Annotated in this window: 51 protein-coding genes, 1 tRNA gene and 6 pseudogenes (2 of these 58 cut by a window edge); 29 read left to right on the forward strand and 29 right to left on the reverse strand. The window is 64.8% G+C overall.

Going from position 1 to position 56402, the window contains the following annotated elements:
* A protein-coding gene (locus EJ077_RS29180) for a substrate-binding domain-containing protein (RefSeq protein WP_135882664.1) crosses the window boundary here: on the forward strand, positions 1–834 show its 3' portion. The gene continues 198 nt to the left of window position 1, outside the view; the window shows 834 of its 1032 coding nt (coding positions 199–1032); its start codon lies beyond the left edge, outside the window; it ends in the stop codon at positions 832–834.
* On the opposite strand, the gene EJ077_RS29185 is transcribed toward EJ077_RS29180, so the two are convergent.
* Genes EJ077_RS29185 through EJ077_RS29200 form a run of 4 tightly spaced genes read right to left on the reverse strand, consistent with a single transcriptional unit; the run spans position 835 to position 4660 of the window.
* Positions 835–2016, reverse strand: coding sequence for a mandelate racemase/muconate lactonizing enzyme family protein (locus tag EJ077_RS29185; RefSeq protein WP_208698266.1), 1182 nt, complete (start codon positions 2014–2016; stop codon positions 835–837).
* Positions 2017–2025: 9 nt separating this feature from the next.
* The gene (locus tag EJ077_RS29190) at positions 2026–3015 is read right to left on the reverse strand and encodes a transketolase family protein (protein WP_208698268.1); all 990 of its coding nucleotides are present in this window, start codon (positions 3013–3015) and stop codon (positions 2026–2028) included.
* Positions 3012–3860 (reverse strand): transketolase, encoded by an 849-nt coding sequence (locus EJ077_RS29195; protein ID WP_208698270.1) that lies wholly within the window; start codon positions 3858–3860, stop codon positions 3012–3014. Before EJ077_RS29195 ends, EJ077_RS29190 begins: the two co-directional genes overlap by 4 nt.
* 5 nt (positions 3861–3865) lie before the next feature.
* Positions 3866–4660 (reverse strand): SDR family NAD(P)-dependent oxidoreductase, encoded by a 795-nt coding sequence (locus tag EJ077_RS29200; RefSeq protein ID WP_208698272.1) that lies wholly within the window; start codon positions 4658–4660, stop codon positions 3866–3868.
* 118 nt (positions 4661–4778) lie between these two features.
* On the opposite strand from EJ077_RS29200, the gene EJ077_RS29205 reads away from it, so the two are divergent.
* The 11 genes from EJ077_RS29205 to EJ077_RS29255 all read left to right on the forward strand — a co-directional run bounded on the left by EJ077_RS29205 (position 4779) and on the right by EJ077_RS29255 (position 18118).
* On the forward strand, positions 4779–5999 hold the full coding sequence (locus EJ077_RS29205; protein ID WP_208698274.1) for a mandelate racemase/muconate lactonizing enzyme family protein: 1221 nt from the start codon (positions 4779–4781) through the stop codon (positions 5997–5999).
* A gap of 137 nt (positions 6000–6136) precedes the next feature.
* Positions 6137–8530: a thiamine pyrophosphate-dependent enzyme gene (locus EJ077_RS29210; protein WP_245458815.1), complete on the forward strand. Its 2394-nt coding sequence runs from the start codon at positions 6137–6139 to the stop codon at positions 8528–8530.
* A 31-nt stretch (positions 8531–8561) separates the two neighbouring features.
* On the forward strand, positions 8562–9572 hold the full coding sequence (locus EJ077_RS29215; RefSeq protein ID WP_208698277.1) for a C-terminal binding protein: 1011 nt from the start codon (positions 8562–8564) through the stop codon (positions 9570–9572).
* Positions 9569–10297: an E3 binding domain-containing protein gene (locus EJ077_RS29220; protein ID WP_208698278.1), complete on the forward strand. Its 729-nt coding sequence runs from the start codon at positions 9569–9571 to the stop codon at positions 10295–10297. The genes EJ077_RS29215 and EJ077_RS29220 overlap by 4 nt, the downstream gene beginning before the upstream one ends.
* 82 nt (positions 10298–10379) lie before the next feature.
* Positions 10380–11150, forward strand: coding sequence for a GntR family transcriptional regulator (locus tag EJ077_RS29225; protein WP_208698279.1), 771 nt, complete (start codon positions 10380–10382; stop codon positions 11148–11150).
* 210 nt (positions 11151–11360) lie between these two features.
* A complete protein-coding gene (locus EJ077_RS29230; RefSeq protein WP_208698280.1) occupies positions 11361–12425 on the forward strand; it encodes a sugar ABC transporter substrate-binding protein in 1065 nt (354 codons plus the stop codon).
* 165 nt (positions 12426–12590) lie between these two features.
* Complete coding sequence (locus EJ077_RS29235) at positions 12591–13658, forward strand: substrate-binding domain-containing protein (RefSeq protein WP_208698281.1); 1068 nt, start codon at positions 12591–12593, stop codon at positions 13656–13658.
* Between the two features lie 69 nt (positions 13659–13727).
* Positions 13728–15230, forward strand: coding sequence for a sugar ABC transporter ATP-binding protein (locus EJ077_RS29240; protein WP_245458576.1), 1503 nt, complete (start codon positions 13728–13730; stop codon positions 15228–15230).
* 3 nt (positions 15231–15233) lie between these two features.
* Positions 15234–16265 (forward strand): ABC transporter permease, encoded by a 1032-nt coding sequence (locus EJ077_RS29245; protein WP_208698284.1) that lies wholly within the window; start codon positions 15234–15236, stop codon positions 16263–16265.
* A complete protein-coding gene (locus EJ077_RS29250) occupies positions 16262–17224 on the forward strand; it encodes an ABC transporter permease (protein WP_208698286.1) in 963 nt (320 codons plus the stop codon). The genes EJ077_RS29245 and EJ077_RS29250 overlap by 4 nt, the downstream gene beginning before the upstream one ends.
* A 12-nt stretch (positions 17225–17236) precedes the next feature.
* Positions 17237–18118, forward strand: a complete 882-nt coding sequence (locus EJ077_RS29255) for an SMP-30/gluconolactonase/LRE family protein (RefSeq protein ID WP_208698288.1) — start codon at positions 17237–17239, stop codon at positions 18116–18118.
* Between the two features lie 423 nt (positions 18119–18541).
* Here EJ077_RS29255 and EJ077_RS29265 read toward each other — a convergent pair.
* The 11 genes and pseudogenes from EJ077_RS29265 to EJ077_RS29315 form a co-directional block, all read right to left on the reverse strand.
* Positions 18542–18756: pseudogene (locus EJ077_RS29265) on the reverse strand (hypothetical protein).
* The gene (locus EJ077_RS29270) at positions 18753–19508 is read right to left on the reverse strand and encodes a COG4280 domain-containing protein (RefSeq protein ID WP_208698290.1); all 756 of its coding nucleotides are present in this window, start codon (positions 19506–19508) and stop codon (positions 18753–18755) included. The pseudogene EJ077_RS29265 and the gene EJ077_RS29270 overlap by 4 nt, the downstream one beginning before the upstream one ends.
* A gap of 128 nt (positions 19509–19636) precedes the next feature.
* Positions 19637–20266 (reverse strand): phosphonate metabolism protein/1,5-bisphosphokinase (PRPP-forming) PhnN, encoded by a 630-nt coding sequence (phnN, locus tag EJ077_RS29275; protein ID WP_208698292.1) that lies wholly within the window; start codon positions 20264–20266, stop codon positions 19637–19639.
* Entirely contained in the window at positions 20263–21402 is a 1140-nt protein-coding gene (locus EJ077_RS29280; protein WP_208698294.1) for an alpha-D-ribose 1-methylphosphonate 5-triphosphate diphosphatase, read from the reverse strand. The genes phnN and EJ077_RS29280 overlap by 4 nt, the downstream gene beginning before the upstream one ends.
* Positions 21403–21433: 31 nt before the next feature.
* Entirely contained in the window at positions 21434–22141 is a 708-nt protein-coding gene (locus tag EJ077_RS29285; RefSeq protein WP_208698296.1) for a DUF1045 domain-containing protein, read from the reverse strand.
* Between the two features lie 152 nt (positions 22142–22293).
* A complete protein-coding gene (iolB, locus tag EJ077_RS29290) occupies positions 22294–23106 on the reverse strand; it encodes a 5-deoxy-glucuronate isomerase (protein ID WP_208698298.1) in 813 nt (270 codons plus the stop codon).
* Positions 23107–23441: 335 nt separating this feature from the next.
* Positions 23442–23651, reverse strand: a complete 210-nt coding sequence (locus EJ077_RS29295; RefSeq protein WP_208698300.1) for a DUF3329 domain-containing protein — start codon at positions 23649–23651, stop codon at positions 23442–23444.
* A gap of 64 nt (positions 23652–23715) precedes the next feature.
* Positions 23716–24606, reverse strand: a complete 891-nt coding sequence (iolE, locus tag EJ077_RS29300; protein ID WP_208703161.1) for a myo-inosose-2 dehydratase — start codon at positions 24604–24606, stop codon at positions 23716–23718.
* Between the two features lie 144 nt (positions 24607–24750).
* A complete protein-coding gene (gene iolD, locus EJ077_RS29305) occupies positions 24751–26601 on the reverse strand; it encodes a 3D-(3,5/4)-trihydroxycyclohexane-1,2-dione acylhydrolase (decyclizing) (RefSeq protein WP_208698302.1) in 1851 nt (616 codons plus the stop codon).
* 35 nt (positions 26602–26636) lie between these two features.
* Entirely contained in the window at positions 26637–28571 is a 1935-nt protein-coding gene (iolC, locus tag EJ077_RS29310; protein WP_208698304.1) for a bifunctional 5-dehydro-2-deoxygluconokinase/5-dehydro-2-deoxyphosphogluconate aldolase, read from the reverse strand.
* A 155-nt stretch (positions 28572–28726) separates the two neighbouring features.
* Positions 28727–29572, reverse strand: coding sequence for a MurR/RpiR family transcriptional regulator (locus tag EJ077_RS29315; protein ID WP_208698307.1), 846 nt, complete (start codon positions 29570–29572; stop codon positions 28727–28729).
* Positions 29573–29721: 149 nt separating this feature from the next.
* On the opposite strand from EJ077_RS29315, the gene EJ077_RS29320 reads away from it, so the two are divergent.
* A complete protein-coding gene (locus EJ077_RS29320) occupies positions 29722–30831 on the forward strand; it encodes a Gfo/Idh/MocA family protein (protein ID WP_208698309.1) in 1110 nt (369 codons plus the stop codon).
* A 347-nt stretch (positions 30832–31178) separates the two neighbouring features.
* On the opposite strand, the pseudogene EJ077_RS29325 reads toward EJ077_RS29320, so the two are convergent.
* Positions 31179–31888 (reverse strand): annotated as a pseudogene (locus EJ077_RS29325) (helix-turn-helix transcriptional regulator).
* A gap of 129 nt (positions 31889–32017) precedes the next feature.
* Here EJ077_RS29325 and EJ077_RS29330 point away from each other — a divergent pair.
* The gene (locus tag EJ077_RS29330) at positions 32018–32653 is read left to right on the forward strand and encodes a LysE family translocator (RefSeq protein WP_127279237.1); all 636 of its coding nucleotides are present in this window, start codon (positions 32018–32020) and stop codon (positions 32651–32653) included.
* Between the two features lie 128 nt (positions 32654–32781).
* Here the strand turns inward: EJ077_RS29330 and coaA are convergent, their stop codons facing one another.
* The 9 genes and pseudogenes from coaA to hisB all read right to left on the reverse strand — a co-directional run bounded on the left by coaA (position 32782) and on the right by hisB (position 38551).
* Positions 32782–33741, reverse strand: a complete 960-nt coding sequence (coaA, locus tag EJ077_RS29335) for a type I pantothenate kinase (RefSeq protein WP_127280827.1) — start codon at positions 33739–33741, stop codon at positions 32782–32784.
* A 24-nt stretch (positions 33742–33765) separates the two neighbouring features.
* Positions 33766–34088: pseudogene (locus EJ077_RS29340) on the reverse strand (phosphoribosyl-ATP diphosphatase).
* Between the two features lie 60 nt (positions 34089–34148).
* On the reverse strand, positions 34149–34943 hold the full coding sequence (hisF, locus tag EJ077_RS29345) for an imidazole glycerol phosphate synthase subunit HisF (RefSeq protein ID WP_208703162.1): 795 nt from the start codon (positions 34941–34943) through the stop codon (positions 34149–34151).
* Positions 34940–35776 (reverse strand): arginase family protein, encoded by an 837-nt coding sequence (locus tag EJ077_RS29350; protein WP_208698311.1) that lies wholly within the window; start codon positions 35774–35776, stop codon positions 34940–34942. The genes hisF and EJ077_RS29350 overlap by 4 nt, the downstream gene beginning before the upstream one ends.
* On the reverse strand, positions 35773–36522 hold the full coding sequence (hisA, locus tag EJ077_RS29355; protein ID WP_208698313.1) for a 1-(5-phosphoribosyl)-5-[(5-phosphoribosylamino)methylideneamino]imidazole-4-carboxamide isomerase: 750 nt from the start codon (positions 36520–36522) through the stop codon (positions 35773–35775). Before hisA ends, EJ077_RS29350 begins: the two co-directional genes overlap by 4 nt.
* Positions 36523–36813: a DUF1330 domain-containing protein gene (locus EJ077_RS29360; RefSeq protein WP_208698315.1), complete on the reverse strand. Its 291-nt coding sequence runs from the start codon at positions 36811–36813 to the stop codon at positions 36523–36525. It abuts the gene before it with no gap.
* Positions 36814–36818: 5 nt separating this feature from the next.
* Entirely contained in the window at positions 36819–37469 is a 651-nt protein-coding gene (gene hisH / locus EJ077_RS29365; protein ID WP_208698317.1) for an imidazole glycerol phosphate synthase subunit HisH, read from the reverse strand.
* A gap of 1 nt (position 37470) precedes the next feature.
* A complete protein-coding gene (locus tag EJ077_RS29370; RefSeq protein WP_208698318.1) occupies positions 37471–37947 on the reverse strand; it encodes a DUF2628 domain-containing protein in 477 nt (158 codons plus the stop codon).
* A 4-nt stretch (positions 37948–37951) separates the two neighbouring features.
* A complete protein-coding gene (gene hisB, locus EJ077_RS29375) occupies positions 37952–38551 on the reverse strand; it encodes an imidazoleglycerol-phosphate dehydratase HisB (RefSeq protein ID WP_208698319.1) in 600 nt (199 codons plus the stop codon).
* A 232-nt stretch (positions 38552–38783) separates the two neighbouring features.
* On the opposite strand from hisB, the gene hslV reads away from it, so the two are divergent.
* The 6 genes and pseudogenes from hslV (at position 38784) to EJ077_RS29400 (ending at position 42896) form a co-directional block, all read left to right on the forward strand.
* Positions 38784–39335, forward strand: a complete 552-nt coding sequence (gene hslV / locus EJ077_RS29380) for an ATP-dependent protease subunit HslV (RefSeq protein WP_208698320.1) — start codon at positions 38784–38786, stop codon at positions 39333–39335.
* Positions 39325–39492 (forward strand): annotated as a pseudogene (locus EJ077_RS32915) (acetyltransferase); the annotation flags it as partial. The gene hslV and the pseudogene EJ077_RS32915, both read left to right, overlap by 11 nt.
* Positions 39426–39842 (forward strand): GNAT family N-acetyltransferase, encoded by a 417-nt coding sequence (locus EJ077_RS29385; RefSeq protein ID WP_416859558.1) that lies wholly within the window; start codon positions 39426–39428, stop codon positions 39840–39842. The pseudogene EJ077_RS32915 and the gene EJ077_RS29385, both read left to right, overlap by 67 nt.
* Before the next feature lie 8 nt (positions 39843–39850).
* Positions 39851–40450 (forward strand): DUF2585 domain-containing protein, encoded by a 600-nt coding sequence (locus tag EJ077_RS29390; protein WP_208698321.1) that lies wholly within the window; start codon positions 39851–39853, stop codon positions 40448–40450.
* A 4-nt stretch (positions 40451–40454) separates the two neighbouring features.
* Positions 40455–41765: an ATP-dependent protease ATPase subunit HslU gene (gene hslU, locus EJ077_RS29395; protein WP_208698322.1), complete on the forward strand. Its 1311-nt coding sequence runs from the start codon at positions 40455–40457 to the stop codon at positions 41763–41765.
* Between the two features lie 171 nt (positions 41766–41936).
* Positions 41937–42896: a DUF1402 family protein gene (locus EJ077_RS29400; RefSeq protein ID WP_208698323.1), complete on the forward strand. Its 960-nt coding sequence runs from the start codon at positions 41937–41939 to the stop codon at positions 42894–42896.
* 384 nt (positions 42897–43280) lie between these two features.
* On the opposite strand, the gene EJ077_RS29405 is transcribed toward EJ077_RS29400, so the two are convergent.
* From EJ077_RS29405 to EJ077_RS29415, 3 genes are read right to left on the reverse strand one after another with little or no spacing between them, the layout of a single operon-like run.
* Positions 43281–44510, reverse strand: coding sequence for an NAD(P)/FAD-dependent oxidoreductase (locus EJ077_RS29405; protein ID WP_208698324.1), 1230 nt, complete (start codon positions 44508–44510; stop codon positions 43281–43283).
* A 5-nt stretch (positions 44511–44515) separates the two neighbouring features.
* Positions 44516–44830, reverse strand: a complete 315-nt coding sequence (locus EJ077_RS29410; RefSeq protein ID WP_208698326.1) for a MocE family 2Fe-2S type ferredoxin — start codon at positions 44828–44830, stop codon at positions 44516–44518.
* Between the two features lie 27 nt (positions 44831–44857).
* Positions 44858–45949: a fatty acid desaturase family protein gene (locus EJ077_RS29415; protein ID WP_208698328.1), complete on the reverse strand. Its 1092-nt coding sequence runs from the start codon at positions 45947–45949 to the stop codon at positions 44858–44860.
* Between the two features lie 167 nt (positions 45950–46116).
* Between EJ077_RS29415 and EJ077_RS29420 the strand changes: the two genes are divergently transcribed.
* From EJ077_RS29420 to EJ077_RS29450, 7 genes and pseudogenes are all read left to right on the forward strand, one after another.
* A complete protein-coding gene (locus EJ077_RS29420) occupies positions 46117–47148 on the forward strand; it encodes a LacI family DNA-binding transcriptional regulator (protein WP_208698330.1) in 1032 nt (343 codons plus the stop codon).
* Between the two features lie 73 nt (positions 47149–47221).
* Positions 47222–48313 (forward strand): penicillin-insensitive murein endopeptidase, encoded by a 1092-nt coding sequence (mepA, locus tag EJ077_RS29425; RefSeq protein WP_208698332.1) that lies wholly within the window; start codon positions 47222–47224, stop codon positions 48311–48313.
* 211 nt (positions 48314–48524) lie between these two features.
* Complete coding sequence (locus EJ077_RS29430) at positions 48525–49571, forward strand: glucokinase (protein ID WP_208698334.1); 1047 nt, start codon at positions 48525–48527, stop codon at positions 49569–49571.
* 243 nt (positions 49572–49814) lie between these two features.
* Positions 49815–51508: pseudogene (locus tag EJ077_RS29435) on the forward strand (ABC transporter ATP-binding protein).
* Positions 51505–52349: pseudogene (gene dapB / locus EJ077_RS29440) on the forward strand (4-hydroxy-tetrahydrodipicolinate reductase). The pseudogenes EJ077_RS29435 and dapB overlap by 4 nt, the downstream one beginning before the upstream one ends.
* 92 nt (positions 52350–52441) lie before the next feature.
* Positions 52442–53062 (forward strand): 2,3-bisphosphoglycerate-dependent phosphoglycerate mutase, encoded by a 621-nt coding sequence (locus EJ077_RS29445; RefSeq protein WP_208698335.1) that lies wholly within the window; start codon positions 52442–52444, stop codon positions 53060–53062.
* Positions 53063–53181: 119 nt separating this feature from the next.
* A tRNA-Leu gene (locus tag EJ077_RS29450) sits at positions 53182–53266 on the forward strand.
* 92 nt (positions 53267–53358) lie between these two features.
* On the opposite strand, the gene EJ077_RS29455 is transcribed toward EJ077_RS29450, so the two are convergent.
* Entirely contained in the window at positions 53359–54297 is a 939-nt protein-coding gene (locus EJ077_RS29455) for a hypothetical protein (RefSeq protein WP_208698337.1), read from the reverse strand.
* 273 nt (positions 54298–54570) lie between these two features.
* Between EJ077_RS29455 and EJ077_RS29460 the strand changes: the two genes are divergently transcribed.
* Both EJ077_RS29460 and EJ077_RS29465 read left to right on the forward strand, forming a co-directional pair.
* Positions 54571–56262, forward strand: coding sequence for an FAD-dependent oxidoreductase (locus EJ077_RS29460; RefSeq protein WP_208698339.1), 1692 nt, complete (start codon positions 54571–54573; stop codon positions 56260–56262).
* Positions 56262–56402, forward strand: the start of a protein-coding gene (locus EJ077_RS29465; RefSeq protein WP_127871103.1) for a UBP-type zinc finger domain-containing protein. It continues 168 nt past the right edge of the window; 141 of the gene's 309 nt are visible here — the first part of the coding sequence; its start codon is at positions 56262–56264; the stop codon falls past the right edge of the window. The genes EJ077_RS29460 and EJ077_RS29465 overlap by 1 nt, the downstream gene beginning before the upstream one ends.

A 56402-nucleotide genomic window follows, 5' to 3' on the forward strand; every position in this document is an offset into this window, starting at 1 on the left:
ATGCGCGGCAATGGCCGCATGATCGGCACGGTTGTGCCGCCGCTGATCAATTCGGGCATAGCCGAACAGGTGCAAGGCATGTCCGACGAATGCCACGAGAGCGGCTATTCGATGCTGCTGGTGCAAGGTGAATTCACGCAGGAGGCCGAGGAGAAGGCGATCCGCAATCTGCTTGGCTGGCGCCCGGTGGGCATGATCCTGCAGAGCTTCGTGCAAAGCGAGACGGCGCGCGCGCTGCTGAAGAGCAGCGGCGCACCGGTGGTCGAGATCTCCGAGATCAAGGGCCGCAAGCCGATCGACATGGTGGTCGGCGTCTCCAATTTCGAGACCGCCTATGCCATGACCATGCATCTGGCGGCCAAGGGCTACAAGCGCATCGGCTTCGTCTCGACGCCGATCCACGGCAATGACCGCTTGCAGCAACGCCGCACCGGCTACCACGCGGCCTTGACCGAACTCGGCTTCAAGAACCATGCCGACCTGGAGGTCGAGGTGCCGATCACCGCGCAAGGCGGCGCCGAAGCGCTGGTGACGCTGACCTCCCGCCACAGGGATATCGACGCGATCTTCTTTTCCAGCGATACACTCGCTGTCGGCGCCGTGCAGGAATGCCACCGGCGCGGCTGGGCGGTGCCTGGAAAAATCGCCATCGCCGGCTATGGCGACATGGATCTGGCCGCGCAGCTGCATCCGCCGCTGACCACGGTGAAGGTCAACCGCTACGAGATGGGCCGGCGCGCCGTGCGGCAATTGCTGGCAAAGCTCGGCGGCGACACCAAGGTGCCGACCATCACCAGCCTCGGCTTCGAGATCGTCGACCGCGAAAGCGCTTGATCAAGGCGTCTTCTTCCCCGCCTCTTCCCCGCGTCCCAGCCGCTTTTCCCAGCCTTCCGCGTGGACATTGAGGTACGCGTTGGGATCGTAGGGATGATCCCTGATCGCGTCGATGTCGAGGTCGATGCCGAGCCCCGGCGCGTCCGGCAGCGACAGATGGCCATTGTCGGGATTGACGGTCGGATGCCAGCTCACGAGATCGCGCGTCCAGGGGTCGTTGAAGGCGTCGAAATGTTCCTGGATGAGGAAGTTCGGCACCGCCGCCGCCAGTTGCAGGCACACCGCCGTCGCCACCGGCCCGCCGCTCTGGTGCGGCGCGATATGGCTGCCGTGGGCAAGCGCCAGATTGGCCACCTGCATCGACGGCCCGATGCCGCCGAGCGACATCGGTTCGGGCTGGAAGATGTTGACGCCGCCACCGGCCGCCAGCGTGTAGAACTGACCGACCGTGTCGTACATCTCGCCCGTCGCCACCGGGATGGGCGAGCGGTGCGCCACTTCGTGCACGGTCTCCTGACGGTCGCGCGAGGTCGGCTCCTCCCACCAGTAGATGTCGAGGTCGGCGAACTTTTGTGCCGCCTGCAGTGCCGCGATCTCGGTGAAGCGCGCATGCACGTCGATCAGGATTAGCGTGTCCTTGGGCAGCCTGTCACGTAAGGTCCGGCAGATCGCGTAGGAAAGCTCCAGCTCCTCGCGCGAAATGAAACCTTGGGCGGTGCCGAACGGGTCGAGCTTGAATGCCTTGAAGCCCTTGGCCAGCACTGCTCTGGCGGCATCGAGAAAAGCCTCCGGCGAGCGCTCGGTGCGATACCAGCCATTGGCGTAGCCGAGCACGCTGTCGCGCACCTGGCCGCCGAGAAGCTGATGGATCGGCACGCCGAGGCTCTTGCCCAGTATGTCCCAGCAGGCGACCTCGATGGCCGCGATCACCGTGCGGTGGATGTGGCCGCCGTCGAGCGAGACGCTGTCCAGCATGCGTTTGGCCAGCGCGTTGATGCGGCGCGGGTCCTGGCCGATGGCGAGATGTTTCAACTCGTGCACGCCGGCTTCGGTGGTCTTGATGAAACCGTTCAGCGTGCCTTCGCCGATCCCGTCGATGCCCTTGTCGGTATCCACTTTGACAAACAGCCAGTTCTTCCAGCCGGCGCCGACGGCAAAGGTCTCGATCTCTGTAATCTTCATGCTAGAATCCTAGCTCAATGCGGCGATGGTCGCGATGACGGCCTCGGTCGTCAGCCCGTATTTCGCTTGCAAGGTCGGCACCGCGCCGCATTCGATATAGCGATCCGGCAGGCCGATGCGCGTCACTGTCTTCGCGATGCCGGCACCGAACAAGGTCTCGACCACAAGGCTCGCCAGGCCGCCGACCACGACGTGGTTTTCCACTGTCACGATACGGTCAACCGACGCGACGAATTCGGCCACCGCCTCGGTGTCGAACGGCTTTATGGTCGGGACATGCAGCACACCGGCAGCGATGCCCTGTTTTTGCAAAGCATTGGCTGCATCCAATGCCCTTTCGGTCATGAGGCCAGTCGAGATGATGCCGACATCGCTACCCTCGCGCAGGCGGCGCGCCTTGCCGATCTCGAAGACATAACCGGGCTCCAACACGACCGGCACGATGCCGCGCAGCAGCCGCATGTAGACCGGTCCCCGGTGGTCGGCGATGGCCACGGTCGCGGCCTCGATCTCGGTCGCATCGCAGGGATCGATGATGGTGAGGCCCGGGATCATGCGCATCAGCGCCAGGTCCTCGATCGCCTGATGGGTGCCGCCATAGCCGGTCGTCAGACCGGGGAGGCCCGCGACGATCTTGACGTCGAGATTGGAGTGGGCGAGCGCGATGGCGACGAAATCATAGGCGCGCCGCGTCGCGAACACGCCGTAAGTGGTGGCGAACGGCACCTTGCCGGTGCGCGCCAGCCCGGCGGCGGCGGCGACCAGATTCTGCTCGGCCATGCCGACGTTGAAGAAGCGCTCCGGGAAGGCGTCTCGGAATGGCAGGATGTCGGTGTATTTGCCGAGATCGGCGGTCAGACCGACAATGTCGGGGCGGCTCTGTCCGAGCCTTGCCAATGCCCGGCCGAAGGGCGCATCCACGCTGCGCCGTCCGCCGCCGACGGCCTCGTCCTGGCCCATGGCCAGCGTGCGGCCGGCCTCCATCGCCGCGCCGCTCATTGGCCCGCTCCCACGGTTTTCTCGAACTCGGCGATGATGCCATCCCACTGCGCCACGTCGATGCGGAAGAAGTGCGACTTCTCGGCGGTCTCGATGCGCGGCACGCCCTTGCCGGGCCGTGTGCGCAGGACGATCGCCTTCGGCTTGCCGTTGCGGCTGCGTGCATCCGCCAGCGCGCCAACCACCGCGGTCATGTCATTGCCGTCGATCTCGGATGTCTGCCAGCCGAAGGCGCGCCATTTGTCGGCCACCGGCTCCATGTCGAGCACCATCGGCCCATCGGCCTGGATGCCGTTGCAGTCGATCAGCGCCACCAGCCCGTCGAGCTTGAAATGGCTGGCCGACATGGCTGCTTCCCAGGTCGATCCTTCCTGCATCTCTCCATCGGAAAGCTCGACGAAAACCCGCGCGTCGGAACGGTCGACGCGCAGGCCCAACGCCTGCCCGACACCTTGCCCCAGCCCATGGCCAAGCGAACCGCCGATCATTTCGACGCCGGGCGTGGTGTCGAGCGTCGACATTTCCAGCCGGCTGTCGTCGGCGCCGTAGGTGACAAGCTCATCTATCGGAATGATGCCGGCTTCGGCCAGGGCAGCCCACAAAGCGATGGAATAATGCCCGGTCGACAAAAGGAAACGGTCGCGGTCGGGCCAACCGAGATTGTGCGGGTCGTAGCGCAGTTCGTGGAAGTAGAGTGCGGCCAGTGTGTCGGCGATGCCGAGGCCCTGGCCGACATAGCCCTGGCCCTGACCGCGCGCCATGGTCAGCATATGGCGGCGCAGCAGCGTCGCCTTGCTTTCGAGCGCGCCGATATCGGCGCTGCTGGGAGGAGAGTTTCGCAGCATCCGGATCAGTCCTTGTCGAGTCCGCCCGACATGTTCAGCCGCTCGGCGGTCATGTATTTTGGCGCGTCGAGGCAGAGCCACACCACGGCTTCGGCGACTTCCGCGATTTCGGCGCGGCGGCCGAGTGGGATGCGGCGGGTGCGCTCATCGAGAAAGGCCTGCAAATCGTTGCGGCCATTGGCACGGGCAAGGTCGATTTCGGTCGAGCGCTGCATTTCCGTATCCATCATGCCGGGCGCCAGGCTGTTGACCAGCACGCCATAGGGCGCGAGCGCCACTGCCGCGGCGCGGGTGATGGAATCGACGCCGGCCTTGCTCGCCGTGTAGGCGGTGTAGTCGGGTAATGCCATGCGCGAGCCCGGCGAGGTGATGTTGATGATGCGCCCCGAGCGCTGCTCGCGCATCACGCGGCCCGCCGCCTTGCAGGCCATGGCGAGGGCTGTGACATTGAGCGCCAGCGTACGAGTCCAGGCCTTGAAGGTGGCGTCGAGGAAGGGTTCGATCACGCCATAGCCGGCATTGTTGACCAGGATGTCGATACCGGCCCAGCGCGCGACCACTTTTTCGACCGCCGCTTCCGGTACGCCTTGCCCGGTGAAATCGCTGACGATGCTTTCGGCTTGCGTGCCGGTTTCGCCGATCTGCCTGGCGGTCTCGGCAAGTCCATCGCCGTTGATATCGGTGACCGCGACGAAACAGCCGCGACGCGCCAGCTGAACCGCCACCTCGCGGCCGAGCCCGCCGGCGGCGCCGGTGACCAGCGCCCTGAGCGGCATCTTGTTTCGATTTTCGGCAGGCAAGCGAACACCCTCCCGGAGGCGATCTTGACGAAATTGATACCGGTACCATAAATGGCTGTCAACGGCTATGTGCTATTGTTCCCTGCACTGTAGTATCGGCGGGAGTTGGGAGGAAAAGATGAAAGTCGTCGCGCTCGAAACGCTGCAGCTGGCGGAATTCCCGTTCCTGTTCTGGTTGCGCGTCCACACCGACGCCGGCCTCGTCGGCACCGGCGAGACCTTCTGGGCGCCCGGGCCGGTCGCCGCCTACATCCACGACAATGTCGCGTCCTATCTCTTGGGCAAGGACCCGCGCGACATCGAGTTGCACGACCGTACGCTGGGCAGCGTCTATGTCGGCGCGCGCGATTCCGGCGCCGAGGTGCGCGGCAATTCCGCCGTCAACATCGCGCTGTGGGACATTTATGGCCAGGCGCTCGGCGAGCCGGTCTGGCGGCTGCTTGGCGGGCGCACCCACGCGACCGTGCCGATCTACAACACTTGCGCCGGCTACAAACATGTCCGCGCCACGAAGAAGAATGCCCTTTTCGAGCGCGGCGAGGACTGGTCGCTCAAATCGGGCGATTCGAATGAAGGTCCGTATGAAGACCTGCTCGCCTGGCGCTACAATGCCGGCGATCTCGCCAAAAGCCTGAAGTCGGAAGGCATTGTCGCCATGAAAATCTGGCCGTTCGACATCGCCGCCGAAGCCTCGAACGGCACCCGCATCTCGCTCGTCGATCTCGACAAGGCGCTGGAGCCCTTCCACAAGATCCGCGACGCCGTCGGCCGCGACATGGAGATCATGGTCGAACTGCATGGGCTGTGGACCTTGCCGCCGGTGCTGCGCATCGCCGAGGCGCTGAAACCTTATGACGTCGCCTGGCTGGAAGAGCCGATCCGCTACAACGAACTCGACGCCATGGCCGAGCTCGCCCGCCACACCTCCATCCCGATCGCCGCCAGCGAAAGGCTGGCCTCGCGGCAGATGTTCAAGCAGTTGATCGACAAGCGCGCGGCTAGCGTGATCATGATCGACCTCGCCTGGTGCGGCGGCCTGTCCGAGGCGCGCAAGATCGCCAACATGGCGGAAGCCAGCGAACTGCCTGTCACCTTGCACGACTGCACCGGGCCGATCGTTTACGCCGCGAGTTGCGCCTTGTCGGCGACCTTGCCGAACGTCAACTACCAGGAAGCGGTACGCGCCTATTTCACCGGCTGGTACACCGAGATCGTCGCCGACGTCCCACCGGTCAAGGACGGTCATGTCGCGCCGCTCGAAGGGCCGGGCCTTGGGCTCAACCTGCGGCCGGAGCTGTTCCAGCGGCCTGACGCAGCCGTGCGGATCACCAGACTCTAGGCTTTCGCATGGCTCGGTCAGAGCCAGTAGACATTATGCTATTATAATCTATGATGCGTTGAAGCGGGTGACCAACAAGCCCGCCGCCGGCGCTCTGCCGCCCGGCGCCAGACGCATTCAGGGAGGCTTTGGTGGCAATGTCTGCGGCGCGCGCACGCGAGGATTCCAGAAGTGCGTCAAATCTGCCCGACCGGAAAATCCTGCTCGACCTGTTCGAACGCATGGTGCTGTTGCGCCGCTTCGAAAGCATCGCCCAGATCGCCTGCCGCAAGGGCGAAACGCCCGGTTTCCTGCATCTCTATATCGGCGAGGAGGCGACCGGCGTCGGCGTCTGCGCGCATCTCAGGGCAACCGACTGGGTGACCTCGACCCATCGCGGGCACGGCCATGCGCTGGCCAAGGGCGCCGATCCCGGCCGTGTGATGGCCGAGTTGTTCGGCAAGGCCGATGGTATCTGCGGCGGGCGTGGCGGCACCATGCATCTCTACGATCGTTCGGTCGGCCTGTTCGGCACCAATGGCATCGTCGCCGCCGGCATCGGCCATGCCGTCGGCATCGGCATGAGCGCGCGCCAGCAGGGCCGCGACGGTATCGGCGTCGCCTTCTTCGGCGATGGCGCCGCAAACCATGGCGGCTTCCACGAGGCGCTCAACTTCGCCGCCGTGCAGCGGGCCCCCGCCGTCTTCATCTGCGAGAACAATCTCTACGCCACCGCCACGCCGCTCAAATCCGTCACGCTCAATCCCGAGATCGCCAGCAAGGCCGCGTCCTACGGCATGCCCGGCGTCGCCGTCGACGGCAACGACGTCTTCGCCGTCTGGCTGGCGATGAAGGAAGCCACCGAGCGCGCCCGCGCCGGCAAGGGCCCGACACTGATCGAGGCCAAGACCTATCGCACGGTCGGCCACCACGAAGGCGATCCGATCATCGGCACCTACCGGACGCAGGAGGAACTCGACGCCTGGATCAAGCGCGATCCGATCGACATGTTCCGCAGGAAACTGATCGAGGACTACGGCATTGCCGACGCCGAGGCGCTTGCTGCAATAGAGGCGCGGATCGAGACCGTGGTCGAGCAGGCGCTGACCTTCGCCCGCAACTCGCCGGAGCCTGATCCGGCCACCGTGCGCCTGCATGTTTTCGCCGACCCGATCAATCCACCCGCCGCCCTGCAGCCGCGCGCGGTCGGCGAGACGCGCATGCAAGGCTGGCTGGAGGCGGTACGCGACGGCATCGCCGAGGAAATGCGCGCCAATTCGGCGATCCTTTATTTCGGCGAGGGCACCGGCGAGCGCGGCGGCAGCTTCGCGCACACCAAGAACCTGTGGCAGGAGTTCGGCGCCGAACGGATGGTCGATACGCCGATCTCCGAACAGGGTTTTACCGCCGCCGCCGTCGGCGCTTCAGCCACCGGCGCGCGGACCGTCTCGGATCTGATGTTCGCCGACTTCGCCTTCGAGACCGCCGGCCAGATTTTTCTGCAGGCCGCCAAGCTGCGCTACATGACCAGCGGCCTGATGAGCGCGCCTATGGTGGTGCGCGTCGGTGCCGGCGCGCTGCGCAGTTCCGGGCCGCATCACAGCGGCATCTACCATCCGATCTTCGCCCATATGCCCGGCCTCATCGTCTGCGTGCCTTCGACCCCGGCGGATGCCAAGGGGTTGATGAAGACCGCGCTGCGGGCCGGCGATCCCGTCATCATGCTGGAGCCCAAGGCGCTGTTTGCCTCGAAAGGCGAGGTGCCGGTCGGCGAGCATTTTGTGCCATTCGGTGTGGCGCGCATCGCCCGGGCCGGCACCGACATCACCATCGTCGCCGCCGGCCAGATGGTGCAGCGCGCCCTTGAAGCCGCGGAAGCGCTGGCCGGCGAAGGCATCGAGGCGGAGGTGATCGATCCGCGCACCATCATGCCGCTCGATATCGACAGCATCGTCGCCAGCGTGCGCAAGACCCATCGCCTGCTCATCGTCGATGAAGCCTGGGCGATGTGCGGGCTGGGCGGCGAGATCGCGCAGGCCATCAACGAACTCGCCTTCGACGAACTCGACGCACCGCCCGGAAGGCTGCACACGGCGCCGACCTCGCATCCCTTCGCGCCGGTGCTGGAGCGCGCCATGCTGGTCGACACCGCGCGCATCGCGCAAGGCGTGCGCGACGTCATCGCAGGTCAGCCGCCGGTGCCGGATCACTGGTACACGGTCGGCCTGAAGAATGCCGCGCCGGCCAGACCGGCACCTGCCCCGGTCAAGGCACTCCCACCTGCCCCAGCGGCCCAGTCGCCGGCTGCTTCCAGCGGCGACGAGCCGGTGACCATGCCGTTCGGGGACCTCACCGTCAGCGAAGGCACGGTCATCAAGTGGCTGAAGGCGGTCGGCGATACGGTCAGGGAGGGCGAGCTGATCGCCGAGATTGAGACCGACAAAGCCGTGGTCGAGATCGAGGCTCCCGTCAGCGGCACGCTCGCGGCGATCGATCAGCCGGTCGGCGCGGTGGTGCCGATGGGCGGCCGCATCGGCGGCATCAAGAAATAGATCATCCCAACAAGCGATCCGAAGGACCGGCATGAAGATCCTGTGCGCCAACTGGCAAGCCGCCGACGAGGCCGAACTCGAGCGCGAGCATTATCCCGACATCGAGTTCATCCTCGCCCGTTCGACCAATGACAAGGCCGCGACGCTCGATCCGGCCGCCTGCGAGACGGCCGACGCCGTCATCAACTATTCGCCGACCCACAATGTCGCCGCCGCCCCATCGGCCTTTCCAAAGGCACGCATCGCCGTGCGCTCCGGCGTCGGCTTCGACAACATTGACACCGCGGGCTGGGGCGCGCGCCGGATTCCGGCCTGCAATGTACCGGATTATGGCACGACCGAGGTCGCCGACCACGCCATCGGCCTGATGCTGGCGCTGACACGCGGCACCTCGGCCTATGGCGCGGAGCTCTCCAGCCATGGAGCCGAAGGCTGGCATTTTTCCAAGGCGCCGCTGGTGAGAAGGCACAGGGGCGCCACCTTCGGCATTGTCGGGCTCGGCCGTATCGGGCTCGCCACCGCGCGCCGTGCCGCCGCCTTCGACATGAAGGTGGTGTTCTATGATCCGCACCTCCTGTCCGGCGTTGATCTGTCGACCGGTTACGAACGCGTCCATTCGCTGCCGGAGTTGATGGGGCGGGCGGATGTGGTGAGTGTCCACGCACCGCTCAGCGAAGAAACCCGCAAGCTGCTTGGCGCCGAGGCCTTCGCCGCCGCCAGGCCAGGCCTCGTGCTCATCAACACCGCGCGCGGCCCGATCGTCGATCTCGACGCGCTGGCGACGGCGATGCGCAACGGCACGGTCAGCGGTGCCGGACTGGACGTGCTGCCGAACGAACCCGGCGATCTCGACCATCCGCTGCTGGCGGCGTGGCGCAATCGCGAGCCGTGGATCGCCAACCGCCTGATCATCACCCCGCACGCCGCCTTCTACAGCCCGGCATCGATGAGCGACCTCAGGCTGAAATCGATCGAAGTCGTGCACGCCTATCTTGACGAGGGCCGGCTCACCAACTGCGTCAATTCCGAGTATCTGAAATGAACGCAGCGGCGGTGCAGGCGAGGCGTCTTGCGGTTTCCCCATATGCCCGCCGGCTGGCGCGCGAGCGTGCGCTGCCGCTCGAGACGCTTCGAGGCAGCGGTCCGGCTGGGCGCATCCTGGCCGCCGACGTGCTGAGCTTCGCCGCGCCCGCGGGGCCTGTCGGTCAGCCTGCTGTCGAGGCCGCTCCAGCCTCCCCTTCCGTCGCCGCATCCAGCATCGCCGCCTTTGCCACATCGATAGCACTGGGCGCTCTGAAAGACCTTCTGGCCGCGCTGGGAAGTACAGGGAGAGTGTTCGACATCGATGATGTGCTCTTGCGTGCGGCAGGTCGAGCATTCGCTGAATCCCCTGATATCGATCGGGTCGCCGATGCTTCCGTGGCATTGGAACTGCGCGGCCGGCAAGCAGTGTTCGCGACGGCTCCGGAGATATCCCTGACATCGATGCGCGCAGCGCGGCTTGCGTTGCTGCGTGGCGACCGCGACGACGCGGGAAAGTTCGCGGTTCTATCTCTACGGCGTCTCCCCGCAACCGACATTCGGCCGATTATGATGCCACTTCTGCCCGGCCGCGCCATGCGCTTGACCGTTTCGCTCGACACGGCCGGCAATCAAGCCGAGTGCCTGCTGACAACGGATGCGGCAAGCGTCGATGAGTCAAACGCCGCCGCTTGGCTCGCCACCCTGAAGTCGATCATCGAACGCCCGCTTCGGCTCTTCGTCTGAGAGGGTTGATCGTTGCCGACGTTGCCTAGCCTCGGGCCAAGGAAGCTATTATAAAAGCTTCGACACAGGCGCGACGAGGCACATGGACCATTCCGTTCCCACCATCGAAAGTCTTCCCAAGCGCACGCTCGGCCGCGCCAATGGGCCGCTTTACCGGCAGCTCGCCGACATCCTGCGCGAGCCGATCGGCAACGGCACCTTTCCGGTCGGCGGCGAGCTGCCGAAGGAAGCGACCATCGCCGAGCATTTCGGCGTCAGCCTGATCACCGTACGCCAGGCCTTGCGCGATCTCGAGGCCGACGGCCTGATCCGGAAACGCTCGGCCAAGCCGGCCGTGGTGGCGGCGCGCAATCCCTCGGTCAATCTGAGCTGGAAGTTCAAGAACTTCGCCGACATGGCCGCCTTCACCAAGGACGCGAAGCTGACGGTGAAATCCTACCGCAAGGAGGTTTCGCCCGTGCTCCAGCGCCATTTCGGCATGGGCAAGGACGAGGCAGGCTACTGCCTGCGCGGCATCCTGTCGGTGGGCGCGCAGAAGAAGGCGCAGATCACCAGCTATTTCCCGCCTTCCGTCGGGGCGAAGCTGAAACGGGACGATTTTTCCGACGTGCTGATCTTTCGTTCCGTGCAACGGCACCTCGGCCTGCGGCTGGACGTCGCCCATGTCACGGTCCGTGCCGAGATCGCCGACGAGGCCATCGCCGAAGATCTCGGCGTCGCGCAGGGCAGCGCGATCCTCAGCGTCGAGATGCTCTATCAGTCGGCCGACCAGCAGAGCATCGAGTTCACCATCGCGCGTCATCCGGCCGACCTGTTCAGCATCAGCTACGACGCGCCGAACGACCTGGCCTGAACCCGACAGGGGTTCGATCGAGACACCTGATCGGGGATCGTGCCCGCGCGGATTTCCTCGCCACGGCCATGGACAGCTTTATAAAATTATAATAGCATCATAGCTAGGATGAAGGCTGCCCCGAAAACCACGATCGAACGTGGATGCGCAGGCCCCGTCCGATATCGGCGGCGTTCGCGCGGCCGATACCAAACACGGGAGGAGGAAATCATGAAAGCAGGCGTATTTTTCGCCGGCCTCGCGGCTGTCGCGGCGACTTTGCTGTCGATCGATGCCGTGCCGGCCAATGCACAGGACAAGAAGCCCTACACCATCTACCTGTCCAACAATTTCGTCGGCAACGACTGGCGCCAGCAGATGCTGCGCAGCGCCGACATCGCGGTCAAGAAGCCGCCGCTAGCCGGCCGCGTCGACCTCAAGGTCGAGGTGGTCGAGACCACGGTCCAGGCGCAGATCAATTCCCTCAACAACATCATTCGCAACAAGCCCGACGCCATCGTGATCGACGCGGGCTCCGGCGAAGCGCTCAACCCGACGATCGAGAAGGCCTGCAAGGCCGGCATCGTGGTCATCGCCTTCGACCAGATCGTCAGCGCGCCCTGCGCCTACACGATGGAGTCCGACTGGGGCCGGGCACCGCGCGTGGAGGCCGAATGGCTGGTCAAGAAACTCGGCGGCAAGGGCAAGATCCTCGTCGACCGCGGACTTGCCGGTGCTCCGATCTCCGCCCAACTGCAGGGTGGTTTCGAGGAAGTCATCAAGAAATATCCCGGCATTGAAGTTGTCGGCTATTTCAACGGCGACTATGCACTGGGACCGGAACAGGCCGGCGTCGCCAGCCTGCTGGCGGCGCACCCGCAAGTCGACGCCATCTTCGTCCAGGGCTATGGCGCCGGAGCCATCAAGGCGCTGCAGGACGCCGGTCGTCCGATCGTTCCCATCACCGGCAGTCCGTTCAACCTGACGACGACGACCTGTGCGCAGACCCATGGCGCCCAGTGCATCCTTGCGCCCAACCCTGCCTATCTGTCGGCCGAGGCCTTGAAACTCGCGGTGGACATACTCGACGGCAAGAAGCCGGCGGAGAAGAAGATCCTGCTGCGCAATGCCTTCCTGACCACCGATCCGGTCGCGTCGGAACTGTACCCCGATGCGGCCATGCAGAAGATCGAGGTCGGCAAGAATGCCTTCCCGGACATGGCGCCGGGCCTGTTTCTTCCAGTCAGCCCGGACTGGGTGGAAATCACTCCCGCCGAGGCTGCCGGCTCGAAATGACAATGCCTGCGAGGCGGGGACGAAATGGTCGCCTCCAGGCCCTCCAATACGCCTTGGCTTAAATTGACAAGGCGCATTGGTACCGGTATCAATTTGGATGCAGCAGCCACCAAGATGGCGAAGTCCGTCGCTGGCTGACGCAGGAAACACGAAGGAGGAGAGATCATGAGACTGAAGACAATTCGCGCCGGATTGGCAAGCCTTGCCGTGTCCGCGATCGCCATCGGCACGGCGCCTAGCCACGCCGAGGACAAGAAACCCTACACCATCTATCTCTCGAACAATTTCGTCGGCAATGACTGGCGCCAGCAGATGGAGCGCGTCGCCACGGTGTCGGTGAACAAGGGGCCGCTGAAAGGCCGCGTCGACCTCAAGATCGAGAATGTCGAGAACACCGTCCAGGCGCAGATCAATTCGCTGAACAACATCATCCGTCAGAAGCCGGACGCCATCCTCGTCGACGCCGGTTCGGATTCGGCGCTCAACCCGACCATCAAGAAGGCCTGTGACGCCGGCATCGTCGTCATCAGCTTCGACCAGGTGGTGACCGAACCCTGCGCCTTTGCCGTCGCTTCCGACTGGGATCGCATCCCCTCCGTGATGGCCGAGTGGATGGCCACCCAGCTTGGCGGCAAGGGCAACATCATCCTCGACCGCGGCCTGGCAGGCGCGCCGATCTCGGCGCAGTTGCAGCAGGGTTATGAGAAGGTGCTGGCCAAATATCCCGACATCAAGGTCGTCGGCTATTACAACGGCAACTACGCGCTTGGGCCGGAACAATCCGGCGTGGCGGCGCTGCTTGCCGCCAATCCGAAGATCGACGGCATCATGACGCAAGGCTACGGCTCGGGCGCCATTCAGGCGCTGAAGGATGCCGGCCGGCCGATCGTGCCGGTCGTCGGCTTCTCCTACAATGTCGCCGCCGTCACCTGCGCGCAGACACAAGGGGCCAAGTGCATCCTTGGCTCCAATCCGGCCTACCTTTCGTCGGAAGCGATCAAGCTGGCGGTCGACATCCTCGACACCGGCAAGAAGCCGGCCGAGCGCTCGGTCTCGGTCAAGGGTGATTTCGTCACCACCGATCCCTTCGAGTCCAAGCTCTATCCGGGCACCAAGATGATCAAGATCGCGATCGGCGAAAATGCCTTCCCCGACCAGGCGCCCGGCCTGACGCTGCCGGTCACGCCCGACTGGGTCGAGATCACCGCTGCGGAAGCGGCCGGCTCGAAGTAACATCACGAGACCACGACCCTTGTCTCCCGGCATCGCACGATGTCGGGAGAGCTTTTCGAAGGCGCATCCATGGACCTCGTCACGGTCAAAGGCCTGTCCAAACGCTATGGCGGCATCGTTGCGCTGAGCGATGCGACATTCAGCGCCCGCGCCGGCGAGGTGCATGCGCTGCTCGGCGAGAACGGCGCCGGCAAGAGCACCTTCATCCAGATCCTGTCGGGCGCGGTGCAGCACGATGGCGGCTCGGTCCTGGTCGACGGACACGATTATCGCCCTGCCAATCCGGACGCGGCCCAGGCGCGCGGCATTGCCGCCGTCTTTCAGGAACTGTCGCTGATCCCCGACCTCAGCGTGGAACAGAATATCTGGTTCCGCCACGAGCCAAGGACGTTACTGCGTACCGTCAACCGAGCCGAGATGCGCCGCAGGACGCTTGCCTTGCTCGAAAGGTACAATTTTCCGGCGTTGCGTCCCGACCAGGAATTGCGGCGGCTGACGCTGGCCGAACGGCAGATCGTCGAGATCGCCAAGGGGTTGGCCAAGGACCCGCGCATCCTCATCCTCGACGAGGCGACCTCGGCGCTGCCCGCGCGCGAAGCCGAATGGCTGCTGAAGCTCACCCGGCAGCTGGCGGCGGAAGGCAGGCTGGTCGTCTTCATCTCGCACCGCATGGCCGAGGTGCGCGCCATCGCCGACCGGCTGACCATCTTCCGCAATGGCAGCACCGTCGCCGCGCACGAGGCCAACGCCGTGTCCGACAACGAGATCGTCACCCAGATGATCGGCCGGCATCTCGACCGGCTCTATCCCGAGCGTGTGGCCACGGCCACGGATCGCGTCGCGCTGAGGGTCGAGGGCCTGTCGAGCGGCAGCCGGCTCTCCGGTGTCGACTTTGCCTTGCGGGAGGGCGAGGTGCTCGGCGTCGGCGGCTTGCAGGGCCACGGCCAGCGCGAGCTGTTCCAGGTACTCTTCGGCGCCAGCAGGGCGAGTGGCGCCGTCGAGCTGTGGGGCAAGCCGGCCTCGATCAGCAATCCACGCCAGGCCTTGACCGGCAGGGATGGCATCGCCCTGGTGCCGGAGGACCGGCGCGGGCAAGGCCTGCTTCTGACCAAGAGCGTGCGCGAGAACCTGACGCTGTCGGTGATCAAGCGCTTCACCGAAAACGGCTTGCTCAGCCGGCAAAAGGAAGCGGCTCTGGTCAAGGAGATGGTCGATTTCCTGCGCATCAAGGCCGGCACGCCTGAACAGCACGCCGGTACCCTGTCGGGCGGCAACCAGCAAAAGGTCATCTTCGGCAAGATGTTGCTCACGCAGGCGCGCGTGCTCTTGCTCTACGACCCGACGCGTGGCGTCGATGTCGGCACCAAGGGCGAGATCTTCCAGCTGATGCGCGACCTCGCCGCCAAGGGTTACGCGATCCTGTTCCATTCCAGCGACATGCCGGAACTCGTCCATGTCGCCGACCGCGTGCTGGTCATGCGCGACGGCCGTATCGCGGCGACGCTGGAAGGCGATCGTATCTCCGAGGCCGGCATTTTGCGCGCCGCCATGCTTGAACGCGAGGCGGCTTGAGGCATGGTCATGGCGAGCGCGGAGCAGACTGGCGAGATGATGCAAAGGCCGGCCGACATGAAATCAACCACGCCGGCCATCGATTGGCGCGGACGCCTGCTCGACCGCGCGCCGTTCCTGGTCGCCTGCCTGATGCTGGCGTTGATTGTCGGTATCTACGGCAGCCTGCAATCCGGCGTCTTCACGTTGGACGAACTCAATCTCGACACCGCGGCGGCGATGACGCTGATGCTGGCGGCGACGGGCCAGACCATCGTGCTGCTGCGCGGCGGCATCGACCTGTCTATCGGCGGCATGATCAGCCTCGGCACGGTCATCGCCGCGACGCGGTTCGCCGATGATCCGTCGACCACCGGGTTCTGGGCGTTGGCCATCCTTGCGCTCGGTTTTGTCATCGGTGCGCTCAATGGCCTGCTGATCTCGCTGCTCAAGCTGCAGCCCTTCCTGGTGACGCTCGCGACATGGTCGATCCTCAACGGTGTCGCCATGATCATCCTGCCGACCGACGGCGGCAGCATTCCCACATGGTGGGTCGGGTTTGCCTCCACGCAGCTCTTCGGAGTCACCAGCCCGGTCTGGATGTTGCTGGTCCTGCTGCTGTTCTGGTGGTGGTTCCGCGCCACCCGGGTCGGCATTTCGATCCAGGCAACCGGATCGAATGAAAAATCGGCCTTCCTGTCGGGTGTCTCGATCACCCGCGTCAATCTCGTCACCTACGGCCTGTCCGGCCTGTTCGCGGCGGGCGCGGCGCTGTTCCTGGTGACACAGACCGGTGCCGGGTCGCCGACCATCGGCAAGGACTATATCCTGCCTTCGGTGGCCGCGGCGGTCATTGGCGGCGTCAGCCTGTTCGGCGGCCGGGGTCACCTTGCCGGCACGCTGATCGGCGCCTTCGTGCTCACTCTCATCGGCAACCTCGTCTTCGTGCTGCATGTGTCGAGCTATTGGCAGCCGGTCGCGTCCGGCGTCATCCTGCTGCTCTCGGTGCTCGCCAGTTCCGTCGCCGAAAAGGCCGCAAGGGGCCGCGTCCAATGAGTGCCTTCCTCGCCCGCAACCGGCTGATCGTGCTCGCTTATGCCGGCATGGTCGTGCTGCTCCTGGTCACGGCGCTGTTCTCGCCGGGCTTCCTCTCGGTCTCCAACATACGCTCCACCGTGGTGCTTGCCGCTTTCGTCGGCATCGTCGCGCTCGGCCAAACCTTCGTCATCATCGGCGGCGGCATCGACCTGTCGGTGCCCTGGGTGCTGAATTCGGCGGCGATCATCATGGCGCTGCTGTGCGGCGGGCAGGATCTGCCGCTCACATGGGTCATGCCGCTGCTGCTCGCCGGCGGCGCCTTCGTCGGGTTGGTCAATGGTGTCGGCGTCGCCCGGTTCGGCGTGCCGCCGATCATCATGACGCTGGCGACCAACGTCATCCTGCAAGGCCTGATCCTGGTGCTGACCGGCGGCTCGCCGACCCCCTCGGCGCCGGCCCTGATCCAGTTCCTGTCGGTCGGCCGCATAGCCGGCTTTCCGGTCATCGCGCTGATCTGGCTCGCCCTGACGCTGGTGGCGACCGTGCTGCTCTCCAAGGTAGCCTTCGGCCGTCACCTCTATTCGCTCGGCACCAGCGCCACCGTGGCCGAATTCTCAGGCGTGCCGACGGCACGCACCACTATCCTGACCTATGTGATTTCGGGCCTCACCGCCGCCTTCGCCGGCATGCTTTTGACCGGCTATTCCGGCCAGGCCTATCTCGGCATGGGTGACGCCTATCTGTTCACCTCGATCGCCGCGGTCGCCATTGGCGGCGCCTCGATCCTCGGCGGCAGCGGCCATTATCTCGGCACCGTCGCCGGCGCCATGGTGCTGACCATCCTCACTGGTCTTTTGCCGGCGCTCAACCTGTCGAGCGGTGCCCTGCTTGTCGTCTACGGCGCGGTGATCCTGCTCACCGTCTCGATCGGCAGCGAGGCGTTTGCCGGCCTCGGCGGCAGGCTGCGCAGGGGCTGAACGGAGGGAAGAATGGTCAAGATCACCTGTGTCGTCGATGCCAAGGCCGAGCTTGGCGAAGGCACGCTCTGGGACCCCAGGGCCGGCGTGCTCTGGTGGATCGACATCTGGAAGAAGCTGATCCATCGCTACGACCCCGCGACCGGCAAGGACGAGGTCTTCGAGACACCGGAATATCTCGGCTGCCTTGGCCTGCGCGAGAAGGGCGGCCTGGTGCTGACCATGACCAATGGCTTTCATTTCTTCGACCCGGCAACCGGCCAGTTCGAGGCGATCGTCGATCCGGAAGCGCATATGCCGAAGACCCGCTTCAACGACGGCAAGCCGGACCGCCAGGGCCGCTTCTGGTCGGGCTCGATGTTCGAGGTGGCGGGACAGCCGATCGAGTTCATCGGCGCGCTCTACCGGCTCGATGCCGATCTCTCCGTGCACAAGATGATCGACGGCATCGGCTGCTCGAACGGGCTGGCCTGGAGCCCGGACTCGAAGACCATGTACTTCTCGGACAGCCATGCGGGCGCGGTCTGGGCCTATGATTTCGACCCCGGCACCGGCGACATCGAGAACCGCCGCACCTTCATCGACATGACGGCAACAGGCGGCGTCGCCGACGGCGCCACGGTCGATGCCGAAGGCTGCTACTGGGTGACCATACCCGTGACCAGCAAGGTCTGCCGCTACGATCCCGATGGCGAGCTGATGGAAACAGTGGTTCTGCCGACCGATCTGCCGACCTGTTGCGAGTTCGGCGGCAAGGACCTCGACATCCTCTACGTCACCTCTGCCGTCCTCAAGCGCCCGGCCAGCCATTTCGTCCGCCAGAAGAATCCGGGCGGCCTGTTCGCGCTCGACGTCGGCGTGAAGGGGCTGACCTTGCCGGCGTTCAAGGGCTGACGGCTTCGCTCAGACTGCCGACATGACCAACGGCGTCCCGGTCCTGCGAGTCATTCCGGAAGCGAAACGACGCCCGAGATAGCATGCATAGAGCGACAGCGGCCAGCACAGCGCGAAGTAGATCAGCGACACCGTACCGAACACACCGGCTGGAAGGTCACGGTGTTGACCTGCGTGGCGGCCCGCGCAAGCTCAGGCCGATCAGCGAGGCGATCGATGTCGTCTTGACGATCTGCACCATGAAGCCGACGGTCGGCGGCAGCATCAGCCGCACCGTGACGTCAAGAGTGCCGAGGCACGGCGATCATGCTCTCGTGGCGTTGTGCACCTGTCCGCCGAGCCCTTGGCACCGCGGCTTGCCGTTCACGGCACGGCTCCTGCCGGGCGCAACCCCCGGCCAAAGATGCGGCCGAAGCCTGTCCGCTACCGAGGGACGTGGCGTGCGGCGCGGCGAACGCTTTGCAAAAGGATGGCGAGGCAGCCGACCAGCAGCAGCCCACCGCCAAGCAGCGGCGGCAGTGCGAGCAGCTTCACCCCGCGGTAACCGCGGCCACCAGGACCAGCGCCAGCAGCGCCAGACTGCCGTCATCGACGAACATGCCGAAGAATTCCCTAGCGATAAGGCGAATGACGTTCATCGGGCGAGCCCTCCGGCTGCTGTGGGACGGGTGCCGCGCAGCCAACGCACCATGGCGAAGGATGCCAGCGCGACGATGGCGAAGATGGCGAGCAGAGCAAGATCGGCGCCAGGCCAATCGGCGCCGATGCCCTCGCCGGTCCAGAAGATGCCGAAGCTGGTCAGCATCAGCCCGACCACGAATTTGAGGACGTTTTCCGGCACGCGCGCCAGCGGCCGGTGGACAGCGAGACCGACGAGCATCACCAGGACGAAGGCGGCCAGCGCGCCCATGCCGGCGTAAAATGTCTGCCCATGCGCGGCGCCGACGGCGATGACGATGAACACCACCTCCACACCCTCGAGCAGCACCGCCTTGAACGAGGCCAGCCCGGCGAGGTAGTCGGCGCGGCGGTCATTGGCCTGCCGGTTCAGGGCGGCGGTTTCCTTGGCGAAGGCCGCCTCCTCGTCATGCAGGGCGATGACGCCGACGCTGCGCAGGATGGCTTTTCGCAGCCAGCGCATGCCGAACAGGATCAGCAGCACCCCGACCATGAACTGCAGCGTGGTGATGGGGACAAGCGCCAGCAGCGGCCCGAACGCCAGCACCAGGGCCGCCAGTACCGCCAGCGCCAGCGCGGCGCCCGTCAATGCCGGACGCCAGCTGCGTGTCACGCCGACCGCGAGCACGATGGTGAAGGCTTCGACGACCTCGACCAGGGAGGCGAGAAATGCCGCCGTGACTGTCGAGAGGATGGGTGTCAGTGTCTGCATCAAGGCTTCCTGTCTTGCTCGACCCTGATTCCCTGGGGGCGAATTCCCGGATCGTAATCCAGAATTACCCTACGCGGCCAGCGGGCCAAAGCGTTCCGGGGCGGCGCAAATAGACGGGGAGGCCTCGATCAGATCAGCCCCGACATGTCGGAGAAGGCCATTGCCTTGCGCAGCAGCTCGGCGAAGCGCTCGCCGGCCACCTCGCGCGGACCGCTGTTGTCGATCGAGGTGACGCCAGGGCCGGACAAGGTCACACTTGCGCTGCGCGCCAGCCGCGCCAGCACTTCGCCGCGCGACTCGCGGCCGCGCATCGCCAGCCGCTCGGCCAGCACCTCGGGCGAAGCGGTGATCTCGACGATCGCCAGATTGGCATAGCGTTCGCGCAAGGTGGGGATGATCGCGCGCGACACGTTGGCGACGGCCACGTGGCCATTGGAAACAGACCAGTCGACATCCGCGGGCAGGCCATAGCGCAGGCCATGCGCTTCCCAGGAGATGGCGAAGGCGCCGTCGGCCTCGGCCTCGGCGAAGGCGGCGTCGGCCAGCGTGTCGTGATCCTCGCTCGCCGCATCGCTCGGCCTGGTGATGACGCGGCGAACGAACTCCAGCTGCGTCTCGTCGGCGAAAAGCGCCTTGGCGTAGCCGATCACCGTGTCCTTGCCGGCACCGCTAGGGCCGACGACAGCAACAAAGACGCCATGACGGATCGGAAAGGTTTCGGCGGACAGTTCGCGCTCGATCAAGGCCGACACCATCATGCCACCCGGCGTCCCTGCCGCCAAACGGTGCGCACGACCGGAACATGATCGTCGACGCGCACCCGCACCAGATCGGCGCGGCGTCCCTGCTCGATGATCCCGCGGTCATCAAGGCCGACGGCCTGCGCCGGGTTCTTCGAAACCATGGCGACAGCCTGCGGCAGCGAAATGCCTTCGACCACGTCGCCGAGGAAGAAGGCCGACTGGATCAGGCTGAAGGGGATGTAATCGGACGACAGGATGTCGAGCAGGCCGTCACTGGCCAGGGTGCGTGCCGAAACATTGCCCGAATGCGAGGCGCCGCGCATGACATTGGGCGCGCCCATCAGCACGCCGAGCCCGGCGGCCTTCGAGGCCCGCGCCGCTTCCTCGGTGGTCGGGAACTCGGCGACCCGCACGCCCTGCTCGATAGCCTCTTCGACATGAGCCGACGTGGCGTCGTCATGACTGGCGAGCACGATGCCGCGCTCCTGGCACGCGGCGGCGATGAAGACGCGGTTCGGTCCTGAATTGCGCGCCGATTCGTCCATCCGCTTCTCGCAGAATTTCTTGAAATCCTGATCCGAGAGCTTCAGCTTGCGCTGGTAGTAGTAGGCGTAGGTTTCAAGGTTGACGAACTGGCGCTGGCCCGGCGCATGATCCATCAGCGACGCCAGTTTCACCCTCTCGTCTGTCTCGAAATTGGCGAAGGCCCTCAGGCAGTCCGGTGCCGAGACTTCGCAGCGCAGATGGATGAAATGGTCTGCGCGCAGCCGCTCCTGCTGGACACTGTCCTCGATCGCATCGGCCAGCTTGCGGATGTCGTCCGATGTCAGGTCGGCGTCCTCATCCATGCCGACGCGGAGCGCATCGAGCACAGTGGTGATGCCGGCGGTCGCCACCTGCGCGTCATGGGCAAGCACCGCGGCGATCGGGTTCCAGCGCACTTTCGGCCGTGGCGCATAATGGCCCTCGAGATGGTCGGTGTGGAGTTCGACCAGTCCTGGAATGATGAAGTCGCCGCCCATGTCCTCGCCGGTCCGGGCCGCACCGGCATCGATGCCGGCGATAAAGCCGTCGCGCAACACCAGCGAGCCTTCGACGATCTCGTCGGCAAGAACGATGCGAGCGTTGGAAAGAACAGTTTCGGCGGTCATTGCGGCTAGTCCTTGCTTCTTCCGGCGCCTGTCAGGCGGTTTTTCTGGCCGGGCGGCGTCCAAGCACGTGCTGGGAAAGCACCATGAACGGCGCACCGGGTTCAAGTTCGACAAACAATGTCAGCGCATCCACCAGCACGGGCTGGCGCAACACATCGGCGAAAAGGCCGTCGATCGCCGCGCGCAGGCGAGGGCTTTCCTGCGGGCCGGCCCGGCCCGACAGGGTCATGTGGAAGCGGAAGGTCTCGAAAACATAGGGATAGCCCCACTGGCAGAGATTGCGAAACTCGGCCGGCTTCAGCGAATCCGGGCTGCGGCGCTCGATCTCGGCCTCGCTCAACGGCGCGCGAAACCGGTCGAAATCGCGCACGACGTCGTCTGCAAAGCGATTGAGCGGAGGCAGCGTACCATCCGGCACCAGGGCGAAGAAGCTGTCGATCTGGCTGACGACCAGACGCGGGATCGTCACAACCGGCGTCACCTCGGCAAAGCGATCGAGCGCAGCGCGCAGCGAAGCCTCGGTCTCGGTGGCGGCCAGGCGGAAGGGCGCTTTCAGCGTGGCGTGAAAGCCATAGCGGCGCGCCGAAGCGGTGTGGAAGGCCACTTCCGCTGCCGACAGGTCGGCCACGGCCTCAACCGGCCTGGTCGCGCCACCGAACGGGTCGCGGCCCAGCCAGTTGGCGGCGATACGCGCCAGCGGCTCGTCCTGCCTGGGGGTGAAATAGATGGCATAACGCATGGGAAGTCCTCGTCAGAAACGTTGCCATAGGCGATTTCCATGACGGATTGACGAAGCTTTGAAGGGTTTTCGAAGGCAAATCGACCCTCGGGGTCGTTAGCCGACGATTTTTCCCAACTGGACCAACAAGTTCAACCGGAAACGCAGAACGGTCAGGCCTTCATCAACCATTCGTGCTCGGGCGCGTTGTGGAATTTCCACGTCCGCTTCGGCCCGGCCATCACATTGAGATAATAGAGGTCATAGCCGTGGCAGGCGGCACAGGGGTGATAGCCCTTGGGCACCAGCACGACATCGCCGTCCTCGATCGCCATGGCTTCGTCCAGCGCGCGCCGGCCATCCTTGTCGGCGTCGGTATAGACGCGCTGGAAGGCAAAGCCCTGCGGCGGGTTGAGGCGGTGGTAGTAGGTTTCCTCGAGATAGGATTCAGCGGGCAGATTGTCCTGGTCGTGCTTGTGCGGCGGGTAGCTCGACGTGTGGCCGCCGGGCGTGATGACCTCGACAACCAGCAGCGAGTCGGCCGGCTGGCCTTCCGGCAGGATGTTGGTGACGTAGCGCGTGTTGGTGCCCTTGCCGCGCACCTCCTGGCCGAGATCGTCCGGTCCGATCACCCGGACGGGCAGGCCGCCGCCAAGGCCGGGCGCCGAGCACACAGCCAGCTCCAGCTCGGTATCGGCCGTCACCGACCAGTCCGATCCCTGCGGCACGTAGACGGACCACGGCTTGCCCTCGAAAGGCGACATGCGCTCGCCGAGCAGGCCGAGATCCTTGCCGCCGGCTTTTGCCGTACCCTTGCCGGTCACGAAGACCAGGCAGACTTCGCGGTCGTCCGACTGTCCGGAGGCGCTCTGGCCGGGCTTCAGCCGATGCAGATCGAAACCGACATAGGTCCAGCCAGCGCTTTGCGGCGTGACATGCGCGACGCGGCCGTTGCCCTTGTCGGCCTTCACGAGCAGTTTCGACATTTTGTCTCTCCTATTCCCTTGGCTTTGACGGGTTGCAGCTTGTCTAGGCCGACGATTTCACCGGTTGTTCGTCATCCTAGGGCGTAGCAGGAGCGAAGCTCCGTCGCGGAGACCCTGGGATCCATTCCGTGACCTCGGTCGAAGGACGCAGCGGAGCGGAATTCTGCACCGTCACACCACCTTCAACGTCATGGCATGGATCCTAGGGTCTGCGCCGCGTCGCTGCGCTCCTTGCTCCGCCCTAGGATGACGAAGTGAGGAGCGTTTCGGCGCCAACCCATGCGATCTCATGCACACAGAATCCGATACGCAAAACGTCCGCGCCATGGACCACTTCACTCCTTCGGCGCGACCGGAGGCTTATCTTCGATCGGCTTGTACAGATAAAAAAACTGCCAGACGGCGTAGCCGGCGAAGCCGAGCGCGATCACGCCCCAGAACGGCGTGCCGCTGGCGAACTCGATGATCGACCAGATGACGCAGACCGCGACGACGGCGATGCGCCGCCACAGCGGCCGGAAGAACGGATGTTCATAATCTTTCATCGCGCCATCCGAGAGTTGCTGAGCCAGTTCTCAGATAAGCCACCCGTGGCGACCAATCCAGCCTTCAGGCATTCGGGAAACCCTGCGTCTCGACGGTGTAGCCGGCGGCGGTCATCACCCGCATCAGCTCCTTATGGCCAACCTGCGCCATCTTGAGCGGCGGGTTTTTCCTGGGATCCTGTTCGGCCTCGACCACGAACCAGCCTTCATAGCCGTAATCGGCGAAGCGCTGCACGATGGCGCCGAAATCGAGCGAGCCGTCGCCCGGCACGGTGAAGGCGCCGAGCGCCACGGCGTCGAGGAAGGACTGTTTTGTACGGTCGAGCTTGTCGATCACATCCATGCGCACGTCCTTCACATGGACATGGCTGATGCGCTTGTGGTGATTGTCGATGGCGCGCAGCACATCGCCGCCGGCAAAGGCCAGATGGCCGGCATCGAGCAGCAGCGGAATGCCTTCGCCGGAATGGCGCATGAAGGCATCGAGTTCCGGCTCGGTTTCGACCACCGCCGCCATGTGGTGATGGTAGGAAAGCGGCATGCCTTGTTCCGCACACCATTCACCGAACTCGGTCAGGCGCCTTCCATAGGCCTTCATCTCGTCACTGGTGAGTTTCGGCTTGGTGGAAAGCGGCTTCGAGCGGTCGCCCTGGATCGAGCGTCCGACCTCGCCATAGACGATGCAGGGCGCGTCGACCGCCTTGAACAGGTCGATCATCGGCTGAATACGGTCCTTGTTGGCAGCCATCTCCTCGTCGACCAGCGTGCCGGAAAACCAGCCGCCGCATAGCGTCACGTCCGCGGCCTTGAGGATCGGCAGCATCACCTTTGGGTCGTTGGGAAAGCGCCGGCCCATTTCCATGCCGGTGAAACCGGCAGAGCGCGACTGCCGCAGACATTCTTCCAGCGACACGTCATCGCTCAGTTCGGCAAGATCGTCGTTCCACCATGCGATGGGGACATGCCCAGTTTGGCTTTCAAGTCGTCACTCCGGTTTAGAACTGCTTATTACCTGTTGGTTGGCGCTGCCCCTCATCCGCCTGCCGGCACCTTCTCCCCGTATAGGGACAGGGAGAAGGAAGGGGCTTCGGCGCCGCCATCAATCGCCGATGGTCTGCATCTGCCGCTTCTCGTCATAGGCCTTGCGCGCCGCGTTCACCTGCGGCCGCGCCGAGACCTCGGGCACCGCCACGTCCCACCAGTGGCCGCCGGCATCGGTGGAAACCAGCGGGTCGGTGTCGATGACCAGCACGGTGGTGCGGTCGTTCTTTTTCGCCTGAGCCAGCGCCGTCTCCAGCCCGGCGATCGACGAAACTTTTTCTGATATCGCGCCCATGCTGGCGGCATGCGCGGCAAAGTCGACATCGGGCAGGATCTCGTGGCGCGAGTCCTTCAACAGGTTGTTGAAGTTGGCACCGCCGGTCGCCATCTGCAGCCGGTTGATGCAGCCGAAACCCCTGTTGTCGAGAAGAACGATGGTCAGTTTCAGGCCGAGCATCACCGAGGTGGCGATCTCGGAATTCAGCATCAGATAGGAGCCGTCGCCGATCATGACGACGACCTCCTCGTTGGGCTTGGCCATCTTGGTGCCGAGCCCGCCGGCGATCTCGTAGCCCATGGTCGAGAAGCCGTATTCGGCATGGTAGGAGCCGGGCGCGCCCGCCTGCCAGAGCTTGTGCAATTCGCCGGGAAGACCGCCCGCGGCATGCAGCAGCGTCACGCCTGATCCCATGGCGCGCTGAACGGCGCCGATCACCTGAGCATCCGATGGAAAGGCGGCGTTGGTCGATGCCGTCACCTTGGCCGCATCGGCCTGCCAGGCCTTCTTGCCGGTGGCCGCATTGTCGGTCCAGGCGGCAGGCGCCTTCCAGCCTTGCAGCGCGGCGCCGAGCTCGGCGAGCCCTTCCGCGGCGTCGGCGACCAGCGGCAGCGCCCGATGCTTGCCGGCATCGAAAGGCTGCACGTTGAGCCCAATGATCGTCTTGCCGGAATTCTTGAACAGCGCCCATGAGCCGGTGGTGAAATCCTGCAGGCGCGTGCCGATGGCGAGCACGACGTCGGCCTCTTCCGCCAGCCGGTTGGCGGCCGAGGTGCCGGTGACGCCGACCGCCGCCATGTTGAGCTTGTGTTCGTCCGGCAGCGAGGACTTGCCGCCTTGCGTCTCGCAGACCGGAACGCCTGCCCCTTCGGCGAACTTCGCCAGTTTGTCGGAAGCCTGCGAATAGAGAACGCCGCCGCCGGCGATGATCAGCGGCTTCCTGGCTCCCTTGAGTGCCGTGACGGCGGCGGCCAGTTCGCCACGGTCCGGACGCGGCCGGCGCTGGCGCCAGACCCGCTCGGCGAAGAAGCTCTCGGGATAGTCATAGGCCTCGGCCTGTACGTCCTGGCAGAGCGACAGCGTCACCGGACCGCAATCGGCCGGATCGGTCAGCACCTGCATGGCGCGATTGAGCGCCGGGATGATCTGCTCCGGCCGCGTGATGCGGTCGAAATAGCGCGACACCGGACGGAAGCAGTCGTTGACCGTCGCGGTGCCGTCCGAAAAATCCTCGGCCTGCTGCAGCACCGGGTCGGGGATGCGGTTGGCGAAGACGTCGCCCGGCAAAAACAGGACGGGCAACCGGTTTACGTGGGCAAGTGCAGCCGCCGTCACCATGTTCAGCGCGCCGGGGCCGATCGAAGAGGTCGCGGCCATGAAGCGGCGACGGAAATTGGCCTTGCCATAGGCGATCGCCGCATGCGCCATCGCCTGCTCGTTGTGAGCGCGGAAAGTCGGCAACTCGTCGCGCACCTGGTAAAGCGCCTCGCCGATGCCGGCGACATTGCCATGGCCGAAGATCGCCCAGACGCCGCCGAAGATCGGCACCGTCCTGCCGTCGATCTCGGTCATCTGGCGGGACAGGAACCGGGTCAGCGCCTGCGCCATCGTCAGGCGGATTGTCTTGCTCATGGTCGTTTCCTCCGCTGTCCCTGTGTCGCGGCCCGTTATGCCGCCTTGCGGCCGCGCGCGGCAAGCCACGCCTCGGTCAACTGTTCGAAGCGCGAGGCCATGTCGGCGACGGCCTCGTCATCGGACATTTTGCCGGCCAGCCATTGTTCGGCCGCGTGGACGAAGATGGTGCGGCCGACGGCAAAGCCCTTGACGATGGGCGCCTTGGCGGTGGCGGCAAAAGCCGCCTCCAGCTCGTCCTGCGGCGCCTCCAGCCCAAGCAGGACGATGCCGCGGCACCAGGGATCGTGCTTCAGGATCACCGCCTCGATCTTGGCCCAGGCGCCGCTCGACGCCTGCGGCTCGAGCTTCCACCAGTCCGGCTTGATGCCGAGCGCATAGAGTTCCTCCAGCGCGCGCGGGATCGTCGTGTCGTCGAGCTTGCCATGCTTGCCGGCGATGATCTCGATGAGCAGTTCCCGGCCGACCTTGCGCGCGGCCTCGAACAGCGCGCGCAGCTTCTGCTGCTGTTCTTCCTTGAGTTCCGCCGGATCGTCCGGGTGGTAGAAGCACAGGCACTTGATGCAGTGATCGACGGGCCATTCGGTGAGCTGCGAGCCGATATCCTGCGAGAATTCGAAACGCAGCGGCCGCGAGCCCGGCAGTTCGACCGGCCGGCCCAGCCAGGCGAAGGGATGCCTGGCGAATTCGAACATTGCCTCGCGGCCATGCTTCTCGTCGATCAGCATGCCGTAGCCGTCGCGGCCGGCAGCGACCTTGGCCGCCGCCTTGACCGCCAGCACCTTGAAATCGCGGATGCGCGCCGGATCGGCGCCGGTCTTGGCCGCCACATCCTCGAGCTGCACACGGTGGTCGCAGGCGAGCGCCATCAGCGAAGGGATGTCGCGCCGGCGGGTGGTTGCCCAATGGATGTGGTTGATCGCCTCGTCCTTGCGCAGCGCGCGACGCTTGCTGCCGTTCTTGAGGAAGAACTGCAGCTCCTCGAAGGTCGGATATTCCGGTGCGCACAAGAGCCGGGATACGGCGAAGGCGCCGCAGGCATTGGCCCAGGTCGCCGCGGTTTTGAAGCTTTCACCGCCGAGCCAGCCGCGCAGCAAGCCGGACATGAAGGCGTCACCGGCGCCCAGCACATTGTAGATCTCGATCGGGAACCCCTCGCCGACGATGCCGTCCTCGAGATCGTCGCTGATCGGCCCGTCATAGACGATGCAGCCCATGGCGCCGCGCTTCAAGACGATGGTCGCCGAGGACAGGGCGCGGATCGTCTTCAGCGCGCTCAGGCAGTCGTCGGCGCCGGACGCGATCATGATCTCTTCCTCGGTGCCGACGATGAGGTCGCAGTCGGGCAGCACCGTCTTCAACTGGGCCGAGACCCGGTCCGACTTGACGTAACGCTCGAAGCCTTCGGCGTGGCCGGCGAGACCCCAAAGGTTCGGCCGGTAGTCGATGTCGAAGACCACCTTGCCGCCCCTGGCCTTCATGATGCGGATCGCCTTGCGCTGGGCGGCGTCGCTGTTGGGGCGGGAAAAATGCGTGCCGGTGACGACGATGGCGCGGGCCGAGGCGATGAAAGCCTCGTCTATATCCTCTTCGGCCAGCGCCATGTCGGCGCAGTCGGAGCGGTAGAAGATCATCGGCGAAACGCCTTCGCTCTCGACCGAAAGCAGCACCAGCGCGGTCAGCCGTTCCTTGTCGGTCTTCAGCCCGTCGGTGTTGACGCCTTCGCGCTTCAGCTGCTCGCGGATGAAGCGGCCCATCTGCTCGTCGCCGACGCGCGTCAGCAGCGCCGAGCGCAGGCCGAGCCGCGCCGTGCCGACCGAAATGTTGGCCGGGCAGCCGCCGACCGACTTGGCGAAGGAGGTGATATCCTCGAGCCGCGAGCCGATCTGCTGGCCATAAAGGTCGACGGAAGCGCGACCGATGGTGATGACATCGAGCGGCGCCTGTCTTGCGTCCACGGCTTCGCTCATTGGAACCTCCCGTCGGTCTTGTCGTCATGGACAACATTGTTGGGTAACACGCGCGAGCGGCAGCGTGGCGCCAGCAATATGAAATAATAATTCCAATCCATAGTCAATATGGAATGAGCATTCCCTGATCTAAAATTGCCTTTTTGGATGTCTGGTCAAGCCTGGCGCTTGCGGCTCGCATCGCGCCGCTTCTCGCCGACGCCGACGGTCAGCGCCATCGCCAGCGCCATTGTCGCCGACAGCGAACGGAAACCGGCGAAATCCGCTTCGGCAACCTCGAACCAGACCCTGGCGAACTGGGCCAACGGCGAGAAAGAGCTGTCGGTGATTGCAACGATCGGCACGCCCTGCTCGGAAATGGTGCGCGCTTCCTCGATCGTGGCCGGTGCGTAGGGCGAGAAGCTGATGGCGATGACGGCGTCCGCCGGTGTGGCGAAGCCGACCATCTCGGCATTCAGGCCGGCAGCCGATTCGATCAGCTGGTTGCGGATCTTCAGCTTGCCCAGCGCGTAGGCGATATAGCTCGCCACCGGATAGGAGCGCCGTTTGGCCAGGACATAGATGGTCTGCGCCTTTGCCAGCAGCGAAATCGCGTCTTCCAGATGCGCGTCGTCCAGCGTGCGGGAAATGTCGTTGAGCGAGGTGCTGGCGGCGGCGACGAACCCGTCGAAGATCGCCCGGTGGCCGGCGCCGTCCTCGGCCTTGGCGCGCAGCGCCTGCAGCCGCTCGTCATAGGAGGAGTTGCGCTCGCGCAGCCGCTCGCGGAACACCTGCTGCAGGCTGGTAAAGCCGTCGAACCCGAGTTGCTGGGCAAAGCGGATCAGGGTCGAGGGCTGCACGCCGGCCGAAGCGGCGATGCTGGCGGCGGTGCCGAAGGCGATGTCGTCCGGATTGTCGAGCGCATAGGCGGCGATCTGGGCGATGCGCTTGGGCAGGCTCTCGCGCCGGTCCAGAATGGTGGCGCGCAGCGTCTCGAAGTCGCGAGGTACCTGTTCGTCCATCGTCGCTCTGCTCAGGCCTGTCTGGAGGCTCTCTGTGCCCCATCATAGCGGGCCTGCGCAAGAACACCATAAAAATGAGCCAGACATTCCATTTCAGGAGAAAATGGACTAATTCATCCACGGCAGATTTTCACGCGGTGGAGAAGAAGATGGTCGGCGTCGGTCTTATCGGCACGGGTTTCATGGGCAAGTGTCACGCCATAGCATGGAGTGCCGTCGGCGCCGTCTTTCCCGATGTCGCCAAGCCGAAGCTGGTGCATCTCGGCGAGGTCAATGAGGAGCTGGCAAGGCGCAGGGCCGGCGAGTTCGGCTTCGCCAAGGCATCCGGCGACTGGCGTGCCGTCGTCAACGATCCGGAGGTCGACGTCGTCTCGCTGACGACGCCCAACCAGTTTCATCCGGAAATGGCCATCGCCATCCTCGAAGCCGGCAAGCATCTGTGGTGCGAAAAGCCGATGGCGCCGAGCTTCGCCGAGGCCGAGGCAATGGCGGCCGCCGCCAAGACATCAGGCAAGATTGCCGCGCTTGGCTACAATTACATCCAGAGCCCGGCCATCCGTCACATCGGCGCGCTGCTCGACGAGAAGATCATCGGTGAGGTCAACCATCTGCGCATAGAGATGGACGAGGATTTCATGGCCGATCCCGAGGCGCTGTTCTTCTGGAAGCACGAAGCGACTTCAGGCTATGGCGCGCTCGACGATTTCGCCGTTCATCCGCTGTCGCTGGTCACGGCGCTGTTCGGCCGCGTCGCCAGCGTCATCTGCGACATGGCCAAGCCCTATGCCGACCGCAAGCTCGCGGCGGGCGGCCGGCGGGCGGTCGAGACCTACGATATCGCCAGCGTGCTGATGCATCTGGAGAACGGCATTGCCGGAACGCTGCAGGTCAACCGCTCGGCCTGGGGCCGCAAGGGCCGCATCGCCATCCAGATCTTCGGCTCCAAGGGTTCGATCCTGTTCGACCAGGAGCGGATGAACGAATTCCAGCTCTATCTGACATCCGACCGACCGACCGAACAGGGCTATCGCACCATATTGGTGGCGCCGCAGCACAAGCCCTATGATCTTTTCGTGCCGGCGCCCGGCCACAGCCTCGGCTTCAACGATCTCAAGATCATCGAGTGCCACGAATTGCTGACACGGCTGGCCGGCAAGCCGGCCCGGCTCATCGAGTTCGCCGAAGGGCTGGAGATCGAGCGCACCGTGCACGCCATGGCGCGCTCGCATGAGGAAAAGCGCTGGGTGGATGTGAGGTAGGAAGGCAGGTTGTCGACTGAAGGCGCTCGCCTATGCGGCGTGTGAACCATCGCAACGCGTGTGATTAGCCGAGGCCTTCCCTAAGTCGTCATCCCTGGGCGGAGCAGGAGCGAAGCTCCGTCGCGAAGACCCTGGGATCCATTCCGTGACTGCGATCGTCGGGTGCAGCGGAGCAGAATTCTGCACCGTTGCAGCACTTCAATGTAACGGAATGGATCCTCGGGTCTGCGCTGCGTCGCTGCGCTCCTCGCTCCGCCCGTGGATGACGAAGCACAATGTTTCGGCCAAGACCAAGGGATGATCCTGCCACCGTAAGTACGGGGAGATTCCGTACCGGTCCAAGCGTTTTACGATCCTCCGGCGGCGGGAGATGCCGCATTGACCTCCCAGCCATTCACCCAAACCTGCCGCAAGCGGTCGCCTTCGCCTTTGAAGCGTAACCCGCTCGGCTGGCAGTCCTCGATGCGGTCGCTGCGGAAATTGCGGATCGCCTGGCGCAGCTCGCACCAGGCGACGATGTTGGCGGCTTCGGCGTAGTAGATCAGCGCGATCGGGCGGATGAGCCGCTCGGAGGCACGGCCTGCTTCGTCGCGGTAGGAAAGGTCGAGCTTCTCCTCGTCGCGGATGGCGCGGCGCACCAGCGACAGGTCGATCGTGCCGGCGGCGGGCGCGGCAAAGCCCCAGGCATGCAGCGCGTTGGCGTCGAGCGTCTGGCGCAAGGGCGGCGGCACCGCGCCGGCGATCTTGGCGCTGACGCGCTTGGCCGCCTGCTTGAGCTCGTCGTCTCCCGTGCGCTCGAGCAGCGCCAGCGACAGCACGATCGCCTCCATCTCCTCGATCGAGAACATCAGCGGCGGCAGGTCGAAGCCAGGGCGCAGGATATAGCCGATGCCACGGCCCCCTCGATCGGGACGCGCATGGCCTGCAGCGCGGCGATGTCGCGGTAGATCGAGCGTATCGTCACCTCCAGTTGCCCGGCAATCATTGCCGCCGTCACCGGCTGCCTGGCCAGCCGCAGGATCTGGATGATCTCGAACAGGCGCGAGGCCTTGCGCATTTTTCTCCACCGGCTGCGATCACAACTGACACACCATCGTCAGTTGGGCCAATCTATAGGATCGCCCATCGGCTTGAAAATCAACAAATTCCTTGGCGGCACGCCGCCAAGATGCGACAGGCAACTGACATGAGCTACGCGGAAAATCTCTGGCTTTTCTTTCTTCTCCTATTCGGCATCATTGCCGTTCCAGGCATGGACATGCTGTTCGTGCTCGCCAACGCGCTGACCGGCGGACGCGACAGAGGGCTGGCGGCGACCGGCGGCATCATGGTCGGCGGCATGGTGCACACGCTGAACGGCGCTGTCGGCGTCGGCCTGCTCATGCATTTCGTGCCGATCCTGTTCAAGCCGCTGCTGATCGCCGGCGCCGCCTACATGGCCTATATCGGCATCACGCTGATGCGCAGCTCCATCACCGTCGGCCATGAGGGGCCGGCCGGCAGCCGTTCCGCATGGAAAGCGTTTCGCCAGGGTTTCGTGACCTGCCTGATCAACCCGAAGGCGTATCTCTTCGTTCTGGCCGTGTACCCGCAGTTCCTGAAACCGCACTACGGTCCGATCTGGATGCAGGCGACGATCATGGGCCTGCTGACCGTGCTGACGCAGGCCGCGATCTATGGCGGGCTGGCCATTTCTGCCGGCCGCAGCCGCAGCCTTCTGATCGCCAATCCGCGGGCGACCGTTCTTGCCGGCCGCGCCGCCGGGCTGCTGCTGTTCGCGGTCTCGGTCTTCACCGCATGGGAGGGGCTGAGGGCGGCATAATTCCCAAACAAGCGGGTGAGGATTCTATCAAACGCTGAACCGTTCTAGAGCAATTCCAGGAAAAGTGTGAGCGGTTTTCCGTCAGGAATTGCGTCGAAACAAAGAGTAGAGCGGTTCGGTGAAACGCTCTAGAGCTTGCGCAGCGCCACTTCCTCGACCAGGTGGTCGGCGCCCTTGCGCAGGATCAAGTCGGCGCGGGCGCGCGTCGGCAGGATGTTCTCGCGCAGGTTCTTCAGGTTGATGTTGGTCCACAGGCCCTCGGCGATCGCCTTGGCCGCATCCTCCGACAGCCGCGAATAGCGGTGGAAGAAGGAGTCCGGATTGCGGAAAGCGGTCTCGCGCAGCCGCATGAAGCGGGAAATATACCATTGGTGGATCAGCTTCTCGTCGGCATCGATATAGATGGCGAAGTCGAAGAAGTCGGACAGGAAAGGCACGATCTTGCCGTCCTGCGGCAGCTTGCCCGGCTGCAGCACGTTGATGCCTTCGAAGATCAGGATGTCGGGCCGGTCGATGGTGACGAACTCGCCGGGGATGACGTCATAGGTGAGGTGCGAATAGACCGGCGCGCGGACATCGGGCAACGCCGACTTGATGCCCGAGAGGAAGCGCAGCAGCGCACCGACATCATAGCTGTCGGGAAACCCCTTGCGCTCCATCAGGTTTTCGCGGCGCAGCACCTCGTTGGGCAGCAGGAAGCCGTCCGTGGTGATGAGGTCGACCTTGGGGCTCGACGGCCACCGCGCCAGCAATTCCTTCAGCACGCGCGCGGTGGTCGACTTGCCGACCGCGACCGAACCGGCGATGCCGATGATGAACGGTGTCTTGGCGACGTCGACGGCGTTGAAGAAGGCCTGGCGCTGCCGGAACAGAAGCTGGCTCGCCTCGACATGCGCCGACAAAAGCCGCGACAGCGACAGATAGATGCGCTTGACCTCTTCGAGGTCGACCGGGTCGTTGAGCGACCGCAGGCGGCGGAACTCGTCCTCGCTCAGCGTCAGCGGCGTGTCGGCGCGGAATTGCGACCATTGCTCGGCCGAGAAGAAGCGAAACGGGGAATATTTCTCGGTTGGCGCGAGCTGATCCATCGAGATACCTGCCCTCCCTCGCGGTCAGCCCTTGGGCCGTGACGCCTTCTCGGCGATGCCCGAACGCCCGGTGCGGCCTTCGAGCTCCCTGAGCACGTCGTTCAGCGGAACGCCCGCTATGCCGAGAACGACGAGCCAATGATATATAAGATCGGCGCTTTCCGAAACGAGGCCCTGTTTGTCGCCCTTGACGGCGGCAATCACGGTCTCGACCGCCTCCTCGCCGAGCTTCTGTGCCGCCTTGTCCATGCCGCGCGAAAACAGCTTGGCCGTCCATGAGTCCGGATCGCCGGAATGGGCGCGGTCGCTGACGATTTTTCCAGGTCGGAGAGCGAAAACTCGGCCATGTCAGTCTATCTTCTTGTTTAAGCCTGCTCTTTTCCGAAAGCCGGTTCAAGGACCATGCTCTAGGACCTGTTACCCAGCGAGTCCAGCCGCATCGGCAGGCCGGCCTCGGCCATATGCGCCTTGGCTTGCGCGATCGTGTAGGTGCCGAAATGGAAGATGGAGGCCGCCAGAACAGCACCTGCATGGCCGTCACGGATGCCTTCGACCATATGATCCAGCGTGCCGACGCCACCCGATGCGATGACCGGCGCGCGCACCGCGTCCGATACCGCGCGGGTCAGCGCGATGTCGTAGCCGGCCTTGGTGCCGTCGCGGTCCATCGAGGTCAACAGGATCTCGCCGGCGCCGCGATCGACCATTTTTCGCGCAAACTCGACGGCGTCGATGCCGGTCTTCTCGCGCCCGCCATGGGTGAATATCTCCCAGCGGTCGGCCTCGCCGGGGCCGGAGACCTTCTTGGCATCGATGGCAACGACGATGCACTGGTTGCCGAACTTGTCGGCGGCTTCGGCGACGAAATCCGGGTTCTTCACCGCGGCTGTGTTGATCGACACCTTGTCGGCGCCGGCCAGCAGCAATTTCCTGATGTCGGAAACCTGGCGCACGCCGCCGCCGACGGTCAGCGGCATGAAGCATTGTTCGGCGGTGCGGGCGATGACGTCGAAGATGGTCTCGCGATTGTCCGATGAAGCAGTGATGTCGAGAAAGCAGAGCTCGTCGGCGCCGGCGGCATCATAGGCCTTGGCTGCCTCCACCGGATCGCCGGCGTCGATGAGATCGACGAAATTGACGCCCTTGACGACACGGCCGTCCTTGACGTCGAGGCAAGGGATGACACGGGCTTTCAGCATCAGCGGCCCTCTATCGTGGCAAGCAGATCGTTGAGCAACTGGCCGACCAGCGGCGGCACGTCGGCCTGGGCATCGAAGGCCGGATCGTAAGCGGAAACGGTGATGCCGACGACCGGCACCGCAAGCGCCATGGCGCAGGCCGCGTGGCGCAGCTGCTCCGGGTTCGGTCCGCCTGATGTGATGTAGCGGTTGGCCTGCAGCGCCTTGGGTTCATGCACGTCGAGATCGAGATGCATGTGCACGCTGTTGGCGCCGGCGGCCTTCAGTTGTTCCGTCGCTTGCGCCACGCCGGGACATTCCGTCCGGATGACCGGCAATGTTTCGAGAAGTTTTTCCTCCGCCGGATCGAGATCGCGGGCGTTGACGAGCACGCAGCGCGTGGGGTCGATCGGCCTGAAGCCGGGAATGGCCGATGCCATCGGACGCCAGCACAGGCCGAGCACCGTCGACAGCGCCATGCCGTCGAGAAAACCATATACGGACGTCTCGGGCGTGTTGAGGTCGCCATGCTGGTCGGCCCAGATGATGGCGTCGGCGCCTTCGCCGGCTACCGCGCCGGCACTGGTCAGGCAGTTTCCGGCCAGCACGATGGGAAACCGCCCCCTGTCGCGGGCTATGCGGACCTCGCCCGAGACGGCGTTGCAGACGGCAAAACCCGTGGCGATCTCGCGCTCCTGGTCGTCGCCGACCCTGCCGATATCCCCGACCGTGACGTCATGGCCGGCAAGGGTCAGGGCGTCGACCAGCCCGCCCGAGATCAGCGCGTCGGGCCCCTGGCCCATGCCGCCGTGATAGTGGCCGCTGTCATAGGAGCCCAGGATGAGCGAAACCTTCACGACCGCGTCTCCGTCGCCGCCCTGCCCTGCAGGATCGCCAGCGCCTCTGCGGGATCGATGCGGCCGTCATAGAGCGCACGGCCCGAGATGGCGCCTTCGAGCTTTTGTGCATCGGGCATGGTCATGCGCACGATGTCGGCGATCGAAGCCAGCCCGCCCGAGGCGATGACCGGGATCGACACGGCGTCGACGAGGTCGATGGTAGCGTCCCAGTTGATGCCGGTCAGCACGCCGTCGCGGTCGATGTCGGTGTAGATGATGGCGGCCACGCCGGCGCCTTCGAATTTCCTGGCCAGTTCGATGACGCCGAGTTCAGAGGCCTCGGCCCAACCTTCGACCGCCACCTTGCCGCCCTTGGCGTCGATGCCGACGGCGATCTTGCCCGGAAATGCCTTGCAGGCCTGCCTGACCAGATCGGGATCGCGCACCGCCACCGTGCCGAGGATGACGCGGGCCAGCCCACGGTCGAGCCAATCCTCGATCTGCGCAATCGTGCGGATGCCGCCGCCGAGCTGCACCGGGTTCTTGGTCGCTTTCAGGATGGCGCCGACCGCGGCGCTGTTGACGCTCTGGCCCTGGAAAGCGCCGTTGAGGTCGACGACATGCAGCCACTCAAAACCCTGCTCCTCGAAGGCTTTGGCCTGCGCGGCCGGATCGTTATTGTAGATGGTCGCGGTCGCCATGTCGCCGTGCTTGAGGCGCACGCATTGGCCGTCCTTGAGGTCGATGGCTGGAAACAGGATCACTCAGGCACCCTCGACGATGGCGAAATGTCCGGTCGAAGAAGCCAGCCTGTTTTGCAACGCTGTCTGGTAGGCTGGCGATCGATAGCAGCTGAGCGCGGTTTCATAAGAGTCGAACTCAACCACCACCTGCCTGCCAAATTCCGACCCTTCGGGATTGGTCACTTGTCCGCCGCGCACGAGATAGCGGCCTCCGAAAGACGAAACCGCGTCGCCGATGGCGTCGCGGTAACGCCGATATCCTTCCGGGTCTGTCACCGTCAGCATCACTAGCCAATAGCCCTTCTTGTTCATGGTGTTCAGGGCCTCCAGCGCAGGAAATTCGTGATCAGCGCCAGGCCCAGCGCCTGGCTCTTTTCAGGATGGAACTGCGTGCCGGCGAGATTGTCGCGAGCGACCGTGGCGGTCACCGGGCCGCCATAGTCGGCAACTGCAAGGACCTCGTCCGGCTTTTTCGCATCGAGATGGTAGGAGTGGACGAAATAGGCGTGCAACCCGTCCGGCCCGGTCGGAATGCCGGAAAATAGCGGGTGCCGATGCCTCAATTCGATCGTGTTCCAGCCGATCTGCGGGATCTTCAGCGCCGGATCGGAAGGCTGGATCTCCTTGACGTCGCCCGATATCCAGCCGAAGCCGTTGGTGGTGGTCTTCTCGAGGCCGCGCTGCGACATCAGCTGCATGCCGACGCAAATGCCCAGGAAAGGCCGGCCCTTGGCGATGGCGACCTCCTCGACCGCCTCCCACATGCCCTCGACGGCGCGCAGGCCGGCCGCGCAGTCGGCGTAAGCGCCGACCCCAGGCAGGACGATGCGGTCCGCGGTGCGCACACGGTCGGCGTCGGCCGTCAGGTCGATCCCGGCCGCGATGCCGGCCTCACGCGCGGCGCGCTCGAAAGCCTTGGTGGCCGAGCGCAGATTGCCCGAACCGTAATCGATGATCGCAACGCGCATCTCAGCGCCGTCCCGGAATGTGGGTCAGCCCCAGCGCCATGCCGGGCTGCGCCGGGCGCGCCAGAGCGGCATCCGGAACGATGCGCGGCGCGGGTGCCGCTTCATCCGAAAGACCTTCGACCTCAAGGGCATAGCGCATGTCGGCGTCCCCGAGCCGGCCGGCCTCGACGACGCCCCATTCATGCCAGCCGCGGCGGCGCAGCGCCGCGATGCGCAGTCCCTGGCCCTCCAGGCCGACATAGAGCGAGACGAGCAGCGACAGCAGCGAGCCGGCCACACCGAGGCCAAGTTTCTGGCCAAGCATCGAAAGCACGCTCATGATGACAAAGGCCAGCGCCGCTTCGACCCACAACCGGTGCCAGGCAAGCCACAGCGGCGGCACCAGCAGGCCGAGCCAGGTGAAGCCGTCGCGGACCAACGTCGTCATGTCGGCTTTCTCGCTGCGGCCAGGTGGCTCCATCACGACATAGGCGGTCATGAGGCTATCCCTTCAAAGAACCCTTGGTGGAGGGAACCGCGTCAGGCTGGCGCGGATCGCGCTCGAGCGCGGCGCGCAGCGCGCGCGCTACTGCCTTGAAGCAGGTCTCGGCGATATGATGGTTGTTGGCGCCATAGTGGTTGGTGACATGCAGCGTGATGCCGGCATTCTGCGCCAGCGCCTGGAAGAATTCACGCACCAGTTCGGTGTCGAAGGTGCCGATCTTGGGCGACGAGAACGAAACGTTCCAGACCAGGAAGGGGCGGCCCGACACGTCGATTGCCGCGCGCGTCAGCGTCTCGTCCATGGCAAGGTCGATCGAGGCATAGCGCATGATGCCGCGCCGCTCGCCCAGCGCCTTGGTCAAGGCCTGGCCGAGCGCGATGCCGGTATCCTCGACGGTGTGGTGGTCGTCTATGTGCAGGTCGCCCTTGGCCTTGACGGTCATGTCGATCAGCGAATGGCGGGAAAGCTGGTCCAGCATATGGTCGAAGAAGCCGACGCCGGTGGCGATGTCCGATTTGCCGGAGCCCTCGACATGGATCGACACCGAGATGTCGGTTTCCCTGGTCTTGCGGCTTGCGTCGGCGGAACGGGGCGCCATCACTCTATCCTTGTGCCAGTGGTTCAGATCGTGACCGGTTCACGGGCCTCAAGCGCTCGCTGGCTTGAAAACGAGAGCCTTCTAGCAGCATGATCCGGCGATTGCCAGTTGCGATCCCGGCCGCTATCGAGCGGTTTGCAATCATTGGCCCCATGCATACATATGGCCGATCAAAGTCACTCGTACCGCGCCAAATCGCCTTTTAAAGGGATGGCGCTGCTCGGAGCAGGAAATGTCCAATGAATTGACCATGCATGCCACGACGATCGTGACCGTGCGCAAGGGCAACAAGGTGGTGATCGCCGGCGACGGCCAGGTCAGCCTTGGCCAGACCATCATGAAGGGCAATGCCCGCAAAGTGCGCCGCATCGGCAAGGGCGGCAATGTGATTGCCGGTTTTGCGGGCGCCACCGCCGATGCCTTCACGCTGCTGGAGCGGCTCGAAGCCAAGCTCGAACAGTACCCCGATCAACTGACCCGCGCGTGCGTCGAACTCGCCAAGGACTGGCGCACCGACCGTTATCTGCGCCGGCTGGAGGCGATGATGCTGGTTGCCGACAAGTCGGTCTCGCTGGCGCTGACCGGCAATGGCGACGTGCTGGAGCCCGAACACGGCGTCATGGCCATCGGTTCGGGCGGCAATTACGCGCTGGCCGCGGCGCGCGCGCTGATGGATACCGACAAGGATGCCGAGGAGATCGCCCGCAAGGCGATGCAGATCGCCTCCGACATCTGCCTTTACACCAACAACAATTTCGTCGTCGAAACGCTCGATGCCGCCTGAGAGGGTGGTGCTGTATGATTTTCGGCCGGTCACCAAAAAGGACCTGCCGATGATCGCTGGCTGGCTGGCCGAGCCGCATGTCGCCGAGTGGTGGGACGATCCGGAGACGGAGATCGCCGCGATCAGCGATCATATCGAGAGTATTTCCGTCGAGCCGCTGATCGTCGAGCTCGACGGCAAGCCGATCGCCTATTTGCAGAGCTACGACCCGCATATGGAGGACGATCACCCTATGCCGATCAGCCGTTCGGCACGCTCGGCATTGATCTCTCGATCGGCCGTCCGGAACTGGTCGGTATCGGCCATGGCTCGGCGATCGTGCGCCAGTTCGTCGAAGACCTGTTCGAGGAAGGCGTGCCGCGCGTCATCATCGACCCCGATCCTGCCAACATCAGGGCTATTCGGGCCTATGAAAAGGCGGGATTTCGGGCCATTGATCGCAGGCAATCGATCTATGGCGACGTCGTGCTGATGGCGATCGACGCCGAAGACGGGCAAGAGGGGTAATCCAGGGCATGGCCACATCCAGCGAGGACAAGAGCCTTTCCGCTTACGAGGATAGCTGGCGGATGGGGCTGCTGATCGTCGCCGGCCTGCTCGTCGCCCAGGCCGTCACGCTCTATCTGATGGGCCATCCGCCGATCTGCACCTGCGGTTATGTCAAGCTGTGGCATGGCGTGGTGAACAGTTCGGAGAATTCCCAGCACATTTCGGACTGGTACACCTTTTCGCACGTCATCCACGGCTTCCTGTTTTATGCGCTGGCCCGGTTCCTGTTCCCGCGCTCGCCGATCGGCTTGCGGCTGGCATTCGCCGTCCTCATCGAGGGCGGCTGGGAAATCCTCGAAAACAGCCCGTTCATCATCGAGCGCTACCGCGCCGGCACCATCTCGCTCGATTATTACGGCGACTCGATCATCAATTCGGTGTCCGACACACTGGCCATGGTGCTGGGATTTGTGATGGCGCGAAGGCTACCTATATGGGTGGTCGTCAGCCTCGCCATCCTCTTCGAACTGGGTACCGGCTATCTCATCCGGGACAATCTGACGCTCAACGTGATCATGCTGCTGCATCCGTTCGAGGCCATCAAGCAGTGGCAAAGTGGAATTTAGTGATATGAGCACATTTTCTCCCCGCGAAATCGTTTCGGAACTCGACCGCTTCATCATCGGCCAGAAGGACGCCAAGCGCGCCGTGGCCATCGCCTTGCGCAACCGCTGGCGCCGCCAGCAGCTCGAAGGCCAGATGCGCGAAGAGGTGATGCCGAAGAATATCCTCATGATCGGGCCGACAGGCGTCGGCAAGACCGAGATCTCGCGCCGCCTGGCGCGGCTGGCCGGCGCGCCGTTCGTCAAGGTCGAGGCGACCAAATTCACCGAAGTCGGCTATGTCGGCCGTGATGTCGAGCAGATCATCCGCGACCTGGTCGAGATCGCCATCGGCTTGGTGCGCGAGAAGATGCGCGAGGACGTCAAGGCGCGGGCCCATGTCAATGCCGAGGAACGTGTGCTCGAAGCTCTGGTCGGCAAGACGGCGAGCCCGGCGACCCGCGACAGCTTCCGCAAGAAGCTGCGCGACGGCGAACTCGACGACAAGGAAATCGAGATCGAGGTGGCCGACACCGGCAATGGCGGCATGCCCGGCTTCGAGATTCCCGGCATGCCGGGCGCCAATATCGGCGTGCTCAACATCAACGACATGCTGTCGAAGGCGATGGGCGGCAAGAAGACCAAGCTGCGCAAGACCACGGTGAAGGAATCCTACGACCTGCTGGTTAGCGACGAGTCCGACAAGCTGCTCGACCAGGACGAGGTGGTGCGCCGGGCGCTGGACGCGACGGAGAATGACGGCATCGTCTTCCTCGACGAGATCGACAAGATCGCCGCCAGGTCTGACGTTTCGGGCGGCCCTTCGCGCGAAGGCGTGCAGCGCGACCTGCTGCCGCTGGTCGAAGGCACCACGGTGGCGACCAAATACGGGCCGTTGAAGACGGATCACATCCTGTTCATCGCGTCGGGCGCATTCCATGTCTCGAAGCCGTCCGACCTGCTGCCGGAACTGCAGGGCCGCCTGCCGATCCGCGTCGAGCTGCGTGCGCTGGAGAAGGAGGACTTCGTCCGCATCCTGACCGAGACCGAGGCGAGCCTGATCAAGCAGTATATCGCGCTGATGAAGACCGAAGGCGTCGAGCTCACCTTCACCGACGACGCCATCGATTCGCTCGCAGGCGTCGCCGTCGACCTCAACGCCAGCATCGAGAATATCGGCGCCCGGCGGCTGCAGACGGTGATGGAGCGGGTGCTGGACGAGATCTCCTACGATGCGCCCGACCGCAACGGCACGGCCGTCACCATCGACGCCGCCTATGTCCAGAAGCATGTCGGCGACCTCTCCCGAAACACGGATCTGTCGCGGTTCATCCTTTGAACGGCAGCGCCGGACCGTTCCGGCGCGGCATCAGGTGACACCTTCCGGCAGGAGCCATGTGTGGCCAGATGGTACCATCTGGCCACCTTTCGTCTCGCCGGATGATGAGGCGCTCTCGACTCAACCAAGTGCTTTACCTAGTTTGCGCGGCAATTCTCTAGGCGGCGGCGCATGAAAAAACTCATCCTGGTCATTCTCGGCTTGACGCTGGCGGCGACGCTGTTCGCCGCCGAAGCGGCGACAGTGGTGCCGGCGGGAAACCGCAATGCCGAGCAGCCGAACATTCCCGGCGCCTCCAGCCGCCGCACGCAGGCGACCAACACCACCTTCCAGGCGAAGTACCGCAAGGTCTACGCGCTGCTGCAGAACGACGCTGATCTGCGCGCCAAGATCAAGAAGGCGGCAAGCGCCTATGGCATCGACCCCATGCATATCGTCGGCGCCATCGTCGGCGAGCACACCTACAATGTCGATGCCTATGACCGGCTGCAGACCTATTACGTCAAGGCGATCTCCTACCTCTCGAGCAAGCTGTCCTTCGCCTATGACGGCGAGGACATCAGCGATTTCGTGCAGCGGCCGGAATTCAAGAAATGCGCCGCGATTTCCGACAGCTACGATCTGTGGGAATGCCGCGAACAGGTCTGGAACCGTTCGTTTCGCGGCAAGACCGTCGGCGGCGAGGATTTCCCCGACAACCGTTTCGGCGCCACCTTCTTCCAACCCTATTATGCCGGCCAGACCTTCGGCCTCGGCCAGCTCAACCCGTTGACCGCCCTGCAGATGAGCGATCTCGTGCACAAGGTGTCCGGCTTGCCGAAGCTCGACGTCTCCGATCCCAACTCGGTCTACAAGACCATCATGGATCCGGACCTGACGCTGCCCTATGTCGCGGCGACGATCAGGAAATCGATCGACGCCTATAAGAGCATCGCCGGCTTCGACATTTCCGGCAATCCAGGACTGACCGCCACGCTCTACAATGTCGGCAATCCGGAGCAGCGCGCCTATGCGCTGAAGGCGGAAAACGACAAGCGCCGCGCCGCCGGCGAGCCGGAAAAGCTGCCCGAAGAGAATTATTACGGCTGGCTGGTCAACGACAAGCTGCCGGAGCTGAAGGCGCTGTTTTAGCGCATCGGGAGGACGGCTCAGCGGAGTTGAATTCGCCAACGCCAGTGCCACTCTGATTGGCCTGCCGGGCACTAGCGTGACTGATCAGCCCCGCGGCTTGATTGCCACGTGGTTCCCCCAATCCGTCGCTGCTTCGCCGCGCCACCTTTCCCCCTCCGGAGGGAAAGGAAGGGAGCTTTGCTGGACGGGCGTTCAAAAAGCCTGGCGCCCTTCCTCTACCCCGTGATCGGGGGGTCCGAAGGACGGGCGAGATCCGCGGCCCGCCCCGGCAAGGTGGCTCGGCGAAGCCGAGACGGAGTGGGGGTCGACCTGCGCGGCATAAGACAATGCATGCCGTTGCGCTTTGCGGGGGCAGCGCAGACCTCGATAATTAGCGCGACCGCCTCAAGCCGCCAGCAACGCCTTCAGCTTGACGTCCGGCGATCCCAGCGCTTCCGGCGTCGGCCTGGCCCGCTTGCCGATCAGCATTTCGGCGAGCCGGATGTCGCGGGCTACCGCATTGCCCGGGCCGATGCCGCTGGCCGCCACCAGCCTGCCGTCCTCGGCGAGATGAAACAGGATGAAGGCGCGGTCACCGAGATCGCGGCGCACGGTGCTGCGGCCTTCGTCGGACAACCCGGCGATCTGCAGGGACAGGCCGTATTGATCCGACCAGAACCACGGCACCGCCGCGTGCGCCTCGCCGGCGCCAAGCATGTTCCTGGCCGCCAGTGCGCCCTGTTCCTGCGCATTGCGCCAGGCTTCGAGCCGCACGCGGCGGCCGCCATAGACGGCGAGCGGGAACGAGCAACAATCGCCGGCGGCAAGGATGTCGGGATCGCTGCTGCGCAGCTCGGCGTCGACTGCGATGCCATTTTCGATGCCCAGGCCGGCTTCCGCCGCGAGCCCGGTCACCGGCACGGCGCCGATGCCGATGACGGCGAGGTCGGCTGATATCTCGCCCCCGCCGGCAAGCGTCACCCGCACCTCCTTGCCGTCGTCGGCGATGGAGGCGATGCCTTGCCCGCAGACCACGTCGACACCCTCGGCGACATGCGCTTTATGAATGATTTCGGCGATCTCGGCCGGAACGCCACGCATCAGGATGCGCGGCTGTGCCTCGATGACGGTGACCGAAGCGCCGAGCTTGCGCGCCGCCGCGGCAAGCTCGAGGCCGATGAAGCCGCCGCCGATGACGGCGATGCGGTTGCCGGCGCTGAGATGGGCGCGGATGGCCAGCGCGTCTGCGAAGGTTCTGAGATAGACGCAGCGTCCGCCAAGGCCCGGCATCGGCAGCTTGCGCGGCGTCGAGCCGGTGGCGAGCAGCAACTTGTCGTAGGGCAGCGCCGAGCCGTCGGACAGGCGCACCGTGTGCGCCGCGCGATCGATCGCCACGGCCTGGACGGAATGGATGTGCCGGATCGATTTTTCGGCCAGCACCTCGTCGCTGGCGATCGCCTTGATTGCGGGCGCATCGCTGGCCATCGCCTCCTTGGACAGAGGGGGCCTCTCATAGGGCAGATGCGGCTCGTCGCCGACCAGCGTCACCGGCCCGTCGTAGCCGAGATCGCGCAGGGCAAGTGCGGCCCGTCCGCCGCATTCGCCGGCTCCGATGATCACCATCCCGCGTGCCATGCCGGTCACCCGATCTGAACGAGGACTTTGCCGGCGTCGACCTTGACCGGATAGGTCCTGATGTTGACGCAGACCGGCGCGCCCTTGGCCGCGCCGGTCTTGTAGTTGAAGCGGCCATTGTGCTTGGGGCATTCGATGATGTCATCCATCACCAGCCCGTCGGCGAGATGCACCTTTTCATGCGTGCAAAGTCCGTCGGTGGCGAAATATTCGTCGTCCGGGCTGCGATAGATGGCGAAGGTGCGCCCGCCATGATCGAAGCGCATCACGTCCTCTTCGTCGATGTCACCGGCGGCGCACGCCTCGACCCAATCGCTCATTCAGTCCTCCCCTGCAGTCGTTCGATGTCATTCCGCCGCCGCGGCGACGGCGTCGTTGTGGAATTCCTCGCGGTATGGCCTGGCGGTCGGCGGCAGCTCGCGCTTGAGGAAATAATCCTCGTTGCGCAGCTGGCGGCGGAAGGCCGGGATCATCTCTCGGTAGCCGGCCAGGATCGATCGCGTCGGCGCCGGCAGATCATGCTTGATCAGCGCGTGCAGCCTGGGCAGCGCATGGTAGGGCACCATCGGGAACATGTGATGCTCGACGTGGTAGTTCATGTTCCAGTAGATGAAGCGGCTGATCGGGTTCATGTAGACGGTGCGGCTGTTCAGCCGATGGTCGGTGACGTTGTCGGCAAGGCCGCCATGCTGCAGCAGGCCGACCATGACATGATGCCAGGCGCCGTAGAGCCTGGGCAGGCCGACCAGCATCAAGGGCAGGAACGATCCGGTGTAGAGCGCCAGCGCGATGGTCGCGGCATAGATCGCCGTCCAGATGCGGGCAATGCGGATCGCCTTCTGCTGTTCCTGCTCGGGAATGAAGGTCTTCTCGGCCGCGCTGATGTTGCCGGCGGCGTTGCGCAGCATGTCTGACATCGCGTGCCAGGCGTCGAGCACGCCGACAAAACCGAGGATGAGGCGCACCAGGTCCGGTGGCCGCATGACCGAAATCTCAGGGTCGCGGCCGACGATGATAGTGTCGGTGTGATGGCGCGTGTGGCTCCAGCGCCAGGTCACCGGATTGCGCATGATCATGAAGCAGGCGACCTGATAGACCGCATCATTCATCCACTGCGTGCGGAATGCCGTGCCGTGGCCGCATTCGTGCCAGCGTGAATCAGTGGATGAGCCGTAGAGCACGCCATAGGCGAAGAAGAACGGCACGCACCACCAGCTGCCCCAGAACCAGGCGCCGCCGGCACCGCTGATGATGAGGGCGGCCAGCCAGATCGCCGTGTCGCGGATCGCCGGACCATCGGAGCGCTGCATCAGCTCCTTCATCTGCTTGCGGGGAATGTCGGTGTGATACCACTCCGCCGCCGACAGGCCGTTTTCGACGGCAAGTCGGGCGTCGCGGCCGATCAGGCTGTAATCACGCCGGGACGGCGCTGCGGTCATGATTGCCTCCCAAGGCAGGGACATTCGCGATGCGAATGCCCGATCACCAACTGGCTTCATGCTTAGAAATAACGCCTTGCCATGATAGACTCAACGTCACAAAGATAGTTTCTATCATTTCCTATCAAAGCGATGTATCAATACAAGGCAAGCGAATCGGGGCGATCATGGCGAAACGGCCGACCATAACTGATCTGGCGCGCGTCTCCGGCGTCAGCGTCGCCACGGTGGACCGGGTGCTCAACAATCGCCTGCCGGTTCGCGAGGAAACGGCGCGCCGCGTCTACGAGACCGCGACCGAGATCGGCTATCACGCGGCTGGCTTGATCAAGCAGCGGATGCGCCATGAATTGCCGGAATATCGGCTCGGCTTCCTGCTTTTGAAAGGCAACGATGTCTTCTACACGGAGTTCGCGCGGCAACTCGAACTCGCCGTGTCGCAATCGCAGCGCTTCCGCGGCGTCGCGATCATCGACTTCGCCGGTTCGCTGACGCCGGACGAAATCGTCGAGCGCACACGCAAGCTGGCGGCCAAGTGCCAGGCCGTCGCCCTGGTCGGGCCGGATCACCCGGCGCTGACGGTCACAGTCGAGGAGATGAAGGCCAGGGGATTGCCGGTTTTTTCGCTGCTGTCCGACTTCGCCGCGGGCATTCGCGAGGGCTATGTCGGTCTCGACAACCGCAAGGTCGGGCGCACAGCAGCCTGGATGATCTCGAAAGCGGCGAAGCGGCCGGGCAAGGTCGCGCTCTTCGTCGGCAGCCACCGCTTCCACGGCCATGAGCTGCGCGAGATCGGCTTCCGCTCCTTCTTCCGCGAACAGGCGCCGGACTTCACCCTGCTCGAAACGCTGGTCAATCTCGAGGCCAACCAGGTCACGCAGGACACGCTGCTCGACCTGCTCGGCCGTCATCCGGACCTCGTCGGCTGCTATGTCGCGGGCGGCGGCATGGAAGGCGCGGTCGCGGCGCTGAGGCAGGCCAAGCCCGCAGAGATGCCAGCGGTGGTCTGCAACGAGATATCGGCGGTCTCGCGGTCCGCCCTGGCGGACGGGGTGCTGACCATGGTGATCTCCACACCGCTGGCGGCTTTGTGCCGCGAACTGCTCGATCTCATGGCGCACGCCATCGAAACGGGTGCGGCTAACGCTCCCGGCCAGACCTTCCTGCCGTTCGACATCTACCTGCCCGAGAACATCTAGCGCGCTAGGGCGATCGAAGCGTCGCATGTTGCGTGCTATGATTCGCGCTTAGGGTTTGGTGGGATCCGGTTTCATGAAGACAGCGACGCGGTCGTCTTTTGGCAAGAGATCACTGCTGGCGGCCGCTCTTGGCCTGCTTGCCCTGACTGGTCTCGCGCAGCCGGCAGCGGCCGAGGAACGGGCGAAAGACCTGTTCGGCGCCGAGAAACTGCCGACGGCCACCGCCCCGCAATCCTTCGGCTTCTATTCCAAGGGTTGTTTTGCCGGCGGCGTCGCCATTCCCATGGATGGCCCGACCTGGCAGGTGATGCGGCCTTCGCGCAACCGCCGCTGGGGTCATCCGGCGATGATCGCGCTGATCGAGAAACTGTCGCGCGACGCCGTCGCCGATGGCTGGCCGGGCCTGCTGATCGGTGACATCGCGCAGCCGCGCGGCGGCCCGATGCTGACCGGCCATGCCTCGCACCAGATCGGGCTCGATGCCGACATCTGGCTGACGCCGATGCCCGACCGCACGATGACCAGGGCGCAACGCGAGACCATGAGCGCCACCTTGATGGTCGACGAGAAGACGCATCTGGTGAAGGACGCGCTGTGGACGCCGGCGCACACGGCTTTGCTGAAGCGCGCGGCGAGCTACCCGCAAGTCGAGCGCATCCTGGTCAATCCGGGCATCAAGAAAAAGCTCTGTGACACGGTCAAGGGCGACCGTTCCTGGCTGCGCAAGATCCGGCCGTTCTGGGGCCATGACTACCATTTCCACATGCGCATCGGTTGCCAGCCCGGTTCGCCCACTTGCAAGGGGCAGGAAGCGACGCCGGATAATGACGGTTGCGGCAAGCCGCTGGCCTGGTGGTTCACGCAGGAGCCCTGGCGGCCCAACAAGAACCCCGATGCGCCCAAGGCCCGCGACCTGATGACGATGGCCAACCTGCCCAAGGAATGCCGTGCCGTGCTCGACGCGCCCGGGCCTGCCTCGGCCGAGGCGGCAACCTATAACGGTAGCGCCGTGCCGGTCGCGGTGGCAGCGCCCGAACCCGAAGCGCCGTCGCTGCCCGCCACCACGGCCAGCAGCACGGCAGGCCTGCCAGGCGCGGCAAACGCCTTCACGGCGACGCCAGAGGTTGGCGTGCCGGTGCCGCGTCCACGCCCGCCAGGGAATTGAGACCGAGAAATCGCTGTAGCTTGCAATCGTTGATCAGGACGGTTGATTGCCCAAGCTCGCGGCGCGGACATCGGCAAATCAGCCAAGGACGGGATTCAAATTTGCGGCGATTGTCCTGGAACTGAAAGCAAGCGCCTTTCCCTTTGCAGGGCCATGCGCTAGTCAACGGGCAAACAGCGGCACGTAGCCCGGACGGGGAACGGACGAGAGCATGCCAAGCACAGCAGATGACGAGACTTTGCTGCGGTTTCCGATCCTGATCGGCGATATCGGCGGCACCAATGCGCGCTTTTCGATCGTGCTCGACGCCAATTCCGAGGCCGGCGAGCCGACTATCGTCCAGACCGCCAATTACAACACCATCGACGAAGCGATCCAGGCGGCCGTGCTCGACCGTTCCTCGGTCCGGCCCAATTCGGCGGTGCTGGCGGTGGCCGGTCCGGTCGACGGCGACGAGATCGAGCTCACCAACTGTCCCTGGGTCGTCAAGCCGAGGCAGATGTTCGCCAATCTGGGCTTGAGCGACATCGTCGTGCTCAACGATTTCGAGGCGCAGGCTCTGGCCGTCGTCGCGCTCGGCGAAGAGCATATGGAAAAGATCGGCGGCGGCACGCCCGAGCCCAATGCCGGCCGCGTGGTGCTGGGTCCGGGAACCGGTCTCGGCGTCGCCGGGCTGGTCTACGCGCTGCATCACTGGATCCCGGTGCCCGGCGAAGGCGGCCATATGGACATCGGGCCGCGCACGCCGCGCGATTTCGAGGTCTTCCCGCATATCGAGAAGCTCGAGGGGCGCATTTCGGGCGAGCAGATCCTGTGCGGACGCGGCCTCGTCAACGTCTACCGCGCGGTGGCCAAGGCGGACGGCAAGCCGGCGCCCTTCGCCACGCCGGCCGAGGTCACAGCCGCGGCGCTGGCCAAGACCGATCCGGTGGCGCAGGAAGCGCTGGAGACCTTCGTCACCTGTCTCGGCCGTACGGCGGGCGACCTTGCCTTGGTGTTCATGAGCCGGGGCGGCGTGTTCCTCACCGGCGGCATTGCGCAAAAGATCGTGCCGGCGCTGAAGGAGGGCAATTTCCGCGCCGCCTTCGAGGACAAGGCGCCGCACAGCGCACTGATGCGCACCATGCCGGTCTATGTCATCACCCACCCGCTGGCCGCACTTCTCGGCCTTGCCGCCTATGCCAGGAACCCCTCGCTGTTCGGCGTCCAGACCTCGGGCCGGCGCTGGCGCGACGAAGTTAGTCACCCCAAGGCATAGGCAAGCCGGCTGCTTGGCGTTAATAGGGGTGCCGAACGCCCGGCCACGGGAAGCGGAAACCGACAAAAGCCCTCTGATTTGACACTTCAAACTCCAAACAAGCTGAAAGCCCGGCCCGGCGAGGTCACAGCGGTGCTGCGCCGCATTCTCGCGGAGAACAGCCACGACTATCGCTGGACCTATGTGATGGTCATTACCTGCTCGCTGATCGTTTCGGGCACGACCGCCTTCACGGCCTGGATCATGGCCCCGATGGTCAACCAGATCTTCTACGAACGGCGTGGCGATGCGATCGTGTGGATCTGCGCCGGCTTCATGGCGGCCTTCCTGCTGCGCGGCTTCGCTGGCTATGGCCAGGCGGTGGCGCTGGCCAAGATCGGCAACAATCTGGTGGCGCGCTATCAGAAGCGCATCTTCGATCACCTGATGAAGCTTGGCGTCGGCTTCTTCAACGACACGCGCTCCGGCCGGCTGGCGGCGCAGGTCAACGAGAACGTCGGCGGCATCCGCGACCTGCTGTCGTTGACGCTGACCTCGATCACTCGCGACGCGGTGACGCTGATCGGCCTTCTCGGCGTCATGGTCTACCAGGATCCGGTTCTGTCGCTCAGTTCGCTGCTGATCGGGCCGCCGCTGATCTGGGCCGTCGTCTACCTGACCCGCCGCGTGCGGCGGATCACACGGGAATCCGTGCTGATCAATTCGCGGCTGATCGGGGCCGTGCAGGAAGCCACGCAAGGCATCGCCATCGTCAAGGCTTTCACCATGGAGGACGAGCTGGCGGGCCGCATCGGCAAGCTCGCTAGCGACGCCGAACAGCGCTCCAACAAGATTGCCCGCGTCTCCGAACGGCTGGCGCCGATCTCCGACATGCTGGCTGGCCTCGCCGTCACCTCCGTCATCGCCTATTCCGGTTACCGGGCACTCGTTCTCGGGCAGCCGCCGGGCGCGGTGTTCTCGTTCATCACCGCGCTCATCCTGGCCTATGATCCGGCGCGGCGCCTGGCGCGCATGCAGGTCGGCATGGAACGGGCGCTGGTCAATGCGCGCATGATCTACGAGCTGCTCGACCTCGAGCCGAAGCAGGGCGACGCCCCGGATGCCACGCAGGCAAACTTCACCACGGGCGAAGTGCGCTTCAACAACGTGTCCTTCCGCTATGTCGAGGAAGCGCCAGTCGTCCAGGGTCTGAGCTTCGTCGCTGCCGCCGGCAAGATGACCGCTGTCATCGGCGCATCGGGTGCCGGCAAGACGACGCTGGTGGCGCTGCTGCAGCGCTTCTACGACGTCGAGAGCGGCACGATCACGATCGACGGCCAGGATATCTCCAAGGTCACCAAACAGTCGCTGCGCGGCTCGATCGCCTATGTCTCGCAGGCCCCCTACCTGTTCGAAGGCACCATCCGCGACAACATCCGCTATGGCCGCCCTCGGCCACTGATGCCGAGATCGAACAGGCCGCGCGATTGGCCGCGGCCGACGAGTTCATCCGCCAGCAGCCGCAAGGCTATGACACGCCGGTCGGCGAGAATGGCGCCACGCTCTCCGGCGGCCAGCGCCAGCGCGTATCGATCGCCCGCGCCATCGTGCGCCAGGCGCCGATCCTGCTGCTTGACGAGGCGACATCGGCCCTCGACAACGAGGCAGAAGCCCGTGTCCAGCAGGCGCTCACCAAGGTCATGGAAGGGCGCACCACCATCGTCATCGCGCACCGCCTCTCCACCGTGGTCAATGCCGACCACATCATCGTGCTGGAACAGGGCCACCTGGTCGAAGAGGGTACGCACGCCTCGCTGATGGCCGATCCGCACAGTGTCTATGCCCGGTTCCACCGGATACAGGGCGTCAAGGGCCTGGGGCTTGTCGACGACAGCGCGCCGGCCGAGACTTCGGTTCAGGAATTAGAGACCCAGAACATCGCCGGGAGCACGGCATGAGCGAAACATCGGCAACATCAGGCGAGCCGGCAAGCGATATGGGCCTTGTGGTGGTCGGCGCGGCCGGCCGCATGGGCCAGACGCTGATCCGCGCCATCCACGCCATTCCGGGCGCCCGCGTCATCGGCGCGGTCGAGCGCGCGGATTCGCCCCATCTGGGCAGGGATGCAGGCGAACTGGCCGGCGTCGGCCGCATCGACGTGCCGATCGGCAGCGATCCGCTGCCGGTCTTCGCCAAGGCCGATGGCGTGCTCGATTTCACCACCCCGGCCTCGACGGTCGCGTTCGCCGGCTACGCGGCGCAGGCGCGCATCGTCCATGTCATCGGCACGACCGGCTGCTCGGCCGACGACAATGCGAAAATCGCTGCCGCCGCGCGCCACGCGACCATCGTCAAGTCGGGCAATATGAGCCTCGGCGTCAACCTGCTGGCGGTGCTGGTCGAACAGGCGGCGCGGGCGCTCGATGCCGACGATTTCGACATCGAGATCCTCGAAATGCACCACAGGCACAAGGTCGACGCGCCGTCGGGCACGGCGCTTCTGCTCGGCGAGGCCGCCGCCGCGGGGCGCGGCATCGCCCTTTCCGGCAATGATGTGCGTTCACGCGACGGCCATACGGGTGTGCGAAAAACCGGCTCGATCGGCTTTGCCACGCTGCGCGGCGGCTCGGTGGTCGGCGACCACAGCGTGATCCTGGCCGGCACCGGCGAGCGCATCACCCTGTCCCACCATGCCGAGGACCGCGCCATCTTCGCCCGCGGCGCGGTCAAGGCCGCACTGTGGGCGCGGGGAAAAAACCGGGCCTTTACTCAATGCGGGACGTTCTTGGGCTTGCCTGAAACGACCCTGAACCATCTTCGTCTCACGCAAGTCCTGTAGGAAAGCCGCTACGCACCTTTCCTGGAATTGCCCAGACCCCAGAGGAGCAAAAATGTCGAGAACCCTTGTGCTCGTACGCCACGGCCAGAGCGAATGGAACCTGAAGAACCTGTTCACCGGCTGGCGTGACGTCGACCTGACCGAGCGGGGCCATGCCGAGGCCAAGGCCGCCGGCCAAAAACTCAAGGCGCGCGGCCTGAAATTCGACATCGCCTTCACCTCGGCCCTGGTCCGGGCGCAGAAGACTTGCCAGCACATTCTCGACGCGGTCGGCCAGAGCGACCTGCAGACCATCCGCGATCAGGCGCTCAACGAACGCGACTATGGCGACCTCTCCGGCCTCAACAAGGACGATGCGCGCCAGAAATGGGGCGAGGAGCAAGTGCATGTCTGGCGCCGCTCCTACGATGTGCCGCCGCCCGGCGGCGAAAGCCTGAAGGACACCGGCGCCCGCGTCTGGCCCTATTACCTGCACGATCTGCAGCCGCACGTGCTGCGTGGCGGCACGGTGCTGGTCGCCGCCCACGGCAATTCGCTGCGCGCACTGATCATGGCGCTGGACGGCAAGTCGGGCGAGGAGATCGTCAAGCTGGAACTCGGCACCGGCGTGCCGGTCATCTACACGCTCAACGCCGATTCGACCGTGGCGTCGAAGGAAGTGCTGGAGGGCTGACGGGCAGCGGCGCCGGCGGGCTTCGCTTAGTCTGTGCTAAGGCGAGTTCCCGGCTTTTGGCGTCCTGTTCAAAAAGCGCGTTGACAGCAATCGCTTGCCCGCTTATTGAGCCCGCACCAGCCCAGATGGCGGAATTGGTAGACGCGCACGGTTCAGGTCCGTGTTCCGCAAGGAGTGGAGGTTCGAGTCCTCTTCTGGGCACCAAATTCCCGTTTCGAACCGTTCGTGGTTCAGAGACCTAATAAAAAAGCCCGGTTTCGTCCGGGCTTTTTATTGATTTGTGCAAGGCGAAAGCCTCAGACCGCCAGCCTGCGTGTGGCCTCGATCGAAGCCTCCGCGATGATATCGAGCGCGCCGAACTGCTCGTAGAAATCGAGGCCGAACTGCTCCTGTATGTTACGCCCGGCGTGGCCGCACAGCATCCAGCTGTCGCCGACCGGGTTGATTTCGATGAGGAACAGTTCGCCTGTCGCGGCGTCGCGCAGGATGTCCACGCCGAGCGACGGAATGGTCGGGAAAGCGGCATGGGTGCGAACGGCAAGGTCAAGCACGTCCTGGTCCGCCGCAAGACCAATCGAGCATCCCTTGGCCGAGGCCACGATCGACGCGCCAGGGGCCGATCGGAAACCACTGGGACCGCTCACCGGGCTGAGGTCACGCCGGCCCTCATACCGGATGGCGGCAAGGGGCCTGCCGAGATAGCTCAGCACGCGGTACGCCGTCGGCCATGGACCGGTATGGACATATTGCTGGGCAATCATCGGCGCGCGTCTGCCCGGATGATCTTGCGGATAGTCCACCGGCGCGATGTAACGCACGCGCCCGGTCTTGGTGATGCGCACGAACGCCCCCTGCTTGCCACGCGAAGGTTTCACGACCACGTAAGGCCCCCACGCTGCTGGATCGAGATTTGTCTCGGGCACGATCTCCGTCCACCTGGGAACGGGAAGTCCCGCCGCATCGAGGGCGGACAGTTCCACGATCTTGCCCATGCGCTGATGGACGAGGCGCGTCCCGCGCAGCGGCTTAAGCCATTTCAGCCGATCCATCTCGATAGACAGGGTAGGCCTCCCGGCCAATGTCGTCGTCCGCAACATCGTCAGCGCGGATGCCGTCGAAAGCACGCGGACCATGATGTCCGGCGCGCGCGCCTCGATCAGCGCGCCAGCCCTACGGAAATCCTCGATCGCTTCCTTTCTTGGATAGCAGTAGAAAGCCAGATTGAACTGGGGCATGCCGGGTTTCGCTCGCAGATCGGCGCCAGAGACGGATCGTGTCTCTACCAAGGAACGGTCTTGCAGCGCCAACGCAAACTTCTGCCGACTGTTCATCGCCGCCGTAGACGTGCGCGGTTCAAGGGAGTGGATGTTCGAGTCCTCTTCTGGGCACCAAAATCCCGTTTCGAACCGTTCGACCGGTTCGGACGGTAAAGACGATGACCTCGCCTCCTGGCCAGTTCCCGAACAAACCGCTTCAAACCGCGCTCCCGCTTCGCTACGTTCGCAACCATGTCTCAATCCAGCACCGCGATCTTCGGCGCCCGCCGTGACCAGGCCTTCCCAACGCTGGCCGAGGCGGACATCGAGCGCATGCGCCGGTTCGGCGAGGCCAGCGCCTATGCCGCCGGCGAGCACATTTTCGAGGCCGGCAATGTGTCTCCGGGGCTGATCGTCATCCTGTCGGGCAAGGTGGACATCACCCAGGACGGCAAGCTCGGCCGGCGCGAGACGATCGTCACCCATGGCCCTGGCAGCTTCGTCGGCGAGCTGGCGCAACTTTCGGCCCGTCCCTCGCTGGTCAATGCCGAGGCCGCTGAGGCGGTCGAGGCGTTCGTCATTTCCTCGCAGAGGCTGCGCGACCTGATGGTGCAGGAGGCCAATCTCGGCGAGCGTATCATGCGGGCGCTGATCCTGCGCCGCGTCGGGCTGCTCGAGAGTGGCACGATCGGTCCCATCATCGTCGGGCCGGCCGACAATGGCGATGTCCTGCGCCTGCAGGGGTTTCTCGCGCGCAGCGGCCAGCCCCACCGTGTGCTCGATTCCAAAACCGATCCTTGCGCGAAGACCCTGTTCGAGCACTTCCATGTCGATCCCCACCACTTGCCGGTCGTGCTGTGCCCGAACGGCAGGCTGCTGCTCAATCCGGCGGAGAAAGACCTCGCCCGCTGCATCGGCCTGCTGCGGCCGGTCGACGCCAGCAAAGTCTATGACGTCGCCATCGTCGGCGCCGGGCCGGCCGGGCTCGCGGCGGCGGTCTACGCGGCCTCCGAAGGGCTCTCGACCATCGTACTCGATTGCCGTGCCTTTGGCGGCCAGGCGGGCGCCTCCGCGCGCATCGAGAACTATCTCGGCTTTCCCACGGGCATCACCGGCATGGCGCTGATGGCGCGCGCCTACAACCAAGCGCAGAAATTCGGCGTCGAGATGGTCATCCCCGATGAGGTGAAGCTGCTCGGTGCCGCTACCGGCGGCGCACGCTACCAGCTTGCGGTCGGCGACGGCGAGACGGTGCGCACGCGCTCGGTGGTGATCGCCAGCGGCGCGCGCTACCGCCGCCTCGATGTCGCCAACCTCGCCGAGTTCGAGGGCACATGCGTGCATTATTGGGCCTCGCCCATCGAGGCACGGCTTTGCGGCGGCCAGGAAGTGGCGCTGGTCGGCGCCGGCAATTCGGCCGGCCAGGCGGCCGTTTACCTGGCCAGCCATGTCAGGAAAGTGGCGCTGCTGGCGCGTGGCGGCAGTCTCGAGGCCTCGATGTCGCGTTACCTCGTCGAGCGCATCAGGGCGCAGCCGAACATCGAGGTGCTGACCGGCGCCGAGGTCGAGGCGCTGGACGGCGAGGAAGGCAATCTCGCCACTGTCCGCTGGCGCGACCGCTCGAGCGGCGCCTTGACGACGCGGCCGATCCGCCATCTCTTCCTGTTCATCGGCGCCGACCCGAACACCGATTGGCTCGCCCAATCCGACGTGGCGCTGGATGCCAGGGGTTTCATCCGCACCGGATCGGACATAGCATCGGCGCATGGCGTGATGGAGACGAGCCGCAGCGGCGTGTTCGCCATCGGCGACGTGCGCTCCGGCTCGGTCAAACGCGTCGCAGCTGCCGTTGGCGAAGGCGCCCAGGTGGTCGCGGCATTGCATGCATTTCTCGCGCGGGAAGGCAGCCATGCCGACGCGCCTCAACCGATGGGGAGAGTGTGATGGCTGACGAGTGCAGACACGCGGCTGATGTCAAGGACGTGACGCCGAGCGCGCTTGGCTGCGAGGAATGCCTGAAGAGCGGATCGTGGTGGGTGCATCTGCGGCTCTGCCGCACCTGCGGCCATGTCGGTTGCTGCGAC

This window comes from Mesorhizobium sp. M8A.F.Ca.ET.057.01.1.1, from assembly GCF_003952565.1.
Classification (GTDB): domain Bacteria; phylum Pseudomonadota; class Alphaproteobacteria; order Rhizobiales; family Rhizobiaceae; genus Mesorhizobium.

Bases quoted from the DNA above. Each gene is read 5' to 3' on its own strand.
- EJ077_RS29390 (WP_208698321.1), top strand. From the start codon at position 39,851: ATGGCCACATCCAGCGAGGACAAGAGCCTTTCCGCTTACGAGGATAGC.
- EJ077_RS29295 (WP_208698300.1), bottom strand. From the start codon at position 23,651: ATGAAAGATTATGAACATCCGTTCTTCCGGCCGCTGTGGCGGCGCATC.
- EJ077_RS29360 (WP_208698315.1), bottom strand. From the start codon at position 36,813: ATGAACAAGAAGGGCTATTGGCTAGTGATGCTGACGGTGACAGACCCG.
- hisB (WP_208698319.1), bottom strand. From the start codon at position 38,551: ATGGCGCCCCGTTCCGCCGACGCAAGCCGCAAGACCAGGGAAACCGAC.
- EJ077_RS29225 (WP_208698279.1), top strand. From the start codon at position 10,380: ATGGACCATTCCGTTCCCACCATCGAAAGTCTTCCCAAGCGCACGCTC.
- EJ077_RS29315 (WP_208698307.1), bottom strand. From the start codon at position 29,572: ATGGACGAACAGGTACCTCGCGACTTCGAGACGCTGCGCGCCACCATT.
- EJ077_RS29230 (WP_208698280.1), top strand. From the start codon at position 11,361: ATGAAAGCAGGCGTATTTTTCGCCGGCCTCGCGGCTGTCGCGGCGACT.
- hisH (WP_208698317.1), bottom strand. From the start codon at position 37,469: ATGCGCGTTGCGATCATCGATTACGGTTCGGGCAATCTGCGCTCGGCC.
- EJ077_RS29455 (WP_208698337.1), bottom strand. From the start codon at position 54,297: ATGCCCCAGTTCAATCTGGCTTTCTACTGCTATCCAAGAAAGGAAGCG.
- EJ077_RS29330 (WP_127279237.1), top strand. From the start codon at position 32,018: ATGAGCTACGCGGAAAATCTCTGGCTTTTCTTTCTTCTCCTATTCGGC.
- EJ077_RS29280 (WP_208698294.1), bottom strand. From the start codon at position 21,402: ATGACCGCCGAAACTGTTCTTTCCAACGCTCGCATCGTTCTTGCCGAC.
- EJ077_RS29430 (WP_208698334.1), top strand. From the start codon at position 48,525: ATGCCAAGCACAGCAGATGACGAGACTTTGCTGCGGTTTCCGATCCTG.
- phnN (WP_208698292.1), bottom strand. From the start codon at position 20,266: ATGATGGTGTCGGCCTTGATCGAGCGCGAACTGTCCGCCGAAACCTTT.
- EJ077_RS29205 (WP_208698274.1), top strand. From the start codon at position 4,779: ATGAAAGTCGTCGCGCTCGAAACGCTGCAGCTGGCGGAATTCCCGTTC.
- EJ077_RS29270 (WP_208698290.1), bottom strand. From the start codon at position 19,508: ATGCAGACACTGACACCCATCCTCTCGACAGTCACGGCGGCATTTCTC.
- coaA (WP_127280827.1), bottom strand. From the start codon at position 33,741: ATGGATCAGCTCGCGCCAACCGAGAAATATTCCCCGTTTCGCTTCTTC.
- EJ077_RS29185 (WP_208698266.1), bottom strand. From the start codon at position 2,016: ATGAAGATTACAGAGATCGAGACCTTTGCCGTCGGCGCCGGCTGGAAG.
- iolD (WP_208698302.1), bottom strand. From the start codon at position 26,601: ATGAGCAAGACAATCCGCCTGACGATGGCGCAGGCGCTGACCCGGTTC.
- EJ077_RS29250 (WP_208698286.1), top strand. From the start codon at position 16,262: ATGAGTGCCTTCCTCGCCCGCAACCGGCTGATCGTGCTCGCTTATGCC.
- EJ077_RS29210 (WP_245458815.1), top strand. From the start codon at position 6,137: ATGTCTGCGGCGCGCGCACGCGAGGATTCCAGAAGTGCGTCAAATCTG.
- iolB (WP_208698298.1), bottom strand. From the start codon at position 23,106: ATGTCGAAACTGCTCGTGAAGGCCGACAAGGGCAACGGCCGCGTCGCG.
- EJ077_RS29215 (WP_208698277.1), top strand. From the start codon at position 8,562: ATGAAGATCCTGTGCGCCAACTGGCAAGCCGCCGACGAGGCCGAACTC.
- EJ077_RS29460 (WP_208698339.1), top strand. From the start codon at position 54,571: ATGTCTCAATCCAGCACCGCGATCTTCGGCGCCCGCCGTGACCAGGCC.
- EJ077_RS29195 (WP_208698270.1), bottom strand. From the start codon at position 3,860: ATGCTGCGAAACTCTCCTCCCAGCAGCGCCGATATCGGCGCGCTCGAA.
- EJ077_RS29245 (WP_208698284.1), top strand. From the start codon at position 15,234: ATGGTCATGGCGAGCGCGGAGCAGACTGGCGAGATGATGCAAAGGCCG.
- EJ077_RS29410 (WP_208698326.1), bottom strand. From the start codon at position 44,830: ATGAGCGATTGGGTCGAGGCGTGCGCCGCCGGTGACATCGACGAAGAG.
- EJ077_RS29370 (WP_208698318.1), bottom strand. From the start codon at position 37,947: ATGACCGCCTATGTCGTGATGGAGCCACCTGGCCGCAGCGAGAAAGCC.
- EJ077_RS29220 (WP_208698278.1), top strand. From the start codon at position 9,569: ATGAACGCAGCGGCGGTGCAGGCGAGGCGTCTTGCGGTTTCCCCATAT.
- EJ077_RS29445 (WP_208698335.1), top strand. From the start codon at position 52,442: ATGTCGAGAACCCTTGTGCTCGTACGCCACGGCCAGAGCGAATGGAAC.
- EJ077_RS29400 (WP_208698323.1), top strand. From the start codon at position 41,937: ATGAAAAAACTCATCCTGGTCATTCTCGGCTTGACGCTGGCGGCGACG.
- iolC (WP_208698304.1), bottom strand. From the start codon at position 28,571: ATGAGCGAAGCCGTGGACGCAAGACAGGCGCCGCTCGATGTCATCACC.
- EJ077_RS29235 (WP_208698281.1), top strand. From the start codon at position 12,591: ATGAGACTGAAGACAATTCGCGCCGGATTGGCAAGCCTTGCCGTGTCC.
- hslU (WP_208698322.1), top strand. From the start codon at position 40,455: ATGAGCACATTTTCTCCCCGCGAAATCGTTTCGGAACTCGACCGCTTC.
- EJ077_RS29240 (WP_245458576.1), top strand. From the start codon at position 13,728: ATGGACCTCGTCACGGTCAAAGGCCTGTCCAAACGCTATGGCGGCATC.
- EJ077_RS29255 (WP_208698288.1), top strand. From the start codon at position 17,237: ATGGTCAAGATCACCTGTGTCGTCGATGCCAAGGCCGAGCTTGGCGAA.
- EJ077_RS29320 (WP_208698309.1), top strand. From the start codon at position 29,722: ATGGTCGGCGTCGGTCTTATCGGCACGGGTTTCATGGGCAAGTGTCAC.
- EJ077_RS29285 (WP_208698296.1), bottom strand. From the start codon at position 22,141: ATGCGTTATGCCATCTATTTCACCCCCAGGCAGGACGAGCCGCTGGCG.
- mepA (WP_208698332.1), top strand. From the start codon at position 47,222: ATGAAGACAGCGACGCGGTCGTCTTTTGGCAAGAGATCACTGCTGGCG.
- EJ077_RS29420 (WP_208698330.1), top strand. From the start codon at position 46,117: ATGGCGAAACGGCCGACCATAACTGATCTGGCGCGCGTCTCCGGCGTC.
- EJ077_RS29190 (WP_208698268.1), bottom strand. From the start codon at position 3,015: ATGAGCGGCGCGGCGATGGAGGCCGGCCGCACGCTGGCCATGGGCCAG.
- hslV (WP_208698320.1), top strand. From the start codon at position 38,784: ATGTCCAATGAATTGACCATGCATGCCACGACGATCGTGACCGTGCGC.
- EJ077_RS29415 (WP_208698328.1), bottom strand. From the start codon at position 45,949: ATGACCGCAGCGCCGTCCCGGCGTGATTACAGCCTGATCGGCCGCGAC.
- EJ077_RS29405 (WP_208698324.1), bottom strand. From the start codon at position 44,510: ATGGCACGCGGGATGGTGATCATCGGAGCCGGCGAATGCGGCGGACGG.